We start from the raw sequence: 55,627 nt of genomic DNA, 5'->3' as shown, positions 1-55,627 counted from the left end.
GAGGTCGACAACGGCGATCCGGCAGCGTTGGCCGACTGGCATGCGCAATGGGGCGGTGGCGAGGCATCCGATGTCGCCGAAGCCACCGCCGACTTCGCACCTTGGCGGCTGGTGCGGCGCGAACTGCTCAACCCAGGCAGCGAGGGCGGCCCGGTCTACCAACTCGGCTTCCAGGCGCCGCACAGCGTTGAACCCAACTGGCAGTCCGGCGACCTGGTGCAGGTCGCGCTGGTCAACGACCCCGCCCGGCCGCGCGACTACTCGATCGCCTCGATCCCATCGGACGGCGAACTGCAGTTGTTGGTGCGACAGGAGCGCCATCCCGATGGCACGCTCGGCGCGGCCTCTGGCCTGCTGACGTCCACGCTGTCGCTCGGCGATTCGGTGGCCATGCGCCTGCGCCCGCACCGAAACTTCCGGCTCGACGGCAACGCAGAGCGCCCACTGCTCCTGATCGGCAACGGCACCGGCCTGGCGGGCCTGCGCAGCCACCTGCGGGCCCGTGCCGCCGTGGGGCAGCATGAGAACTGGCTGCTGTTCGGCGAACGGAATGCGGCACACGATTTCCTGTGCCGCGCGGAACTCGAGGCCTGGCGCGACAGCGGTGCGCTGCGCAGGCTGGACATGGTTTTCTCGCGCGATCAAGCGGAGCGGCTCTACGTGCAGCACCGCCTGCTGCAACTGGGCGACGAGTTGCGAGACTGGCTGGCGCGTGGCGCCGCCATCTACGTTTGCGGCAGCCTGCAAGGCATGGCAGCTGGGGTCGATGCGGCGTTGCGGGAGCTGGCGGGCGATGCACGCATCCGCGCATTGATCGCGGAGAAGCGGTACTGCCGGGACGTTTACTAGCCCGCCCGGCTGCCGACGCAACGGCACCTCGCATGTAGCAGTTTGGCAACAACACGTAAAAATCTTGAGGATTTTTACATGCGAATCATTATCATCCGTGCCGCAGACGCGTTCAGTGCCTGCCTCACCCAGCCAACGCCCTCTGGAGTTGCCGATGCCGGCGCCTCCCCGCGCAGCCAGTCGAGTCCAGAAAACTTCAGAGGACCTTCATGGCGTCACATATCAAAGCGCGCAAGCACGCTGCGCGTTCCACCACTCCCATCGCCAGTGCAGCGGCCGCCACCCTGATCGTCATGGCCATGCCGGTCGGTGCTCAGACAGCGGCGACCAGCACGCTCAAAGAAGTCCGCGTGCAGGACACGGCGACGCCCGACTACAAGGCCGACACGTCCGCCAACACGAAGTTCACGGCCCCGCTGGTCGACACGCCGCAGACGATTTCCGTCATCAAGGAACAGGTGTTGCGCGAGCAAGGCGCCACCACCCTGACCGAAGCGCTGCGCAACACCCCCGGCGCCAGCACCTTCTTCCTGGGCGAGAACGGCAACACCAATACCGGCGACACCATCTACATGCGCGGCTTCGACAGCTCCAGCAGCATTTTCGTGGACGGCATCCGTGACCTGGGTTCGGTGTCGCGCGACACCTTCAACATCGAGCAGGTCGAAGTGGTCAAGGGCCCGGCCGGCACCGACGTCGGCCGCACGTCGCCGACGGGCTACATCAACATGATCACCAAGAAGCCCAGCCTGGAGGACAGCTTCACCGGCTCGCTGGGCATCGGCAGCGCGAACTTCAAGCGCGGCAGTGTCGACTGGAACAAGTCGCTCAGCGGCGAGAACGGCATCGGGGCGGCTTTCCGGCTCAACGCGGTGGTCGACGACTCCGACGTCGCCGGGCGCGATGTGGTGAAGAACAAGCGCTCGGCGATTGCGCCGTCGCTCGCTTTCGGGCTCAACAGCCCGACCCGCGTCTATCTCGACTACGTGCATGTCGACCAGGACAACATCCCCGATGGCGGCGTGCCCACCATCGGACTGCCCGGCTTCGCGAGCCCGGACCCCCGACGCGGCTTCCTGGGCACGGCCGCGCGTGTCGATTCCAGCAACTACTACGGCACGACGTCCGACTTCGACAAGGTCAAGTCGGACATGTTCACCGCGCGTTTCGAGCACGACCTGACGCCTGACGTGACGTTGCGCAACACCACGCGCTACGCCAAGACCTCGCAGGACTACATGCTGACGGCCTTCATGGGCAGTTCCGCCAACATCGTGACGCCGAGTGCGGCCAACCCAGCCGGCTGGACGCTGGCACGCAGCAACCCGACCAACAAAGACCAGGTCAACAAGATCTTCACCAACCAGACCAACGTCAGTGCCAAGTTCAACACGGGCAGCGTCGGCCACTCGCTCAACGCGGGCGTCGAACTGATGCGCGAGGAGCAGGACAGCTACGGCTACTACGGGATCAACGCGATCGGCAACGGCGTCTCGGTCGGAAGTGGCAGTTGGCCGGCGGCCAATCTGTACAACCCCAACCCGAACGTCAGCGGCTACAACCGCATCCGCAATGGCGCAGACAGCAAGGGCACGACCGACACGGTGGGCATGTACGTGTTCGACACGCTCAAGTTCAACGAGCAGTGGCAACTGACCGGCGGCCTGCGCGTCGACCACTACAGCACCGACTACCTCGCGGGCACCCGCTCGACTGCGACCACCAACCCGACGCTGCCCGTCGGCACGCTGGTGTCGAGTTCGCTCAGCACGTCCGATAACCTGGTGACGGGGAAGCTCGGCCTGGTCTACAAGCCCGCAGAGAACGGCAGCATCTATGCGGCCTACGGCACCGCGGCGCAACCGCCGGGCGGCGCCAACTTCGCGCTCAGCACCTCGGCCAACAGCGCTGCGAACGTGAACTACGAGCCGCAAAAGGCCAAGACGGCGGAAGTCGGCACCAAGTGGGACCTGCTCGACAAGAAGCTGGCGCTCACCGCGGCGCTCTACCGCACCGAGGTGGAGAACGAAGTGGTGCAGGACCCCACCAACACCGCGGTCTACTATCAGACGGGCAAGAAGCGCGTCCAGGGTATCGAACTTGGCCTTGCTGGCGCGATCACGCCGAACTGGGGCGCCAGTGCCGGCTTCACGACCATGAATGCCACGGTGCTCAGCGGCCCCCCGGTCTCCGCCGACGGCAGCGCCGCGCTGGTCTACACGCCAGAGCGCGCATTCACCTCGTGGACGACGTACCGCCTGCCGTTCGGCCTGACCGTCGGCGCCGGTGCGCGCTACACGGGAGCGATCAAACGCGGCACGGACGGCGCGGTCGGAACGCCGGCGCAGATCGATTCCTATTGGGTGGTCGATGCCATGGCCACGTACCGCGTGAACAAGAACGTCGACCTGCAGTTCAATGTCTACAACGTGTTCGACAAGGACTACGTGGCAGCGATCAACAAGAGCGGCTACCGCTACACCCCGGGCGCGCCGCGCACGGTTCGGCTCACGGCCAACTTCGCATTCTGACGCTCCTCAAGGTGCGGCGGCAGAAGCGCTGCAATACTGAGCCCTGGCCCCGCGCCGGGGCTTTTTCAATGGAGCAGACCGAAAAATGATGCTGCATATCCCGCAGGTTCTGAACGCAGACGAAGTGCGTATCCTGCGCGCCGCGCTGGACGCCGCCGACTGGGTCGACGGACGCGAGACCGTCGGCCTCCAAGGCGCGCAGGTCAAGCAGAACCGCCAATTGCCCGAGCATTCACCGGTTGGCCGAGAGCTCGGGAAACAAGTGCTGGCGGCTTTGTCGCGCCACCCGCTCTTCTTCTCCGCGGCGCTGCCGCTGCGATTCGTGCCGCCACTGTTCAACAGCTATCAAGGCGGCGAGCACTATGGGCTCCACGTCGACGGCGCCGTACGCCGCCTACCCGCCGGCGACACCCCTTTGCGCACCGACCTCTCGTGCACCCTCTTCCTGTGCGACCCGGACGACTATGACGGCGGCGACCTCGAGGTGGTCGACACCTACGGCACGCACGAGGTCAAGCTGCCGGCCGGCGACCTGATCCTGTACCCCTCGAGCAGCCTGCATCGGGTGCACCCCGTCACCCGCGGCGTGCGCATCTGCTCGTTTTTTTGGCTGCAGAGCATGATCCGGGACGACCAGCGACGCGGGATGCTCTTCGAACTCGACAGGTCGATCCAGGCGCTTCGTGCCCGCATCGGCGACACCGACGAGACGGTGGCACTCACAGGGCACTATCACAACCTCCTGCGAATGTGGTCGGAGGTGTGACCCGCATGACCGACTGGGCGTCAAGGGCAAGACCATAGCGATTGCAAATGCGACGAATTCGTATTTATAATCACTCATCTTCAACCAGCCAGCCAAAGCGCCTTCACTGCCATGATCGTCTGCGTGTGCCGCCGAGTGTCCGACCGGGAAATCGCTCGCCATGCGCGCGCCGGCATGACTTTCGACGAAGTGCAGTTCGAATTGGGGGTTGCCACGCAATGTGGCCAATGCGAGGGCTGTGCCCGCGACGTCGTCGCGCAGTGCAGCGCTTCGCACCCTGTTGCAGCGCTCAACCGCGGCGACGGGACCCGGGCCATCCAGCTTGCCACTTCGATCCAGGAGAGCAACGCATGGAATTCCTCACGGCACTCGCTGGCAGCCTGATCTTCGTCGCCGGCTCGGTCTGGTGGATCTTTCGCAAATAGACAGCGGTTTAAGCTGCAAGTAGGGCGTGCCTTCGGCATGCTCTGATCGATGGGTAAATCGTGTCCGACCGCTTTTCTTCGTCTCCTCCCACCACGCTGGGCCTGTCCCGCAATGCGGTGATCGCCGGCAGCGTGGTGCTGTTCCACGTGGCGGCGCTCTGGGCGCTGCAGAGCGGGCTGATCCGCAAGGCCGCCGAAGTGGTGATTCCCGTGGAGATCCTGAGCGAGTTCATCGAACCGCCGAAGCCCAAGGATCCGCCGCCACCGCCCCCTCCTCCGCCGCCGGCCCCCAAGCCCAAGGAAATCCGGACGCCGCCGCCGCCGCGTCCGATGGCCATTCGGACACCGGCGCCCACCCCCAACGCGCCCACGGGCGTGATCGAGCCGCAACCACCTGCACCGCCACTCGCGCCGCCAGCTCCGCCAGCGCCACCCGCGCCTCCATCTCCGCCGCCGGCTCCGCCGGCGCCACCGGCCGTTCAGCTCCCGTCTTCCAACGCGGACTACCTGAACAACCCGAAGCCGGTGTACCCCGCCATGAGCAAGCGGCTGGGCGAACAGGGCAAGACGATCGTTCGTGTGTTGATCGGCGTCGACGGGCTGCCGAAAAGCGCCTCGATCCGCGAATCGAGTGGCTACGAGCGCCTCGACGAGGCAGCACGCACCGCCGTAATGAGTTGGCGCTACGTGCCGGGCAAACGCAATGGGGTCGTTGAACCGATGGAGTTCAACGTGCCGATCAACTGGGTTCTCAACTAATTTTCTGGAGCAGTTTCGTATGGATTCCCACTTTGGCCTGATGAACCTATGGAGTCAGGGCGACTTCGTCACCAAGGCTGTCGCCGTTCTGCTGATCGGCATGTCGCTCGCGTCCTGGATCGTGATCTTCATCAAGGCGCTGGACGTCATCAAATACAAGCGTCTGGCGAAGCATTCGCAGGATTTCTGGCACAGCGAAGACTTCGCCACTGCCCTGAACAAGCTCGGCAAGGACGACAGCAACCCCTTCCGCGCGCTGGCGCTCGAGGGCCGCGAGGCGGCAGCGCACCATCGCAACACCAAGGTGCATCTGCATGACGCGCTCGACGTGAGCGACTGGATCACGCGTTCGCTGCGCAACGGCATCGACGAGTTCACCGCGCGCCTGCAGGCAGGCCTGGCCGTGCTGGCCTCGGTCGGCTCGACCGCGCCGTTCATCGGCCTCTTCGGCACGGTGTGGGGCATCTATCACGCATTGATGAGCATCAGCTCGGCCGGCCAGGCCACGATCGACAAGGTCGCCGGCCCGATCGGCGAGGCGCTCATCATGACGGCGCTCGGGCTGGCGGTCGCCATCCCCGCCGTGCTGGGCTACAACGCGCTGGTGCGCGGCAACAAGTTCGTGCTGACCAAGCTCAACAGCTTCGCCCACGACCTGCACGCCTACTTCGTGACCGGTGCGCGCGTCCAGTCGACCGACGCCACGATCGTGCCGCTCAAGAAGGGCTGATGACATGTACCCCCAAGCTCGCATTCGCTCACTGCCCCCCAAGGGGGCGCATGCCTCCCTAGAGGCGGCTCGTCGGGAGGCATGAGATGGCCTTCGGAACCCAAGACGAACCCGATGAGGTGATGAACGAGATCAACATGACGCCGCTGGTCGATGTCATGCTGGTGCTGCTCATCATCTTCATCATCACCGTGCCGGTGATGAAGCACGCCGTGAACATCGACCTGCCCCAGGCGACCAGCGAGCCCGAGCAGACCAAGCCGCAGAACATCTTGTTCACGGTCGCGGCCGACGGCAGCTACTACTGGAACGAGAACAAGATCGAGGACAGTGCGCTCAAGACGCTGCTGGCCGCCGAAGCGGGCAAGGATCCGCAGCCGGAGTTGCACATTCGCGGCGACAAGGCCGTTCGTTACGAACGCGTCGCGCAGGCGATGTCGGCAGCGCGCGAAGCCGGCGTGCGCAAGATTGGCTTCATCACCGAGCCGGACGCGGCGAAGTAACGTGCACTCGACCGGCAACTGAAAAATAAATCGATCGCGGTGATTGACTTATTTATTGAGAATCATTATCATTCAGTTATCGTTTCGACACAGGAAGCCAGATGCCCGCTACGCCCAACTCCTTCTCCGTTCTGAGCCATCCTTCGCTCGACCAGTCGGGCGGTGGCACACTTTCGTCGCCAGTCGCCCGGCCGGTGCCGCTGGTCGAAAGCACCGATCTGCTCCGTGGCAGCAAGACGGTTGGCATCATGCACAACGGTTCGCTCTACCGCCTGCAGGCCACCAAACTCGGCAAGCTGATCCTCACGAAGTAGTCGATCAGCCCGCCCCTCGCGCAAGTTTCATCGTGGGGCGACTCGAGGAGATCATTCTCCGAAGGGTCGTTTTTTGCTAGCCAACGGTTCGCCGACTAGCCAAGCTTTTTTTCCACCTTGAGACCGCTTCAACGAAAACGCCGACCCTCAGGTCGGCGTTTTGCTTTGCAGCGTCGGTGGCGACTCAGAGGCCGAGCGCTGCGATGCCTGCCTTGGCCACCTGGGCGTCTTCGTTCGACTTCACGCCGCTCACGCCCACCGCCCCGATCACGTGGCCGTCCTTGACGATCGGCACGCCGCCTTCGAGCAGCCCCTGGACGGCCGGTGCGGTCAGGAACGCAGTGCGACCGCCATTGATGATGTCCTCATAGACCTTGCTGTCGCGACGGCCCATGGCGGCAGTGTGGGCCTTGGCCGGTGCGATGTGCGACGACAGCGCCGCTGCGCCATCCAGGCGCTGCAGCCAGAGAAGATGGCCTGCGTCGTCCGATATCGCGATCGTCACAGCCCAGTTGTTCTTGAGCGCTTCGGCTTCGGCAGCCGCCGCAATGGCCTTGACGTCGGCGAGTTCGAGAAAGGACTTGGTCTTCATGGCTGGAACGGTGGTTGGAAAACCTGTGAGCATAGCGCGCGCATTCGCCCGGCAGTTGCCGGATGCCCGCGCAGGGGCTTGAGATTTTTGTCACGAACGGGCAGGCCGGCGTCCTAAAATGCGCGTTGAGCTGCAGCCCCGCAGCCTATCTCCAGGAGTTTCAGCAATGAACGACCGCGTCAACACCCTCGACACCGCCGTCGGCTATGGCCAGACCCTGCCCCAGGCGGACCGCCAGCGCGTCCTGCGCAACACCTACTGGTTGCTGGCCCTGAGCCTGCTGCCCACCGTGCTGGGCGCCTGGATGGGCGTAGCCACCGGCATCACGCGCTCGCTCACCGGCGGGCTCGGCCTGGTGGTGTTCATGGTCGGTGCTTTCGGCTTCATGTTTGCCATCGAGAAGACCAAGAATTCTGCCGCCGGGGTCCCTGTACTGCTGGCCTTCACCTTCTTCATGGGCCTGATGCTGTCGCGGCTGATCGCGATGGTGCTGGGCTTCAAGAACGGCTCCGACCTCATCATGATCGCCTTCGGCGGCACGGCTGGCGTGTTCTTCGCGATGGCCTCGCTCGCCACGGTCATCAAGCGCGATCTGTCCAGCATGGGCAAATGGCTTTTTGTCGGCGCGATGGTGCTGATGGTGGGCGCGGTCATCAACGTGTTCGTGGGGTCCAGCGCCGGCATGATGGCGATCTCGGTGGCCGCCATCGCGATCTTCTCGGCCTACATGCTGTACGACCTGAAGCAGATCATGGACGGTGGCGAGACCAACTACATCAGCGCAACGCTCGCGCTGTATCTGGACCTCTTCAACGTGTTCCAGAGCCTGCTGGCGCTGCTGGGGATCTTCGGCGGCGAGCGCGACTGATCGGTTCCCCCGCTTCAAACAAGAAAGGCCCCGTCGGGGCCTTTCTTCATGGGCGCTCGAAGACGGCGATCGATTCGACGTGCGCCGTGTGCGGGAACATGTTCACCACGCCGGCCGCCGTGCAGCGATAACCCGCCTGGTGTACCAGCAGGCCGGCGTCACGCGCCAGCGTCGACGGATTGCAGCTCACGTAGACGATGCGCTTGGGCGCTGTCCAGCCTGAAGGCAGCCCTCCCTCCTGCTGGTGCAGATCGGCCAATGCCTTGGCCAGCGCGAAGGCGCCTTCGCGCGGCGGGTCGACCAGCCACTTGTCGGCGGCGCCATCGGCCACCAGCATCTCCGGCGTCATCTCGAACAGGTTGCGCGCGACGAAGCGGGCAGGCGCGAGCGCACCGCGAGGCGAGACGGCCGGGCGATTTCGTTCGAAGTTGTCCGTTGCCCGGGCAACCAGCGTGTCGCTGCCCTCGATGCCCAGCACCTCGCGCGCACGCGTGGCCAGCGGCAGCGTGAAGTTGCCCAGGCCGCAGAACCAGTCGATCACCCGCTCGTCGGCCTGAACGTCGAGCAGACGCAGCGCTCGCCCGACCAGCATGCGGTTGATGTGGGGATTGACCTGCGTGAAGTCCGTCGGCTTGAACGGCATCGTCACGCTAAAGGCCGGCAAGGCATAGGACAGCACCGGACCGCCCTCGTCCAGCAGCTTGACGGTATCGGGGCCTTTCGGCTGCAGCCACCACTGCACGCCGGGGTTGAGCGACGCGAAGTCGCGCAGGCGTTGCAGGTCCGCGGCCGAGAGCGGTTCGAGGTGGCGCAGCACCAGAGCGATCACGCCCAGCCCGGTGCCGTCCGGCGCATCCCCGCAGGCCAGCTCGATCTGCGGGCAGGTGGCGTGGGCATCGAGCGAACCGATGAGCGCGCGCAGCGGCATCAGCATGTCGCTCACCCGCACGGGAAGCACGGGGCACACCTGCATGTCGGCGAGATAGCGGCTCTTGCGCTCGTGAAAGCCGATCAGGACCGTGCCCTTCTTCACCACGTGGCGCACCGACAGACGCGCCCGGTAGCGGTAATGCCAGGCCGGCCCTTCCAGCGGACGCATCATGTTCTCGGGCTTGACCTTGCCAAGGTGCCAGAGGTTGTCTTCCAGCGCACGTTGCTTGACCGCCACCTGGGCGGCCGCATCGAGGTGCTGCATCTTGCAGCCGCCGCAGGCACCCGTGTGCAGCCCGAAGTGCGGGCAGCCGGGACGCACGCGCTGCGACGATTCGCGGCGGATCGCACTGACCGTGCCTTGCGCCCAGTTGTTCTTCTTGCGGTGCTGGTTGAACTGCACTTCCTCGAAGGGCAAGGCACCTTCAATGAACACCACCATGCCATCGGCCTTGTGGGCCACGCCCTGGGCATCGAGGTCGAGCGACTCGACGGTCAGCCATTCATCGCGGGCATCGGTGGCGCCTGGGGCAGCGCCGCCTTTTTCTGTCTTTTCGGTCATGGGGGATTGTCTCAGGCGGCCCGATGCCGCACGGCGCGCACCGGTCGCGCCGTTGGGGGATGCGGCGGCCTACTGGCGCGAGGGCAGATAGCGCGCCGGGTCGACCGGCTTGCCCTGGCGGCGGATCTCGAAATGGAGCTTCACGCGGTCGGCATCGCTGTTGCCCATTTCCGCGATCTTCTGCCCTTTCTGCACCGACTGGTCTTCCTTCACCAGCAGCGCCTGGTTGTGCGCATAGGCGGTGAGGTAGGTATTGTTGTGCTTCAGGATGATGAGGTTGCCGTAGCCGCGCAGCCCGGCGCCGGCGTACACCACCCGCCCGTCGGCGGCGGCGAGCACCGAATCACCCGCCTTGCCGCTGATGTCCAGCCCCTTGTTCTTGGCCTCGTCGAAGCCGGCGATGAGCGTACCGTGCGCCGGCCAGATCCAGCCGAGGTCTTCGTCACCCGAGGCGGCTGCAGGCGGGCTCGCCGGCCTGGCCGGCGCGCTGGCCGCCGCCACGGGTGCTGTGGGGCTCGACGGCGTGACCGTCGGCTGGGGCGTGACCGGGCGCGTGACCACGCCATTGGGCTCGATCGTGGCCGGCGCCGTCGCCGCCACAGTGGCGCCCGGCGCGATCACCCGCAAAACCTGCCCGACTTCGATCAGGTCGGGGTTGTCGAGGTTGTTCCAGCGCGCGATGTTCTGCCAGGTCTGGCCGGTCTCGTTCGCGATGCGGCGGATGGTGTCGCCGGGGCGCACGGCGTAGTAACCGGGCTTGCCATAGTTCTCGATCCCCGGCAGCGGTTTGCCGGACGCGTCGGTGGTGATCGGTGGAAGGCCCGGCGCAGGCGGCGTGGTGCCGCCATTGCCACGGGCCATGATGCCGCGGTCTTCGACCGGCACGGGGCCGCTCGGCGACGCACACCCTGCAACCACGAGCATCGACGCCAACATCAAACCAGCCGCCCAGCGCCGATTGCCAAATCCCTGCATGTGTTCGTCCTTCAAGCAATCCCCGATTTTAGGGGGACAAAATGAACCGCCTCAAGAACACGGCGTTGCAGTCCCGTGACGGTTTTATCGATCACGACCAGCGCCTGCCCGCCACCGGGCGAATGGGTCGGCGCCACGATGCGCCCGCCGACCGCCAACTGCTCGACCCAGGCGTCGGGCACGGCCTCGCCGCCCGCCGCCGCGATGATGCCGGCATAGGGCCCGCCCTTGGCATAGCCCACCATGCCGTCGCCGAGCAGCAGGTGCACGGTCGCCAGCCGGAACGGCCGCAAATTGGCCCGGGCGCGCTCGTGCAGGCCGCGGAGTCGTTCGATGCTGTAGACCTCGCTCGCCACATGGCTCAGCACGGTGGCCTGATAGCCGCAGCCGGTGCCGATTTCCAGCACGCGCCCCAGCCGGTCGTTCGGCTTGCCGGCGAGCGCCGGTGCACCCAGCAGCAGTTCGATCATGCGCGCCACCACGTTGGGCTTGGAGATCGTCTGGCCCAGGCCGATCGGCAGGCTCGTGTCTTCATACGCCTGGTTGACCAGCGCGCTGTCGACGAAAAGATGCCGCTCGACCGTGCCCATCGCCCGCAGCACGCGCACATCAGCCACGCCCTGTGCGGCCAAGCGCTGCACCATCCGCGCACGGATGGCGTCGGAGGCCATCGAGGGCGTGGTCGGCACCAGCGGGCGAACGGGCACGGCGGGCTGCCGGCCGCGGGTGACGGCGGACGCCGTCGGCGTGAGACGCACCGGAAACCCGGGCCTCGAGGGCGGCTTGGACGACATCAGCGGCTTCTTCCGCTGCGCGGTGTTGGGCGCACCGTCACCGCAGCAGACGCGTCACGGTGTCGCGCCATTGCCCGAGGTTGGCGTGGTCCGTCAAGTCGATCTGCAGCGGCGTGAGTGCCACATGGCCTTCGGACGTGGCGTGGAAATCGGTGCCCTCGCCGCTGTCCTTGGCGCCACCGGCACCGGCGATCCAGTACATGGTCTCGCCACGCGGACTTTCCTGGGTGATCACCTTCTCCGCCGCATGCCGGCGACCGAGGCGGCACACCTTGATGGGCTTCAACTCCTCGAACGGCCGGTTCGGAATGTTGACGTTCAGCAACCACGCCGGCCCTTCGAGCATGCGCTCGCGCACGATGCGTTCGACCAGACGGCGCGCAACGCGGGCGGCCGAATCGACATGCGCCCAACCCTTCTCGATCTGCGAGAAGGCAATGGCGGGAACGCCGAAGAGGTAGGCCTCCATTGCCGCGCCGACGGTCCCCGAATAGATGGTGTCGTCGCCCATGTTCGCGCCGTTGTTGATGCCTGAGACGACCAGGTCGGGCTTGTAGCCCAGCACACCCTTGAGCGCGATGTGCACACAGTCGGCCGGCGTGCCCGTGACGTAGCGGAAGCCGTTGTGGGCCTGGTGAACATACAGCGGCGCGGCCAGCGTCAGGGCGTTCGACTTGGCGCTGTTGTTGTGCTCGGGGGCGATGACCTCGACATCGGCGAAGTCCTTGAGCGCTTCGTGCAGGGCGACGATGCCGGGCGCCTGGAAGCCGTCGTCGTTGGAAATGAGTATCTTCATGGCGTCTGGGAGTGCGCGCGATTGTAGGCGCCGGGTCGGTCGCCGCAGGGACAAGAACCGCGTTCCTGGCACCCTATCATGGCGCGCATTCCCTGCCCGAGCGACCCATCGAAGGAGACATCTGCATGCATGCCTGGCTTTGCGAAAACCCCACCGGCGTCGACGCGCTGACCTGGAGAGAACTCCCGACGCCCACGCCCGGGCCGGGACAGGTGCTCATCGAGATCAAGGCGGCCAGCCTGAACTTTCCCGATCTGCTGATCGTGCAGAACAAGTACCAGATGAAGCCGCCGCTGCCCTTCGTGCCGGGCTCGGAGTACGCGGGCGTCGTGCAGGCCGTCGGCGATGGCGTCACGCACCTGAAGCCCGGTCAGAACGTCGCCTGCCTCTCCGGCACCGGCGGCTTCGCCACGCATGTAGTCGCACCCGCCGCGCAGTGCATGCCCTTGCCCGCGGGCTTCGACCTGGTTGATGCGGCCGCCTTCATCATGACCTACGGCACCTCGTGGCACGCCCTCATGGACCGGGCGCAACTGAAGGCCGGAGAAACGGTGCTGATCCTCGGTGCCGCAGGCGGCGTCGGGACGGCCGCGATCCAGATCGCCAAGGCCGCAGGCGCGACGGTCATCGCCGCGGCGTCGACCGACGAGAAGTGCGCGCTCTGTGAATCGCTCGGTGCCGACCGCAGCATCAACTACTCGACGCACGCGCTGCCGACCGGCTTTCGCGATGCGATCAAGGAAGCGACCGGCGGCCGAGGGCCCGACGTGATCTATGACCCGGTCGGCGGCGACTTCGCCGAACCGGCATTTCGCTCCATTGCATGGCGCGGCCGCTATCTCGTGGTCGGGTTCGCCGGCGGTGGCATTCCCGCGCTTCCGTTGAATCTGACGCTGCTCAAGGGCGCATCGATCGTCGGCGTATTCTGGGGCGACTTCGCTCGGCGCGAGCCAAAGGCGAATGCACACATGATGTCGGAATTGGCGGCCTGGTATGCACAGGGAAAGATCAAGCCGGTGATCGACAGCACCATGCCCATGAGTGAATTGAAAGCCGCCTACGCCCACATGGGTTCGCGGGGCGTCAAAGGCAAGCTGGTGATGGTGAACTGACCTCGCACAGCGCCAATGCAACACCAATGAAAAAGGCCCGCATCTGCGGGCCTTTGTCCATTGCGCTCACAGCGCGAACGCCTTACTTGATCTCGTAGTCCGACAGCGACTTGCCGGCGGCCAGGACCTCGGTGACCCAACGCGGCTTGCGGCCACGGCCACCCGACCACGTCTCGCCGGCCGGACCCCGGTACTTCGCGGCCTTTGCAGGTGCAGCGCTCACGCTGCGCTTGCCGCCCGCCGCCCGCGTGGACAACTTGAGGTCTGCAGCCGTCAAACCGAATTCCGCAATCTTCTGGCGAATCTCCTCGATCACGCCTGCGCGCTCGTGATTGCGCAGTTCCTCGGCCTGCTTGCGCAATTGCGCAATGTGCTCTTCGTTCTTCTTGATCTGCGAATTGATGTCGGCGAGCGTAGATGCCATTTGAGCGTCCCAGGGTCGGTTAAAGGAAAACCAAATTTTAATTGAGAACGCAATAGCCACAAGTGCCCGAAACCCGAAATGCCAAAAAAAAAAGCGCCCGTCTTACAACGGGCGCTTTTTATACAAAGCAGTTGGGGTGGCTGATGGGACTCGAACCCACGACGACCAGAATCACAATCTGGGACTCTACCAGCTGAGCTACAGCCACCGCAGAGCCGTCGATTATAGCGTCAGAAATCAGCGGCTGGCCACCTGATTCAAATCAGGCCGGGGCACCAGGATTTCCGCCTTGTAGCGCACCTTCAGCACGTTGTAATAGGCGAGGTTCTCGGCGGCAGCCACCGCCTGTGCGAACTGCTCGCTCTCCTGCTTCGCAACGTCTGCGGACGGCGCCGCGCGGCCGAGGCTCTTGACGATGCGCAGCACCGCATAGCCGTCGGCGCCCAGATCGACGCCTGTCAAGGCCGGCAATTGGGTTGCATCGGCACGCAGCGCGGCCTCGACGATCGCTTGCGGCTGCGATTGCGGGTCGATGCGCGACAGCGTCACCGGTGGCGTCAGCGTGGCGCCGGCCGTGTTGCTGCGCCAGGCCGCCAGCTTGGCTTCGCCGTCGGCCTTGGCGAGCGCCGCTGCCTTCTCGGCCACCAGTTGCGTGCGCACCTTGTCCTTCACCTCGGCCAGGGGCACGGTGCGCGCGGGCGCGTATTGCGCGATGCGACCGGACGCGAGCTGGTTCGGGCCGATCTCGATCGCCTCCGTGTTGTGCTTGCGCTCCAGCGTGTCGGGCGCGAACAGCGCCTTGAGGAAATTGGCACTGGCCAGCGCACCGGTCGCACCAGGCGCCGGCGTGCGTGCAACGTCGCTGGCCTTGCGGATGGTGAGCTTGAGCTTGTCGGCCGCCGGCTGCAGGCTGTCCGGCTGCTGGTACACGGCGTCGGTGAAGGCTTCGGCGGCCTTCGCGAATTCCTGCGTGGCCTGCTGGCCGCGGACCTCGTTCTCGATGGCGGCACGCGCCTGTTCGAAAGGCTGGACCACGCCCGGCTTGATGTCGTCGAGCTTGATGATGTGATAGCCGAACTCGGTCTCGACGATGTTGCTGATCTCGCCTTTCTTCAGCGCGAACATCGCGTCCTCGAAAGGCTTGACCATCGCGCCGCGCGACACGAAGTCCAGGTCGCCGCCCTTTTCCGCGGACCCGGGGTCCTGCGAGTTCTTGCGGGCAACCGCGGCGAAGGTCGCGGGGGCCTGCTTGACGTCGGCCAGCAGTTGCTCGGCCTTGGTGCGGGCCGCATCGCGTTCGGCCTTCGCGGCGCTCGGTGGCGCGGTGATCAGGATGTGGCTGGCGCGTCGCTCTTCGGGCGTGCCGAAGCGGGCGCCGTTCTGCTCGTAATAGCTCTTGAGATCGGCCTCGCTCACCGAGATGTTCTTCTTCGCGGCGTCCAGGTCGAGCACCAGGTACTCGACGCTCGCCTGCTCGGGCGCCTGGAACTGCGCGGCGTGATCCTTGTAGTAGGTCTCGATGTCCGCGTCGTTCACCGTCACCTTCGACGTGAAATCGGCCGGCTTGAAGCGTGCGATCTGCACCTCGCGGCGATCGAAGAACGCGTCGAGTGTCGGCTGCGCCTGGGCTGGCGTCGCGAAGGCCGTGCCCGTCACGCCGAGCAGCACCTGCTGCGTCGCCATGCTGCCGCGCACGGCCGCTTCGTACTGTTCGGGGGTCTGGCCGGTGGCCATCTGGAAACGCTCGCGATCGAAGCGACCGTCCGCGGTGCGGAAGGACGCCAGGCCGGCGTCCTCGGCGAACAGGCGTGTCAGCCGCTCTTCGGAGACCGTCATGTTCGTCTTTGCGGCCGCAGCGGCCAGCACGCGGTCGCGCACCATGCGTTCGAGCGTTGCGTAGCGCGCGGCATCCGAATCGAGCAGGGCCGGGTCGACGTTGGGCGATTGGCGGCGGATGCGATCAACCTCGTTGCGATGCTGCATGTCCCATTCCGGACGCGTGATGTCGTGACCGTCGACATGAGCGACCTTCTCGCCCTTCTGGTCGCCCTGGTAGCGATCGACACCGAAGAGGACGAAGGACGGAATGATCAGCACGAACAAGACGCCCATGACGATCTTGTTGTACTTGCGGAAGAACTCGAACATGCTTGAACGCTCTCTCTGTGACGGTTGCCGATGGCAAAACAAAAAAGGCGAACTCGTGTTCGCCTTATTGCCGGGTGGTGGGTGCTGAGGGGCTCGAACCCCCGACCTACGCCTTGTAAGGGCGCCGCTCTACCAGCTGAGCTAAGCACCCCCGAGGAAGAAGTATCTCAGTTCAGCGCGTCTTTCAGCGCCTTGCCCGGACGGAACTTCGGGATCTTGGCGGCCTTGATTTTAATCGCGTCGCCGGTGCGCGGATTGCGACCGGTGCGCGCAGCGCGCTTGCCCACTGCGAAAGTCCCGAAACCGACGAGCGACACGGAGTTGCCCTTCTTGAGCGTGGTACGAATGGCGCCGATGGTGGACTCGAGTGCGCGCGTGGCGGCGGCTTTGGAGATGTCGGCGTTTTTTGCGATGTGCTCAATCAGTTCGGTCTTGTTCACAAGGGCCCCTCAGAGGAAAAGTGGATCGGGCGTCAGATGCAGTGGCCGGCCCCGCGATGGAGCCTTTGGCACGCGAATGGATGGCAGCGCTGACGTGTCGGCAGCAGACTGCCAACAAGGATTACAACCACAGGGCTACGGGGTGTCAATAAGTCACACGGCCGCGCGGCCCCGCGGGGAGCGCGATTTTAGGGGCGTTTTGTGAAGTCGTTTTTTTTCAAAGCGCCTCGGCGATGGCGCGGCCCAGATCGGCCGTGCTTGCATTTCCACCGATGTCGCGCGTGCGCGGCGCGCCGCTTTGGGGCGCAAGCACTTTCTCGATGGTCGCCAGGATCGCGTCGTGCGCGTCCTTGTGGCCGAGAAATTCCAGCATCATCGCGCCGCACCAGATCTGCCCGATCGGGTTCGCGATGCCCTGCCCGGCGATGTCGGGCGCAGAACCATGGACCGGCTCGAACAGCGACGGCGTCGTGCGTTCGGGGTTGAGGTTGGCGCTGGGCGCGATGCCGATGGTGCCGGTGCAGGCCGGACCGAGGTCCGACAGGATGTCGCCGAACAGGTTGCTCGCGACCACCACATCGAAGAAGTCGGGGCGCTGCACGAAATGCGCAGTGAGGATGTCGATGTGGAACTTGTCGAGCGTGATGCCCGGGTAGTTCTTGGCCATGGCGGCCACGCGTTCGTCCCAGTAGGGCATGGTGATCGCGATGCCGTTCGACTTCGTGGCGCTCGTGAGGTGCTTCTTCGGCCGCGACTGCGCGAGCTCGAAGGCGAACTTCAGCACACGGTCGACGCCCACACGCGACATCACGGTTTCCTGCATCACGATCTCGCGCGGCGTGCCTTCGTACATCCGCCCCCCGATGCTCGAATACTCGCCCTCGGTGTTCTCGCGCACGATGTACATGTCGATCTCGCCCGGCTCGCGCGGCGTGCCGTCGCGGCGCACCACGGGCGCGATGATGCCGGGCATGAGGCGCGCAGGGCGCAGGTTGATGTACTGGTCGAAATCGCGGCGGAACAGCAGCAGCGAACCCCACAGCGACACGTGGTCCGCGATCTTCTCGGGCCAGCCGACCGCGCCGAAGTAGATGGCGTCGTGACCGCCAATCTGGTCCTTCCAGTCGTCGGGCAGCATCTTCCCGTGCTTCTCGCAGTAGTCCCAGCTCGAGAAATCGAAATGGTCGAACTTCAGGTCGATGCCGAACTTGCGTGCCGCGGCGTCGAGCACGCGGATGCCCTCGGGCATGGTCTCCTTGCCGATGCCGTCGCCGGCGATGACTGCGATGCGATGGGTGCTCATGGGAAAAGTCCTTGAAGGTTTTGTCTCAGGATCGGAAGAAAGAGAGGGCTTCGCGCACGACGTCGTCCGGCGCCTCTTCGGGAATGTAGTGGCCGCACGGCACCGTGCCGCCCGATACGTCGTCGGCGCGCTCGCGCCACAGCGCAAGCACGTCGAAGCATTGGCCGACCACGCCGTGCGCGCCCCACAGCACGCGCAGCGGCTGCATCAGTCGGCGGCCGGCCGCGATGTCTTCGCGGTCGTGCGCCAGGTCGATGCTGGCGGATGCGCGGTAGTCCTCGCACACTGCTTCGGCGGTGCCGGGAACCGCAGCACAGCGTTCGTACTCGGCCAAGGCTTCAGGCGCAAAAGGCGCCAGGCCGGCATGCCGGCCGCCCATCACACTGCGCACGTAGCGCGACGGGTCGGACGCGAGCAGCGCCTCCGGCAAGGGCGGTGGCTGGATGAGAAAGAACCAATGCCAGTAGGCACGCGCGAAGGCCTCGGAGGTGTTCTCGTACATCGCGAGCGTGGGCGCGATGTCGAGCAGCAGCATCCGCTCGACAGCCTCAGGATGATCGGCCGCAAGGCGATGCGCCACGCGCGCGCCGCGGTCGTGCGCCAGCACCTGGAAACGATCGAAACCGTGGTGTTGCATCACCGCCATCGCGTCGGCGGCCATCTCGCGCTTGCTGTAGACCCGATGCTCGGCGTCGGGCGCCGGCCGGCCCGAATCGCCGTAGCCGCGCAGGTCCATCAAGACGACCGTGAAGCGCTGGGCCAGCGCCGGCGCCACACGGTGCCAGATGACATGGGTCTGCGGATGGCCGTGCAGCAGCAGCAATGCCGGACCGTGGCCGCCGATGCGCCCGTGCAGCACGACGCCGTCGCGCGACACGTCAAAGGGAGTGAATTCGTTCAGCACGGCGCGATTGTGCGTTGCCGGCTCGAAGGCTTCAAGCAACAATCATCGAATTGATTATTTCCATCGAGGCCGGAATGGAACGCGCCGATCTTGAACTCGTCACCACCGTACACGCCCGCGGCAGCCTCTCGGCGGCCGCTGCATCGCTGGGCGTCGCGCCGTCGGTCGTGACCAAGCGGCTGGCCGCGCTGGAAACCCGGCTCGGGCAGCGCCTGTTCGAGCGCACGACGCGCCGCCTGCACCTCACGCCCGAAGGCGAGGCGGTGTGCCTGCACGCGGGAAAACTGCTCGAAGGCTTCGCGGCCCTGGAAGCCGAGCTGAGCGACCGGCAGACCGCCCTGCGCGGCCCCTTGCGCATCGCAGCCACGCTGGGTTTCGGCCGCCGCTGGCTCGGGCCGGCACTGGCCGAATTCCAGCAGCGCCATCCCGCGCTGCAGATCGATCTGGCGTTGAGCGAGCGCCTGCCCGACCTGGGCGCCGACGGCTACGACGGCGCGCTGTGGCTGTGGTCGGTGCAAGGCGCGCGCAGCTCGCAATGGACCTCGCGCCGCCTCGCGCGCAACCAGCGCATCGTCGTCGCGTCGCCGGACTACCTGGCGCGCCACGGCACGCCGCGCGACCCGGCCGACCTTTCCAGCCACGCCTGCCTGGTCGTCCACGAGAACGCCGACGCCCACGGCGCTGCGCCTGCGCACTGGACGCTCCGGCACGACAAGGACAGCGCGCTGGTGCGGGTACGCGTGCAGGGCCCGCTGTCGAGCAACTCCGGGGAGCTGGTGCGCGACTGGTGCCTGGCCGGCCGCGGCGTGATGCTGCGCAGCCTGTGGGACATCGCACCGCAAATCGCGTCGGGTGAATTGCAGCGCGTGCTGCCCCAGTACGCGATGCCCGACGCGGACATCCACTGGATCGCGCCGTGGCGACCCAAGACGCCCCGCCGCGTGCGCCTGCTGGTGGACTTCCTGGCCGAGCAGTTCCGCGGCGAGCCCTGGAAGCCTTAGCCTTTCGGTGCACGCACCACCAGGCTCACGCCCACCGCCGTGATCGCCGTGCCGAGCAACGTCAGCGCCGTGATCGGTTCCGAGAACAGCAGCCACGCCATGATCGCGGTGGTCGGTGGCACCAGGTACAGCAGGCTGGTCACGGCCGCGGCGGAGCCGCGCTGGATCAGGATGTAGAAGAGCGAGCTGCCGCCCAGCGACAGCACCAGCACCGACCAGGCCATGGCGCCGATCGAATAGGCATTCCAGACGATGGGCGCGGTCTCCATCAACGCGAGGGGCAGCGTCGCCACCATGGCCGCGGCGAACTGCACCACGCTCGCGCTGCGCACATCGCAAGGCGCCACGAAACGCTTCTGGTAGAGCGTGCCCACCGTGATCGACAGCAGCGCCGCCAGGGCCAGCGACAGGGTCTGGAGGCTGACCTCGGCGCCGTCGCCGAACTTGCGCGACACCACCAGGACCAGGCCGGTCAGGCCCAGCAGCAGCCCGGCCCACTGACGCCGCGTGATGCGGCCGCCGCGCATCGAGAGCCACACGCCGGTGAGCACCGGCTGCAGGCCCACCAGCAGTGCGACGAGGCCGGAGCCCATGCCGGCACGCACCGCGGCCCAGACACCGGCCAGGTAACCGGCCTGCACCAGCACGCCGGTCATCATCAGATGGCCCCACTGCGCACGCGTGGCCGGCCAGGCGACGCGCGCCAGCACCGCCCACAGCCCGAAGGCGGCGAACGTCAGCGCATAGCGCACGGCCAGGAACTTGAGCGGCGGCGCATACGGCATGCCGTAACGCGCCACGATGAAGCCGGTTGCCCAGATCAGGACGAACACGCCCGGCATCACGCGCAGCCAGCCGGCGGCGCGTGCCGCGGGTGTCATTTCGCGCGGGCCCGGATCTCGGGAATGGCCTTCTGCAGGTAGTACACCATCGACCAGACGGTGAGCACGGCAGAGATCCAGATCAGCCACTGGCCCCACACGCCGGTCTCGATGACGCCGAACAGCACGCCGTCGAACAGCAGGAAGGGGATGGCCACCATCTGCACGACGGTCTTGACCTTGCCGATCATGTGCACCGCCACGCTCTTGCCGGCACCGATCTGCGCCATCCATTCGCGCAGCGCGGAAATGGCGATCTCGCGGCCGATGATGATCAGCGCGACGAACACGTCGGCGCGGTTGAGGTGCACCAGCACCAGCAGCGACGCGCAGACCAGGAACTTGTCGGCCACCGGGTCGAGGAAGGCACCGAAGGCCGAGGTCTGGTTGAGCTTGCGCGCCAGGAAGCCGTCGAGCCAGTCGGTGGCCGCGAACACGATGAACATCACCGTCGCGAGGAGGTTGCGCATCGGCTCGGCGATGGGCAGGTAGAACACGCCGACGATCAGCGGGATCGCGACGATGCGCGTCCAGGTCATGATCGTTGGCAGGGTCCAGAACATGCCGCGATTGTGCATGACCCGCATGTCCCTTCTCGTCGGCTGCGGCCTCAGTGCAGCGCGCGGTAGATTTCTTCGGCCAGGTCGATGGCGATGCCCTCGACCGAGGCGATGTCTTCCACGCTAGCCGACGCCACGCCCCGGATGCCGCCGAAGCGCTGCAGCAGGCGGGCCCGGCGCTTTGGGCCGATGCCCGGGATGTCTTCCAGCTGGCTGCCACCGACGCGCACCTTGGCGCGCTTGGCCCGCATGCCGGTGATGGCGAAGCGGTGCGCCTCGTCGCGGATCTGCGCGACCAGCATCAGCGCCGCCGAGTCCTTGCCCAGGTAGACCTTCTCGCGACCATCCGCGAACACCAGTTCTTCCAGGCCGACCTTGCGGCCCTCGCCCTTCTCGACGCCGACGATCAGCGACAGCGGCAGGCCCAGTTCGCCGAACACCTCACGGGCCATCGACACCTGGCCCTTGCCGCCGTCGACCAGCACCAGGTCGGGCATGCGCGCGGCCTTGGTGGTGGGCGGCGCGTCGCTGCCCACGCCTTCGGCGTCGCCGGGCGGTGGCGCATCGCTCTCGGCGGCGATCACCTCGGCGAGCTTGCCGTAGCGACGGTGCAGCACCTGGCGCATCGCGGCGTAGTCGTCGCCGGGCGTGATGCCGTCGATGTTGTAGCGGCGGTATTCGCGGTTCTGCATGGCGTGGTGCTCGAACACCACGCACGAGGCCTGCGTCGCCTCGCCAGCGGTGTGCGAGATGTCGAAGCATTCCACACGGAAGTTGTCGAGGTCGTCGGGCGCCAGCTCGAGCGCGTCGACCAGCGCGCGCGTGCGCGCCTGCTGCGAGCCCTCTTCGGCCAGCAGCCGCGCCAGTTGCAGCTGCGCGTTCGTCTGCGCCATCTCGAGCCAGTGGCGGCGCTGCTCGCGCGGCTGGAACACCGCGGTGATGCGGATGCCGGCCTGCTGAGACACCGCCTCGATCAGCTCGCGCCCGACCTGCTCGCTCAGCACCAGCGTGGCCGGCACCGCCACGTCGATGTAGTGCTGCGCGATGAAGGCTTCGAGCACCTGCGACTCGATCGACAGGGCGTCGCCCTCCTCCGCTTCGAGCGCGCTGTCGTGCATCTGCGCGGCATCGTCGACGTGCACCGGGAAGTACGCGCGATCGCCCAGGTGGCGGCCACCGCGCACCATCGCCAGGTTGACGCAGGCGCGTCCGCCCAGCACCTGCACGGCCAGGATGTCGACGTCCTTGTCCGACGCGATCTCGATCGACTGCTGGTGCAGCACGCGCGACAGCGCCGACATCTGGTTGCGCAGCTCGGCCGCCTGCTCGAACTCCAGCTTCTCGGCGTGCATCGTCATGCGCGATTCGAGCTGGTTCAGCACCACCTGCGTGTCGCCCATCAGGAAGGCTTCCGCATTCGCCACGTCCTGCGCGTAGGCCTCGGGCGTGATGTAGTCCACGCACGGCCCGGTGCAGCGCTTGATCTGGTAGAGCAGGCACGGCCGCGTGCGGTTGGCGTACACCGTGTCTTCGCAGGTGCGCAGCTTGAACACCTTCTGCAGCAGCTGGATCGATTCCTTCACCGCCCAGGCGCTCGGGTACGGCCCGAAGTAGCGGTGCTTGCGGTCGGTCGCGCCGCGGTAGTAGGCCAGGCGCGGAAAGGTGTGCGCCGCGATCTTCAGGTAGGGATAGCTCTTGTCGTCGCGAAACAGGATGTTGTAGCGCGGCTTGAGCGTCTTGATGAGGTTGTTCTCGAGCAGCAGCGCCTCGGCCTCGGAGCGCACCACCGTCGTCTCCATGCGCACGATCTTGCTGATCATGTGGCCGATGCGCGTGCCGCCGTGGCTCTTCTGGAAGTAGTTGGCGACCCGCTTCTTCAGGTTGCGCGCCTTGCCCACGTAGAGCACGGCGCCGGCCGCATCGAAATAGCGGTAGACGCCGGGCAGGTTGGGCAGGGCTGCGACTTCGCTGAGGAGTTGATCGGAATGCACATCGGACATGGCGGCTATTGTCTCGCGCGCCGCGGCCCTCTCGCTTGCACGACATCGGGCAGCTTTGGTTGGCACAACATGTGCTCACAGTTGACCCTGTCGTGATATTTTTCACGACGATCTCAACTAATAACAGTTCAATAACATTTATGAAGAGAAATCTCTCCTGGTGGGCCCTGACCCCGACCGCCCTCGCCCTGACGCTGCTGGCCTGCGGCGGCGGTGGTTCCGACAGCGGCAGCACGCCGACCACGCCGGCCCCTGTCCAGACGACGCCTCCGGTGGCCGTCGACAACAGCTGCCTCACCAGCACCACGGCAACGCCGGTGGTGGTCGGCTCGGGCGATGCGGGGGACCCGGCCGCACCGGAACCCGCGTCCGGCTACGTGGTCGGCCACAAGGTCGTCAGCGCCAGGACCTTCATGGTGGTGGCGAACCATCCGCTGGCCACCAAGGCCGGCTGCGACGTGCTCAAGGCCGGCGGCAGCGCCGCCGATGCCGCCATCGCGGTGCAGGCCGTGCTGGCATTGGTCGAGCCGCAGTCGAGCAGCCTCGCAGGCGGCGCCTTCATGCTCTATTACGACGCCAAGACCAAGAAGGTGCAGGCCTACGACGGCCGCGAGACCGCACCGGCGGCCGCCACCGCCAACTACCTGCGCTACGTCGACGACACCACCGACCAGACGCTGCCCAAGCCCAGCGCCCGCGCCAGCGGCCGCTCCATCGGCACGCCGGGCGTGATGCGCATGCTCGAGATGGCCCACGGCGACCATGGCAAGCTGGCATGGAAAGACCTGTTCGGCGAAGGCACCCGCCTGGCCAGCGATGGCTTCAAGGTCGGCGGTCGCATGGCGGCGGCGATCGCGTCGTCGGCATCCAACCTCAAGCGCGACGCCGAAGCGGCGGCCTACTTCCTCGATGCCGCCGGCAACCCCAAGCCGCTGGGCACGACCCTCACCAACCCCGCGTATGCCGAGGTGCTGAAGGCCATGGCCAGCCAGGGCGCCGACGCGATGTACACCGGCAAGATCGCCGAGGACATCGTGGCGAAGATCCAGATCACGACCGGCGCCGACGGCTCGGTGATCACACCCGGCAAGACCACGCTGACCGACCTGAAGAACTACAAGCCGATGCGCCGCGAACCGGTCTGCACCACCTACCGGGCCTACTACGTGTGCAGCATGTCGCCGCCGTCGTCGGGCGGCATCGGCGTGCTGTCGACACTGGGCATCCTGGAGAACTTCAACCTGGGTCTGCATGCGCCGTCGCAGGTCGATCTCGAAGGTGGCAAGCCGTCGGTGATGGGCGTGCATCTGGTGGCCGAGGCCGAGCGTCTGGCCTACGCCGACCGCGACAAGTACGTGGCCGACACCGACTTCGTGCCGCTGCCCGGCGGCAGTGCCGACACGCTGCTCAACAAGACGTACATGCGCTCGCGCGCCAACCTGATCGACTTCAGCAAGAGCATGGGCACGGCCGTGGCCGGCGACTTCGGCGTGCCGCCGGTCGGCATCGACAAGACGGTCGAACATGGCACGACGCACTACTCGATCGTCGACAAGGACGGCAACGTGGCCTCGATGACCACGACGGTGGAATCGACGCTGGGCTCGTACCACATGAGCCACGGGATCATGCTGAACAACCAGCTGACCGACTTCAGCGCCAATCCGATCGATCCGGTCACGAGTGCGCCGGTGGCCAACCGCGTCGCGCCGGGCAAGCGCCCGCGCAGCACGATGGCACCGACGCTGGTCTTCAACGGCAACCAGCCCGGTGACTTCCTCATGGCGACCGGCTCGCCCGGCGGCGGCACCATCATCCAGTACGTGGTGAAGACCGTGGTCGGCGCTCTCGATTGGGGCCTGGATGCCCAACAGGCCACCTCGCTGGTCGATTTCGGTGCGACCAACAGCCCGAGCACCAATGTCGGCGGCGAGCATCCGAACGTGGACATCACGAACGGCGGCAACAACGACCCGCTGATCCTCGGCCTGCGCGCGCTCGGCCACACCGTGGCGACGGGTTCCCAATCGAGCGGCATCAGCACCATCATCCGCAAGCCGGCCAGCGGCGGCCCGATCCTCACCGGCGGCGCCGACCCGCGCCGCGAAGGCATCGTGCTCGGCGATACTTTCACGCCCTGACGCCAGCGCGCCGGCTCGGCACCCCGAAGCCCCCGAGGTCGCGAGGCCGCGGGGGCTTTTTCATGACGGGATGCGCATGCGCTGGGACATCTTCTGCAAGGTCATCGACAACTTCGGCGACATCGCGATCAGCTGGCGGCTGGCCTGCCAGCTGGCGCAGCGCGGCGCGCGGGTGCGGCTCTGGGTCGACGATCCGTCGGCGCTGGATTGGCTGGCGCCGCAGAGATGCGACGGTGTCGCCGTCATCCGCTGGTCCGACCCGGTCGCCGTGGCGCTGGCCGCTGCCGAAGCGGTGCCCGACGTCCTGATCGAAGCCTTCGGCTGCGACCCGGCACCTGAACTGCTCGAACGTTTCGCGCAGGTGCATGCCAGCGCACCGCGTCCATGGATCAACCTCGAATACCTCTCCGCCGAACCCTACGTGGAGCGCCTGCATCGGCTGCCCTCCCCCGTCTTCCGCGGCCCCGGCGAAGGGCTGACCAAGCACTTCTTCTATCCCGGCTTCACGCCCGCCACCGGCGGCCTGCTGCGCGAGGACGATCTGCCGGCGCGCCGTGCCGCGTTCGACCGCAGCGCCTGGCTGAAGGACCATGGCATTGCGTGGCAAGGCGAGGAGCTCGTCTCGCTGTTCTGCTACGAACCCAGGGCGCTCGGGCGCCTGCTCGACCAGTTGGCCGCAGCACCGACACCGCATCGCCTGCTGGTCACGGCCGGGCGCGCGACCCCCGCGGTGCGCGCCGTGTGGCCATCGCCGGACAGCCGGCACGGCACCCTGTCGGTGTCCTTCCTGCCGATGCTGTCCCAGCGCGGCTACGACGAACTGCTGTGGGCCTGCGACTTCAACTTCGTGCGCGGGGAAGACTCGGTGATCCGCGCGCTCTGGGCCGGCGCCGCCTTCGCCTGGCAGATCTACCCGCAGGACGACGACGTGCACCACGTCAAGCTCGAAGCCTTTCTCGACATGCTCGACGCGCCGCCCGCATGGCGCACGTTCCACCGCGCCTGGAACGACGCCGACGATGCCGTGCTCACCTGGCCGGACGCCGCCACGCACGATGCGTGGACCAGGGCGACGCAGCAGGCGCGGACTCGTCTCCTGGCGCAGGACGACCTGGCCACCCAGCTCGCACGCTTCGTGGATCGCATCAGGCAGTCCGCGGGTGTCCTCACCCAAGGAAACTAAGCCAACGTCAGCACTGCCTCACCAATCCCCTCGAACGAAGCCCGCACAGACGCTGGCCCATCGAGCCACACCATGCCGCACCAGGAACCGGTGGTGAGCACGCTGCCCGCCGCCAGCCGATCATGGCGCGCCACCGCGTGCTGCAGCCACTGCGGCGCCATCCACATCGGGTCGCCGCACGGGTGCGCGCCCTGGTAGCGGCCGACTTGCTTGGCGTTGACTTCGAGCGTCGCGGTCTGCGCTGCCCAATTCACCGGCCGAATCGGCACCCACTCCCCCAGCACCAGCGCGCCGTTCGACTGAACATCGACCAGACGCAGCGGTGCCGGCGCCTGGTCGGCCCCCTGCCAACGGAAGTCGACCAGTTCGATCGAGACGGTCATCGCGTCGAACAGCGCTTCGGGCGCCTGCACGGCGCGAGCCGCGAGGTCGGGCGCGCTGACATCGCGCGCCAGGCGGAAGGCGACTTCTATCTCAATGCCGAGGCGATGGAAATCCTTCGCTTCGAGGCGTCCGGGCGAGCTCAGCACGAAGGGCTCGGGAATCCGGGCGAAGGTGGCGACCGAGGTGGTCGTCGGGCCGCCGCCCTTCCAGGTGCTGGGTGCGTCCGGGTCGGTGTTCCAGCCGAGTTCGGCGGCCACGCGGTCTTGCAGTTCGTAAATCTCGTCCGGCGTCAACATCGTGTCGTGCCAGGGGGATTCATCGACGGCGATGCCGCTTCGGCGGGCGGCGACCAGGGCGGCCGCGATGTCTTGGAGGGTGTCGTTCATGGCGCACCGAAGTCTGCCCGAATTGGCTTCGCCTTGCGAAACCCGCTAAAATCGCTGGCTATCCAAAATTTGCCGCCGCTTTTCAACTGCAATTTCGGGAATTCGTTTTCGATGCGGCAGAACTGCAATAGCGCCACGGCCTGCCGCGCGCAGCGGCCAACCAGCCAGACAACGTTATGAAAATCGCTCAAGAAATCCGCGCCGGCAACGTGATCATGCACGGCAAGGACCCGATGGTCGTCCTCAAGACCGAATACAGCCGCGGCGGCCGCAACTCCGCCACTGTGCGCATGAAGATGAAGAGCCTGGTGGCCAACTTCAACACCGAAGTGGTCTTCAAGGCCGATGACAAGATCGACCAGATCGTGCTCGAGAAGAAGGACTGCACGTACTCCTACTTCGCCGACCCGCTCTACGTCTGCATGGACGCCGAGTACAACCAGTACGAAGTCGAAGCCGAGAACATGGGCGACGCCCTGAACTACCTCGAAGACGGCATGGCCGTCGAAGTGGTGTTCTACGAAGGCAAGGCGATCTCGGTCGAACTGCCGACCAGCGTCGAACGCGAAATCACCTGGACCGAACCCGCCGTCAAGGGCGACACGTCGGGCAAGGTGCTCAAGCCGGCCAAGATCGCCACCGGTTTCGAAGTGCCGGTTCCTCTCTTCGTCGCACAGGGCGACAAGATCGAAATCGACACCCGCACGGGTGAATACCGCAAGCGCGTCTGAGCGACCTGCACACCACCAAGGCTCCTCACGGGAGCCTTTTTTCATGGCGCCGCACCTTTTCGGCCCGAAGATTGCTCAGGAGCACCGCATGACCAGCAAGACCCACGATCTCCACGACAAGCGCCTGGCCGATGCCTGGGCCACGCTGCAAGCCCATTCGGACAAGGGGCTGCCGCTCGACCGCGACCCGTCGCGCCTGGCGTTCGCCGACCCCGAATTCCTGCTGCGCCGCGAGACCCGCGGCCTGCGCATGCAGCTCGAGCTGATGAAGCCCGACCTGCAGATGCGCGAACACGGCATCGAGAACACGGTGGTCGTCTTCGGCAGTGCGCGCTTCCGCAGCGAGGAAGAATCCCGTGCCCTGATCGCGCAGGCAGAGGCCGCTGGCGACGTGGTGGCGACCGAGCGCTGGCGCAGGCTCGCACGCAACTCGCACTACTACGAGCAGGCGCGCGCCTTCGGCAAGCTGGTCGCGCAGTACAGCAACGACAAGGAGCCGGAAGACAAGCTCTTCATCTGCACCGGCGGCGGCCCCGGCATCATGCAGGCCGCCAACCGCGGCTCCTACGAAGGCGGCGGCCTCAACATCGGCCTGGCGATCGCGCTGCCGATGGAAGAAGAGCCCAACCCGTACGTCACGCCGGCGCTGAGCTTCAAGTTCCACTACTTCGCCATCCGCAAGATGCACTTCATGATGCGTGCGAAGGCGCTGGTGGCTTTCCCCGGCGGCTTCGGCACGCTCGACGAGCTGTTCGAAGTGGTCACGCTGGTGCAGACGCGCAAGGCCAAGCAGGTGCCGATCGTGCTGTACGGCTCCGACTACTGGAAGCGGCTGATCGACTTCGCCTTCCTGGCCGACGAAGGCGTGATTTCGCCGGAAGACGTGAAGCTCTTCGAGTACGTCGACACGCCCGGCGACGCCTGGGACGCGATCAAGCGCTTCTACGCGCTTTGAGTTTCCAGACGGTGTGGCTGCCCATGGCCACCACACCGCCGACGATCCAGAACACGCCGGCGATGCCGATGACCGCGCCGGCCGCGCCGAACAGCATCGGCATGGCGACGCTCGACGCGTTGATGGTCATCAGCCGCAGGCCCAGCGCCTCGCCGTGACGTGCGTGCGGCGTGATCTGGTGCAGCATGCTCATGATCATCGGCTGCACCGCGCCCAGCGAGAAGCCCAGCACCACCGAGCACAGCGCCATCGTCCAGGCCGAGTGCAGCAGCGGATAGACGCAGAACAGCGTGGCGGTCACCAGCGTCGACGTGAGGATCACGCCACGCTCCGAGGTCCGGTTGGCGAACAGCGGCAGTGCCAGCCGCACCACTGCCGCGGCAATGGCGAAGGCGCCAAGGATCGTGCCGATGACCGACGCCCCCAGGCCCCGCTCGTGGCCGAGGATGGGCAGCACGAAAGCATGCACGTCCCAGCTGGACGACTGCAGCCAGTTCACGAAGAGCAGTCGGCGGAACAGCGGTTCGCGCAGCAGGTCCCAGGCGCGGGTGGTGGCGGCGCCGACCGGCGGAGGCACCGGCGCGGGTTCGCGAGCCGTCCGCACCAGCAGCCAGCAGGCGACCGGCATCAGCGCCATGACCGCGAAGGTCACGCGGTACGACAGCAGGTCGGCGGGAACATGCCCGGCATGGTCGATGAGCAGCCCGGCCACGAACGGGCCGACGAAGTTGGCCGCCGCTGGCGCGATCGCCAGCCAGCTGAACACGCGCTTGAGGTCGTTGGGGCTCTGTGCGGCGCGCCCGACGTGGCGCTGCAGCGCGATCACGGTCGCGCCGGTGGCTCCGCCGGTCAGCAGTGCAGCCAGGCACATGACCGGGAAATACGGCCACACCAGCGCGAGGCCGGCGCCGAGCGAGGCCGCGACCACCGACAGCGCCAGCGGCCGACGCAATCCGTGCCGGTCGGTGAAGCGGCCCGCGGGCAGTGCCAGGAAGACCTGCGTGAGGGCGAACAATGCGATCAACAGGCCGACCGCCGCCGCGCTGTAGCCCTGCTGCAGCGCCAGCAACGGTGTGGCCAGCCGCATGCCCGCCATCGTCGAATGCAGGAAAACCTGCGCCGCGATCAGCCGAAGCAGCTCTGCGCCTCTCACGGCGCGCCGTCGTCCTCGGGGTCGACTGCAGGCAGCAGCGCCTGCGCCTGCAGTTCGGGCAGCGCCTCCACGCCCTTGAGCGCACGGCGCATCTGCCGTTGCCGCGTGTCGGCCTTGTCGATGGTGTCGGAGGCCTTGGCGACCTGTTCCTTGATGCGCTCGACCCATTCGCCGAAGCGGTTGAACTCGGTCTTGACCGCGCCCAGCACCTTCCACACCTCCGACGCCTGCTGCTCCAGCGCCAGCGTGCGAAAGCCCATGTGCAGGCTGTTGAGCATGGCCAGCAGCGTGGTCGGGCCGGCGAGCGTCACCCGGTGCTGGCGCTGCACCGCGTCCATCAGGCCGGGGCGGCGCAGCACTTCGGCGTAGAGGCTCTCGACCGGGAGGAAGAGGATCGCGAAATCGGTGGTGTGCGGCGCCGCGAGGTAGTTGTCGGCGATGGACTTCGCCTCGCTGCGGATGCGCGCTTCGAGCGCCTTGCCGGCCACTTCGACCGCCACCGCGTCGGCACGTTCGTGCGCGTCGATGAGGCGCTCGTAGTCGTCGCGCGGAAACTTGGCGTCGATCGGCAGCCACACCGGCGCCCCGTCGGCGCTGCGTCCCGGGAAGCGCACCGCGAAGTCCACGCGCTGGCCGCTGCGCGGCTTGGTCTCGACCTGCTTGGCGTATTGCTCGGTGGTGAGCACCTGCTCGAGCAGCGCCTCGAGCTGCACCTCGCCGAACACGCCGCGCGTCTTCACGTTGGTCAGCACGCGCTGCAGACTGCCCACGCCGATGGCCAGCGTCTGCATCTCGCCCAGGCCCTTGTGCACCTGGTCGAGCCGGTCGGCCACCTGCTTGAAGCTCTCGCCCAGCCGCGCCTCGAGCGTGCTTTGCAGCTTCTCGTCGACCGTCTTGCGCATCTCGTCGAGCTTGGCGCTGTTGGTCTGCTGCAGCTGGGCGAGCTGCGTTTCCATGGTCGCGCGCACCTCGGCCAGCCGCCGCGCGTTGGATTCGCTCAGGCCCTGCAGCTGCGTGTTGAGCGTGTCGGCCAGCGTCTTCTGCATCAGCGTGAGCTGCTGCGCGAAGGCGTCGATCTGCGCGTTCTGGGTGCGCGTGGCTTCGGCGCCCTGCTGCACCAGTGCCGCCTGGAAGCTGGCGAAGTTCTGGCCCAGCTCCTGGCGCGTGCTGCGCGCGGAATCGGCGACCTCCTGCCGCAAAGCGCGTTCGCTGCGCTCGGTGCCATCGGCCAAGGTGGCCAGCAGTTCGGCGTGGCGGTCGGGTGCGGGCCGGCGCATCAGCAGCGCGACGAGAAGAATGACGGTGAGGGCCGCGAGGCCCAGCAGGATCCAGAGTCCGATTTCGGCAGTCGACACGTGTGAGCAGTCCGTTTACTTCTTGGGGGAAACGATCGGCGTCAGCGGGCCCTGGCCGCCGAGGAAGGAGATCAGGTTGTCGGCGGCCAGGTTGGCCATGGCACGGCGCGTGGGGATGGTCGCGCTGGCGATGTGCGGGGTGAGCACCACGTTGGGCACCTCGAGCAACGCGGGGTTCACCGTGGGCTCGCCCTCGAACACATCCAGCCCGGCCGCGGCGATGGTGTTGTCACGCAGCGCCTCGGCCAGTGCCGCGTCGTCGACGATGCCGCCGCGCGCCAGATTCACCAGTGTGGCGGTGGGCTTCATCTGCTTGAGCTCGGCCGCGCCGATGGCGTGGTGCGCTGCGGGCGAGTACGGCAGCACCAGCACCAGGTGGTCGGCGCGCTTGAGCAGTTCTTCCTTGCTGACGTACGTGGCTTTCAGCTCGGACTCGATCGATGCGTCGAGACGCGAACGGTTGTGATAGATCACCTCCATGCCGAAGCCCAGCGCGCCGCGGCGTGCAATGCCTTGCCCGATGCGGCCCATGCCCAGGATGCCGAGCGTGCTGCCATGCACGTCGGCGCCGGCGAACATGTCGTAGCGCCACTTCTTCCATTCGCCGCGGCGCAGGAAATGCTCGCTCTCGGTGATGCGGCGCGCGGTCGCCATCAACAGCGCGAAGCCGAAGTCGGCGGTGGTTTCGGTCAGCACGTCGGGCGCGTTGGTGGCCATCACGCCGTGGCGCACCATCGCGTCGACGTCGAAGTTGTTGTAACCCACGGCCATGTTGGCGCAGATCTTCAGGTCCGGGCAGGCGGCGAGCAGCGCCTCGTCGATCTTCACGCTGCCGGTGGTGAAGGCGCCCTGCTTGCCTTGCAGGCGGCGGATCAATTCGTCGCTGGACCAGTCGGCATCGTCCACGTTCGCTTCCACCTCGAAATGCTGTTTCAGTTTTTCGATGGTTTCGGGGAAGACGGCGCGGGTGACGAGGACGTGGGGCTTGGACATGAACGGCTCCAGTGGATCAGCGGAAGAAGAGGAAGGTGACGACCACGAACAGCGGGATCAGGCATGCGCCCGACCAGGCCATGTAGCCGAAGAAGCTGGGCATGCGCACGCCGCGGTCTTCGGCGATGGCCTTGACCATGAGGTTGGGTGCGTTGCCGATGTAGCTGTTGGCGCCCATGAAGACGGCGCCGGCGGAAATGGCAGCGAGCGTGCTGGCATAGGTGGTCATGAGCGCCGCCGGGTCGCCGCCCGCCGTGTTGAAGAACACCAGGTAGGTCGGCGCGTTGTCCAGGAAGGAGCTCAGCACGCCGGTGGCCCAGAAGTACATCGCGGGGTCGGGCTGGCCGTCGGGCCGGGTGACGGCGGCGACCACCGCACCGAAGGGCCCGTGGGTACCGGCCTTGAGCATCGCGATCACCGGCACGATGGTCAGGAAGATGCCGGCGAAGAGCTTGGCCACTTCGGCCATCGGCCCCCAGCCGAACTGGTTGTCGGCATGCACGGCGGCCGGCGTGATCTTCAGCGACAGCAGCGTGATGGCGACCAGGCCGACATCGCGCAGCAACCCGGGCAGGCCGACTGGCGTGCCGTAGATGTCGAAGGCGATGTCGGACTTCCAGGTGCCGCTCATGAGCACCAGCGCGATCACGGCGCCCAGCAGCCAGAAGTTCCTGGCCCCGTCGAAGCCCAGGCGCGGGGTGTCTGGCGTGGGGTCGACCGGCAGCACGCCTTCCTTGCGGTAGTAATGGCGATCGATGAGCCAGAACATCGCGAGCAGCGCGCCCGTCACGAACAGCGTCTCGGGGAAGATGTGGCGCGCGGTCCAGAAAAACGCCACGCCCTTCAGGAAGCCCAGGAACAGCGGCGGGTCGCCCAGCGGCGTGAGCGAGCCGCCGACGTTCGAGACGATGAAGATGAAGAACACGACCACGTGCGCCTTGTGCACCCGGTTGTCGTTGGCACGGATGAGCGGGCGGATCAGCAGCATCGACGCGCCGGTCGTGCCCATGAGGCTGGCGAGCACCGCGCCGATCGCGAGGATCGCCACGTTGAGGCCCGGCGCCCCATGCAGGTTGCCGCGGATGTGGATGCCGCCGGCCACGGCGAACAGCGCCGTGAGCAGGATGATGAACGGGATGTACTCCGCCAGCGCCGCATGCACGAGCTGCGTGCCGGCCAGCCCCGGCCCGAAGACGGCCGCGAAGGGCAGCAGGAAGGCGAGGGCCCAGGCGGCCGCCACCTTGCCGAAGTGGTGGTGCCAGAACGACGGCGCGAGCAGCGGCATCAGCGCGATCGACAGCAGCAGCCCGGCGAAGGGCACGCCCCACAGTGGCGACAGGCGGGCGCCGTCGAACTCGGCGGCATGCGCCAGGGCGGGAGACAGCAAGGGCAGAGCCAGCAGCGCCAGGCGGCGCGACGCGTTCTTCATCGGTCGAAGCACTTTCGGGGAGAAGGTCACGCGATCTCGAAGACCTGGCGCAGGTAGGCCAGGTACTTCTCGTCGTCGCACATGTTCTTGGAGGGCGTGTCGGACAGCTTGGCCACCGGCTGGTCGTTGCAGCGGATCATCTTGATGACGATCTGCAGCGGTTCGTAGCCAAGGTCGTTGGTGAGGTTGGTGCCGATGCCAAAGGCCAGCTGGCAACGGCCGCGGAACTGCTGGTAGAGCTCGATGGTGCGCGGCACCGTGAGGCCGTCGCTGAAGATCAGCGTCTTGGTCAATGGGTCGACCCGCTTGGCGATGTAGTGCGCCAGCATGCGCTCGCCCCACTGGAAGGGGTCGCCGCTGTCGTGACGGGCGCCGTCGAACAGCTTGCAGAAGTACAGATCGAAGTCGCGCAAGAAAGCGCTCATGCCATAGACGTCGGACAGCGCGATGCCCAGGTCGCCACGGTACTCGCGCGCCCACGACTCGAAGCCGAAGATCTGGCTGTCGCGCAACCGCGGGCCGAGCGCCTGGCAGGCCTGCAGGTACTCGTGGGCCATGGTGCCCAGTGGAATAAGGCCGAGCTTCATGGCGTAGAGCACGTTGCTGGTGCCGGCGAACTGCGGCAGCTTGGCGCCCAACTGCACCGGCGCGGTCACCGCGCCCAGGCGGGCGGTCAGGGTGCGCAACACCTCTTCGTGCCATTCCTTCGAGAAACGCCGGCGCGTGCCGTAGTCGGCGATCTTCAGGTCGGACAGGCCTTCGGCCTGCAGCTCGCCGATCTTGGTCTCGAGCCGCCGGCGCCCTTCCTCGATGTCGGGCCGCTTTTGTGTGTTGCGGAAGTAGACCTCGTTGACGATCGCCAGCACCGGGATCTCGAAGAGGATGGTGTGGAGCCACGGCCCCTTGATGCTGATGTCGAGCTCGCCCGTCGGCAAGGGCGTGATGTCGATGTACTTCTCGTTCAGGCGAAACAGCCCGAGGAAGTCGACGAAGTCGCTCTTGATGAAGCGCATCGACCGGAGGTAGGCGAGCTCGGCGTCCTTGAACTGCAGGGAGCACAGGCCACGGACCTCCTCGCGGATCTCGCTGGCGAAACGCGCCAGGTCGACGCCCGGGTTGCGGCACTTGAAGCGGTATTCGACCCGGGCACCGGGGAAGTGGTGCAGCACCACCTGCATCATCGTGAACTTGTAGAGGTCGGTGTCGAGCAGGCTGTGAATGATCATGGTACGGCGCGCATGTCTCTGGTGTCGGCGTGCGCTCGATTATCACGGTCCCCGTCGGCTTGTGCCTACGGACCCCGCCCGGGGCGTCCTACCGGCATGCCGTGCCACACCCACGAGAGTGCCTTCACGCCAGCCCAAAGCGCTTTCTCCGAAGAAAGTGCAGCGACGGCGGAACATATCAATTCACGAAGGAGATCGTCATGAACAAAGACACCATCGAAGGCAACTGGAAGCAGCTCAAGGGCAAGGTCAAGGAGCAGTGGGGCAAGTTGAACGACGACGATTTCGATGTCATTGCCGGCAAGCGCGATCAGCTGCTGGGCCGCATCCAGGAACGTCATGGCATCAGCCGCGACGAAGCCGAAGCCCAGGTCAAGACCTGGGAAAGCGCCGAAGGCCGTACGCCGGCCGCGCTCTGGTTCGAAAAGTACTGACCCTCTTTCATTCAATCCAAAACCAATCCAACAGATCTACGGAGAATCTCCATGAAAAAACACCTGCTCATGCTCGCCATCGCGTCCACCTGCTTCATCGGCGCCCAGGCCGGCGCGATGACGAAGGACGAATACAAGGTCGCCAAGGAAAAGATCGAGGCCGACCACAAGGTTGCCAAGGCCCAGTGCGACACGATGAAGGACAACGCCAAGGACGTGTGCAACAAGGAAGCCGACGGCAACCAGAAGGTGGCCAAGGCGGAACTGGAACAAACCTACAAGCCGACCGCCAGCCATCAACGCAAGGTCGCCGAAGAGAAGGTCGCCATGACCTACGAAGTGGCCAAGGAAAAGTGCGATGACCAGTCTGGCGACGCCAAGAGCGCCTGCGTGAAGCAGGCCAAGGCCGACGAAGCCAAGGGCAAGGCCGACATCAAGGCCATGAAGAAGATGTAATTCGCATCGCTGCGAAGACATGAAGAACGGCGCCCTCGGGCGCCGTTCTTCATGGCGAGCCGCCTTTCAAGCGCGGAGGTCGGCGACCACCTGCAAGAGCGTTTCGGGCAAGGCCACCGGCCGCTGCGTCTGCCGGTCGACGTAGACATGAACGAAGTGCCCCTGGGCGGCCGCCGTCTCGGCGCCCTCGGCGAACAGGGCAATTTCGTAGCGTACGCTGGAGCGCCCCACCTGGGCGACGCGGATGCCCGCCTCCACCGTCTGGGGAAATGCCAGCGGCGCAAAGTAATTGCATTGCGTCTCGACCACGAAGCCGATGGTCTGACCCTGGTGGATGTCGAGGGCGCCGCGCTCGATCAGCAACGCATTCACCGCCGTGTCGAACCAGCTGTAGTAAACGACGTTGTTGACGTGCCCATACAGGTCGTTGTCGGCCCATCGGGTGGGAATGCGATGGAAGGCGCGATAGCCGTCGCGGTGGTGGGGGCGGGGGTGCGCAGTCGTCATGGCGCGGAATTCTGCCAGCGCGTGCGTGCGACCGAAAACACGGCCGGGAACAAGGCCGAAATCCGGCGAAACGGCCCGTTTAGAACCCGGCTTCTAAATTGAGCCACCGTCGGCCAAAAGGCTTGATTGCACGGCTCAGCTGCCTATACTTCGGCTCATGCTGCACCGCAACATAGACGAGACAGGCGCAGCGAACGTGATCCATTCCTCAATCCTTACCGGAGTTACCACCATGGCACTGACCGCTGACCAAATCCTCGCCGCCCAAAAGGCCAACCTCGAAACCCTGTTCGGCCTGACCACCAAGGCGTTCGAAGGCGTCGAGAAGCTCGTCGAACTGAACGTGACGGCTTCCAAGGCCGCCCTGAGCGAAGCCGCCAGCACCACGCAAGCCATGCTGAGCGTCAAGGACGCGCAGGAACTGCTCGCCCTGCAGGCCAGCCTGTTCCAGCCCCTGGCTGAAAAGACCTCGGCCTACAGCCGTCACCTGTACGACATCGCCCAAGGCACCGGCGCCGAATTCTCCAAGGCCTTCGAAGGCAAGGCCGCCGAAGCCCAGCAAGCCTTTGTCGGCCTGGTCGACAGCGCCGCCAAGAACGCCCCGGCCGGTTCGGAAACCGCCGTCGCCGTGATGAAGAGCGCCGTGGCTGCCGCCAACAACGCGTTCGAGTCGGTCCAGAAGGCTGTCAAGCAAGCGACCGATGTTGCCGAAGCCAACTTCAACGCGGTCCAGACCACCGCTGTGAACGCGGCCAAGAGCACCGCCCAGACCGCTTCGCGCAAGCGCTGAGCCGCCACTGGTCTCCCCGGGTCCTTCGGGATCCGAATCAAGCCTCATCTTGGCGAAAGCTCGGTGGGGCTTTTTTTCGTCCGTCTCTTCGATAATCGTGCGTTCAACACACTCAGGAGACACACGCATGCAGATCGAAGGCAAGGTTTTCATCGTCACCGGCGCCGCCTCGGGCCTGGGCGAAGGCACGGCACGGATGCTCGCGGCCAACGGCGCCAAGGTGGTGGTGGCCGACATGCAGGCCGACAAGGGCGAAGCGGTCGCGCGCGATATCGGCGGCGTGTTCGTCAAGTGCGATGTGACGCAGGAAGCGGACGGCCAGGCGGCGGTCGATGCCGCGCTCAAGCTCGGCAAGCTGTTCGGCCTGGTCAACTGCGCCGGCATCGCCATCGGCGAGAAGACCGTGGGCAAGAACGGCCCGCATGCGCTGGCGGCCTTCACGAAGACCGTGACGATCAACCTGATCGGCAGCTTCAACATGATCCGCCTGGCCGCCGACGCCATGTCGAAGAACGAGCCCGAAGCCACCGGCGAGCGCGGCGTGCTGATCTCTACCGCCTCGGTGGCAGCCTACGACGGCCAGATCGGCCAGGCGGCGTACAGCGCATCGAAGGGCGGCATCGTCGGCATGACGCTGCCGATCGCCCGCGACCTGGCGCGCAGCGGCATCCGCAACATGACGATCGCCCCCGGCATCTTCGGTACGCCCATGCTCTTCGGCATGCCGCAGGAGGTGCAGGACGCGCTGGCCGCCAACGTGCCCTTCCCCTCGCGACTGGGCACGCCGGCCGACTACGCCAAGTTGACCAAGCACATCATCGAGAACGACATGCTCAACGGCGAAGTGATCCGCCTGGACGGCGCGATCCGTTTGGCACCGAAATAGGCTCTCCCCCGAAGGCTTGCCCACTGCGTGTGGCAGCGCCCTCCCCCGTCCGGGGGCAACACCAGCGGCCCGGCGAAGCCGGTTCCGCGGTGTTCCTGGCGAAGAAGTTCTATGGTGCGGGAGCCGGCTGCTCGCGGTCCAGACGCTCGTACTGCGCGATGACCTGGGCGCCGAACAGCACCAGCGTGGCGGCGATCTCCAGGCTCAGCAGCACCACGATCGCGGTGGTGAGGGAGCCGTAGACGACATTGACCTGGGACAGGGTCGAGAAATACCAGACCAGCAGGCGGCGCGTCACCTCCCACAGCACCGTGGCGGTGATGCCGCCCAGCAGGGCGTGCCGCAGCGACAGGCGCCCCACCGGCATCACCAGGTAGAGCGAGGTCAGCATGAAGACCTCGCCCCCCAGCCCCAGCAGGTAGAGCAGCACGCCCGAGACGCCCGACAGCGACCAGCTGTAGCCCAGCAGGTCGACGCTTTCCTGGCCGATGAGCTGCAGCGCGCCCGACACCAGCGTGACCAGCAGCAACCCGACGCACAGGCTCAGGATGTAGAGGTAGGGCATCACCGCCGACACCAGGAAATGCCGGGATCGTTCGGATTTGCGGTGATGGAAGATGTTCGCCATGGCGCTCTCCAACACGGTGAAGGCGAGCGAGCTGAAGAAGATCATGGTCACCAGCAGCACCGGGCCGAGCACGTCGCGGTGCGCCAGGAAGTTGCGCAGCTCGGCGACCACGGCGCGCGACTGGCCGGGCAGCAGCCATTCGAGGTAGCGGCCCACGGTGGTCAGCAACTCGCCCTGGTCGATGACATGCGACAACGCGATCACGCTGAGGATGAGCAGCGGCACCATCGACAGCAGCGCGTAGTACGCCACCGCCCCCGCCAGCAGCAGCCCCTGGTTCGCCTTGAAGCCCTTGACGGCCGACCAGAGAAATCGAAACGGATGCTGCAGCACCGGGGACAGAGGGGGGAAGCGGCGGGCATTCATGGGCAGTGGGCGTGGGACGGCCCAGTATCACCGCGCCGCATGCCCCTGCCGTGTCAGCCGCATGCGTATCATTTGCGGCTCCCCCATGACCATCCCGCCCTCATTCATCCAGGAACTGATCGCCCGCGCGGACGTCGTGGAAATCGTCGGGCGCTACGTGCAGCTCAAGAAGGCCGGCGCCAATTTCATGGGGCTGTGCCCCTTCCACGGCGAGAAGTCGCCGTCGTTCTCGGTCAGCCCGACCAAACAGTTCTATCACTGCTTCGGCTGCGGGGTGCACGGCAACGCCATCGGCTTTCTGATGGAGCACGCCGGCATGGGCTTCGTCGAAGCGGTGCACGACCTGGCCGGCCAGTACGGCCTGCAGGTGCCCGAAGACGACGCCTCCCCCGAGGAACGCGCCCGCGCCGCTGGTCAACGGCAGAAGCAGGCCACCTTGTCGGAGGTGCTGGAAAAGGCCGGCGAGGCCTATCGCAAGCAGCTGCGCCAGTCGCCGGGCGCCATCGAGTACCTCAAGGGTCGGGGCGTGTCCGGCGAGGTCGCGCGGCTGTACGGCATCGGCTATGCGCCGGCCGGTTGGCGTTCGCTGGCCAGCGTCTTCCCCGACTACGACGACCCGCTGCTGGCCGAAAGCGGCCTGGTGATCGTCGGCGAGGCCGACGACAACGGGGACGGCAAGCGCTACGACCGCTTCCGCGACCGTGTGATGTTCCCGATCCGCAACGTCAAGGGCGAATGCATCGGCTTCGGCGGCCGCGTGCTGGGCGACGAGAAGCCCAAGTACCTCAATTCCCCGGAGACGCCGGTCTTCAGCAAGGGCCGCGAGCTCTACGGCCTGTACGAAGCGCGTGCCGCCTTCCGCGACCGTGGCTACGCGTTGGTCACCGAGGGCTACATGGATGTGGTCGCGCTGGCGCAGCTCGGCTTCCCGAACGCCGTCGCCACGCTGGGCACCGCCTGCACCCCCGAGCATGTGCAGAAGCTGTTCCGCTTCACCGAGTCGGTGGTGTTCAGCTTCGACGGCGACGCCGCCGGGCGCCGCGCCGCGCGCAAGGCGCTCGACGGGGCCCTGCCTTACGCCACCGACGTGCGCAGCATCAAGTTCCTGTTCCTGCCGGCGGAGCACGACCCGGACAGCTTCATCCGCGAGCACGGCGCCGAGGCCTTCGCGCGATTCGTGAACGAGGCAACGCCGCTCAGCCGCTTCCTGGTGGAGGCGGCGCGCGAGGGTTGCGACCTGGGCACCGCCGAAGGCCGCGCCCACATGGCCGCCAACGCCAAGCCGCTGTGGAGCGCCCTGCCCGACGGCGCGCTCAAGCGCCAGATGCTCACCGAGCTGGCCGAACTCGTGCAGCTGGGCGTGCCGGACCTGAGCTCGCTCTGGACGCCCACGGCGGCAGCGCCGCCGGCCCGCAGCCCCTCGCCGCCGCCCGCCGCCGAGGTCATGCGCTACCAGGACGACGGCACGCCGATCACCTACGGGCGCCAGGGCGGCAAGGGCCGCGGCAACTGGGGCGACAAGCCCGGTCGCGGCAATTGGGGCGACCGGCGGGCGCCGGCCTCGTCGGGCAGCGTCGGCCGGACCCGGCTGCGACCGCCCGGGCGCGCCGACGTCGCCGCCCGGCTGCTGATGTCGAACATGCACGAATGGGAAGCGCTGTCGCACGAACTGCACGGCCTGCTGTGCGACCTGCCCGGCGAGCATGGGCAACTCTTCACCTGGCTCGACGGGCAGTGCCACGAACACGGCGTGCAGCCCTGGGCCGCCTTGCGCGAAGGCCTGCGCGGCCAGCCTTTTGAAGCCCTCGCCGACCGGCTCATGACCGAACCGGAGGGCGGGTCCATCGCCGACGCCGAGGGCGAACAGGCCGCCGGCGCCGCCAAGGAACTGCGCAATGTGCTCGACTTCATGCTGGACGATCTGCTCAAGGCGCTCCAGAGCGAGGCGATCGCCGCGGTGGGAAGCGACCCTTCGGCACTGGAACGGTACAAGGCGCTGGAGGCGCGGCGGCTGGAACTGCGCCACCGCCTGAAGCCCTCCGTGGCGGGCTGAAGCACGGTCTGCCTCTTGAAAAGCCGGGTTCTGGCTATAATGTAGGGCTTCGTCTCGCGACGAATGAGGCAAGAGCGACAGCAGCACCTCCGGGCCGACCCCACGCGCAATGCACTTCCCAACGGGAAACGGGTCAATACACCGCAAGGACTGCACACCAAATGTTCGCCCGACATCTTGCTTCTTGAGGACTTCGGTTCCTCGTGTGAGGACTTCGGTTCCTCTTTCGAGGGAATCCGTTTCCTCGTGTCCTTCTGTGTCCGTGCCCGCGCCGGGTTAGTGGCGCCAGTGATTCCGCTTGTTTCATTCTTGTTCCACGAGGTCGTATGCCCAGTACAAAGAAGCCTGCCGTTTCCGTCGCCAAGAAGCCCGCGTCGGCCAAACCGTTGAAAGCGACAGCATCGCCTGCACCTGCAAAGAAGAGTGCCGCCGCGTCCAAGGCGACTGCCGCAACGAAAGTGAAATCCGTGCCCACGAAAACGCCCTCCGCCGACCCCGTCAAGACCGCCGCCCTGAAGGCCGCGCCCGCCCCTGCCACCGCCAAGAAGGTCGGCCGCCCGCCCAAGGCCGCCGCTGCTGATGCGCCTGCTACCGGCGCCAAGCGCGGCCGCAAGCCCAAGGCCGGCAACGAGCCCAAGGACATCGAAGAAGACTTCTCCGACGTCGAGGCCGAGTTCGCGGAGGAAGAACCCGCGGCTGCAGCGGGCACGGAGACGACCACCGTTGAGAAGGTCAAGCCGCTGCGCATGAAGATCAGCAAGGCGAAGGAACGCGCCTTGATGAAGGAATTCGGCCTGGACGAAACCGTCCTGTCCGAAGAAGACATGGCCAAGCGCCGCCAGCGCCTGAAGACGCTGATCACGCTGGGCAAGACCCGCGGCTACCTGACGCAGGGCGAAATCTCCGACCACTTGCCCGACAAGCTGGTCGATGCCGAGACCATGGAAGTCGTGGTCACGATGCTCAACGACCTGGGCGTGGCCGTCTACGAACAGACGCCCGATGCCGAGACGCTGCTGCTGAACAACACGGCCCCCACCGCGACCACCGTCGAGGAAGCCGAAGAAGAAGCCGAAGCCGCGCTCTCCACCGTGGACAGCGAATTCGGCCGCACGACCGACCCGGTTCGCATGTACATGCGCGAAATGGGCACGGTCGAGCTGCTGACGCGCGAAGGCGAAATCGAAATCGCCAAGCGCATCGAAGGTGGCCTGATGGCCATGATGGAGGCGATCTCCGCATCGCCGAAGACCATCGCCGCGATCCTGGAAATGGCCGCGACCATCCGTGAAGGCAAGGTCGTCATCTCGACCATCGTCGACGGCTTCTCGAACCCGAACGAGGCCGACGACTACGTGGCCGAGGAAGACTTCGACGAATTCGACGAAGAGGACGACGACGACGGCAAGGGCGGCTCCAAGGCCCTGACCAAGAAGCTGGAAGAGCTCAAGCGCGACGCGCTCGAGCGCTTCGACCGCATCGCCGACATGTTCGAGAAGATTCACAAGATCTACGACAAGGAAGGCTACGGCACACCGGCGTACACCAAGGCCCAGCAGGCGATGTCCGACGAGCTGATGACCATCCGCTTCACGGCCAAGACCATCGAGAAGCTGTGCGATCTGGTGCGCACGCAGGTCGACGACATCCGCAAGAAGGAGCGCGAGCTGCGCCGCATCATCGTGGACAAGTGCGGCTTCCCGCAGGACGACTTCATCCGCGACTTCTCCGGCTACGACAAGAACGGCAACCGCATCGCGTCCAACCTGCTCAACCTGAAGTGGGTGGAGAAGCAGGCGGCCGCCGGCAAGCCGTGGAGCACGGTGATGGCCCGCAACATTCCGCCGGTGCAGGAGCTGCAGCAGCAACTCGCCGACATCCAGTCGAGCGTCGTGGTGCCTCTGACCGAGCTGAAGGACATCAACAAGCGCATGAACGACGGCGAACGCTCGTCGCGCGATGCCAAGAAGGAGATGATCGAGGCCAACCTGCGCCTGGTGATCTCCATCGCCAAGAAGTACACCAACCGCGGCCTGCAGTTCCTGGACCTGATCCAGGAAGGCAACATCGGCCTGATGAAGGCGGTCGACAAGTTCGAATACCGTCGCGGCTACAAGTTCTCGACCTACGCGACGTGGTGGATCCGCCAGGCCATCACGCGCTCGATCGCCGACCAGGCGCGCACCATCCGCATCCCGGTGCACATGATCGAGACGATCAACAAGATGAACCGCATCTCGCGCCAGCATCTGCAGGAGTTCGGCTTCGAGCCCGACGCCGGCATCCTGGCCGCGAAGATGGAGATCCCGGAAGACAAGATCCGCAAGATCATGAAGATCGCCAAGGAGCCGATCTCCATGGAAACGCCGATCGGCGACGACGACGATTCGCACCTGGGCGACTTCATCGAGGACAGCAGCAACACGGCGCCGATCGAGGCCGCGATGCAGGCGGGCCTGCGCGACGTGGTCAAGGACATCCTCGACTCGCTGACGCCGCGCGAAGCCAAGGTGCTGCGCATGCGCTTCGGCATCGAGATGAGTACCGACCACACGCTGGAAGAAGTCGGCAAGCAGTTCGACGTGACGCGCGAGCGCATCCGCCAGATCGAGGCCAAGGCGCTGCGCAAGCTCAAGCACCCGAGCCGCTCGGACAAGCTGCGTTCGTTCATCGACACGCTGTAAACAGCCACGCCCCCAAAAGCGGACTTGCCGGACCCTGCGTTCGGCAAGTCCGCTTTGTTTTGAGAGACGCATGAACCCCGACGCCCAAACCCTCTGGAAAGCCCCGCGATGGGCACTTGCCATCCTGCTCGCGGTGCTGGGCATGCTCGGGCCCTTTTCGATCGACACCTACATCCCGGCCTTCTCGGGCATCGCGAAGTCGATCGGCGCGACACCGGTCGAGATGCAGCAGACGCTGTCGGCCTACCTCTTCGGCTTCGCCTTCATGAACCTGTTCCACGGCGCCCTGTCGGACAGCTTCGGCCGCCGGCCGGTCGTGCTGTGGGGGCTGGCGGTGTTCACCCTCGCCTCGCTCGGGTGCGCGCTGTCGCAGACCATCGGGCAGCTGGTGCTGTTCCGGGCGCTGCAGGGCCTGTCGACGGGTGCGGGCATCGTGGTGTCGCGCGCGGTGATCCGCGACATGTTCCCGCCGGCCGAGGCGCAGAAGGTGATGAGCCAGGTCACGATCTATTTCGGCGTGGCGCCGGCCATCGCGCCGATCGTCGGCGGTTTTCTGTTCGTGCATGCGGGCTGGCACTCGATCTTCTGGTTCCTGGTGGGGGTCGGCGTGGTGCTGTTCGTCGCCAACTGGAAGCTGCTGCCCGAGACGCTGCACACCAGCCAGCGCCAGCCTTTCGAGGTTCGGCACCTGATGCGCGGCTACCGCGATCTTTGTTCCGACCCGCGCTTCCTGCTGCTGGCGCTGGCCAGCGGCGTGCCCTTCAACGGCATGTTCCTGTACGTGCTCTCGGCGCCCGCCTTCCTCGGCGACCACCTCGGCCTGTCGCCGACGCAGTTCTTCTGGTTCTTCCTGCTGACCATCGGCGGGATCATGAGCGGCGCCTGGGTCAGCGGCCGCATGGCCGGCAAGGTCGCGCCCAAGCGGCAGATCCGGCACGGCTTCCTCATCATGCTGCTCGTCTCGGTCGTGAATGTGGCGGCCAACGCGCTCTTCCCCCCGCATCCGGCCTGGTCGATGCTGCCGGTCGGCATCTTCGCCTTCGGCTGGGCGCTGATGGTGCCGGTCATCACGCTGCTGGTGCTCGACCTGCACCCCGAGCGGCGTGGCATGGCGTCGTCGCTGCAGGCCGTCATCGGCTCGACCGCCAACGGCCTGGTGGCCGGCGTGATTGCGCCGCTGGTGATGCATTCGACGCTGGCGCTGGCCGTGACGTCGATTCTCATGATGGGCATCGGCCTGGTGGCCTGGGTGGGGCTGCACCGGCGCTGGCCGGAGATCGGCCGGCAGATTGCGAAGTACTAGGGCCTGTTAACGCTATTTCCGAAGTTGCGAAGGCATGCCCAGGCCGGCCAATCAAGGCGCGCGACGCCGCATGTGCGTTGGCACATGCAAGGAGCGCAACGCGGAGTGGTCGGCCTGGGCATGCCTTCCCTTCGGGTTGCCCGGCCCAGGGGCCGTCTGCGGCGTTGCCCGCGCTTGCAAGGCTTGAGCCTTGCTGCGCGCGGGCGCCTTGCATCCAGCCCCTGGGCCGGGCAACGCAATCTCCGGAAATAGCGTTAACAGGCCCTAGGGCGCCCTACCCCGCCGTGCAGCGATACGCACTCGGGCTCAGCCCGGCTCGGGCACGGAACACGCGGCTGAAGTGCGAGAGGTTGCCGAAGCCGCAATCGATCGCGATGTCGGTCAGCGATTGCGTGGCGCGGGCCGGGTCGCGCAGGGCGCGCATGCAGGCTTCGATGCGCTCGCGCAGGATGTAGCCGGCCAGCGTGTCCTCTTCATCGGCGAATGCCGCATGCAGCAGGCGCTTGCTGCAGTTGAGCGCTTGCGCGATGCCGTCGATCGACAGGCCGGGGTCGCGCAGTCGCAGCGCCACATGCGCCCGGATGCGGTCGCGCAAGGCGGCGCGCTGGCTGTTCGCCGTCTCCAGCCCAGCCGCTTCCAGCAGCGAGAGCTGGACCAGTTGCACGATCAGTTCACCGGCCACGCGCGCAGCCGATTCGCTCATGAAGGGCAGCTCCCTGTAGGTGCTGCGCATGGTGTCGAGCGCGACCCGCGAAATGCCGCTGGCGCCGCCGGCAGGCCGTGCCATCAGTTCCCGCAGCCGATGGCCGTCGACCCGGATGCGCTCACGCGGCAGCATCACGATCAGGTGGTCCGACCGCTCGGGGTTGTCGACGGTGTACCCCTCGGTCGTGTCGTAGATGGTCCACGCGCCGCTGCGCACGCTGACGCTGCGCCCGTACTGCGTCACCGCGGCAGTGCCCTGCCAGGGCGCAACGATCTTGAGACAGGCCTGGTCGCTGGTGCGCACCATGCCTGCGGTGCGCAGCACGCGATGGCGGTTGGCTTCCAGCTTGGTCATCACCACATCGCCCGCGCGCGCAGCCGCGATGTGGCCCTCGAAGCCGGTGTCGCCGTAGAAGTCGGACTCCAGGCCACCGAAGTGCTGCCAGATCCATTCGCGCCACTGCGGCGCACGCTCGCGCGCAGCGACATGGTCGGTCGACATCGACAACGAGCGGGTCATGGAGGCCTTTCCAGGGGAGAAGGGAGGAGGCTCGATTATTTGCCCGACGCCGACACCAGCGCCCACGCTTTCCAGAGGGTTAACCCGGACCGCCGTGCGTTCAGCGTCAAGCGCTTCGTGCGCCTGCAGCACAGCGCATCGGCCTTGCGCTTCCTACGATTCGGACACCGGCTGCCCTCCTGCCGGTCAAGGAGTCCGACCATGTCCGCTTTGTCCCGCCGCACGCTCATCCAGGGCGCCAGCGCCATCGGCGCCGCCGCCGTGGCGCCCCGCCTGCTCGCCCAGAGCGCACCCGTTCGCATCGGCTACGCCATCGCGCGGACCGGCCCCTGGGCGGCTGGCGCGCAGGTCAGCCAGGAGCCCAACTACCTGCTCTGGGCCGAGCAGGTCAATGCGGCGGGCGGGCTCGCGGTGAAGGGCACGAAGCGGCCGATCGAGCTGATCGGCTACGACGACCGCAGCGAGACCGAGACCTGCGTGCGCACCTTCGAGAAGCTCATGGGCAGCGACAAGGTCGACCTGGTGCTGCCGCCCTGGGGCTCAGGCGCGAACTTCGCGATCGCGCCGCTGGCCAATCGCTTCGGCTATCCGCTGCTGGCGCCCACCGCCCTGTCGCGCAAGCTGATCGACATGCAGCTCCCCTATTTTTTCTCGCTGCTGCAGCAGCCCGACAAGATGATGGGCGCCCTGGTGGACCTGCTGGTGGCCAACGGCGTGAAGACGATCGCCATCGTGTACATGGACGACCTGTTCGGCCTGGAGAACTTCGCCGCGCTCAACAGCGCGCTGAAGAAGACGCAGATCCAGGTGGTCGAGCGCAAGAGCTATCCACTCGGCGTGAAGGACCTCGCGCCCGTGCTACGCGGCATCAAGGACCAGAACCCCGACGCCTTCATCGGCATCACCTACCCGCCCGACACGATCCTGGCGAGCCGGCAGGCGCGCGAGGTCGGCCTCAACCCCAAGTTCTTCTATGCCTCGGTGGGCACCGCCTTCCAGCTCTACAAGAACGTGATGGCGGCGAACACCGAAGGCGTGCTGGGCATGGGCTCCTGGAACGCCAAGACCAGCCCCGAAGCCAAGGCCTATTTCGACGCGCACACGAAGAAGTTCGGCAAGGAGCCCGACCGCTGGGCCAGCGGCCATGCATGGGCCGGGCTGGAGATCCTCCAGCAGGCCGTGGGCAGCATCGGGCTGGACCGCAAGGCGCTGCGCGAGCACATCGCCAAGACCGAGTTCAAGACCATCCTCGGCCCGATCCGCTTCGCGGGGAGCGAGAACGCGTCCATCCCCGGCACGGTGGCGCAGTGGCAAGGCGGCGATTTCGAGGTGGTCTGGCCGCCGGCACGCGCCACGGCCAAGCTGGTGGCCGCCAAGCCCGCCTGGAAGTAGACGGGTGTCCTTCACGTCCTGGGCCGAGCTGATCGCCGGCGGATTGATCACGGGCGGCATCTACGCCATCGTGGCCATCGGGTTGAACCTGCAATACGGCCTGATGCGCATGATGAACATCTCGCACGGCGAGTTCCTCATGCTCGGCGCCTTCTTCACCTGGTGGGCCCACACGACGCTAGGCATCTCGCCCCTGCTGCTGATGCCCCTGGCCTTCGTGGCCCTGTTCGTTCTGGGCATCGTGGTGCACCGGCTGTGCTTTCGCCGGCTGGCCGCGCGCACGCCCAATGTCGACCTGTTCGAGGCCCGCAGCCTGATGGTCGGCTTCGGCCTGATGTTCGTGGTGCAGAACACGGCGCTGCTGCTGTGGGGCGGCGACCTGCGCGGCTACGAGTACCTGGCCGAACCGGTGCAGATCGCGGGCATGCGCTTCACGGCCAACAAGCTGCTGCTGTTCGGCGTGTCGCTGGCGCTGAGCCTCGTGCTCATCCTGCTGCTGCGCTTCACGCTGCTGGGCAAGGCGGTGCGCGCGCTGATGCAGTCGCCCACCGGCGCGCAGCTGGTCGGCATCCACACCGGGCGCCTGCATCCGCTGATGTTCGGCATCGGCCTCGGGTTGTCGGGCGTGGCCGGTGCGCTGCTCTCGATGACGTACGAGATCAGCCCCTCGATGGGCGAGCCCTACACCGTGACGGCGCTGATCGTGATCACGCTCGGCGGCTTCGGCAGCATCGTCGGCAGCCTGGCCGGCGGCCTGCTGCTCGGACTGGTGGAGGCGCTGGGCATGCACTGGACCAGCCCTTCTCTCAAGATGCTGCTGTCCTATGGCGTCTTCATCGGCGTCCTGATCTGGCGCCCCAACGGACTGTTCAAGCGATGAATCTGCCTGTCTCGCCCTCTTCTTTCATGCGCTGGCGGGTACCTGCGGCCATCGCTGCCCTGCTGGCGGCCGCCGCGCTGCCCTGGGCCGCGAGCGAGTTCGTGGCCTCCATCGCCCTGAGCTGCCTGATGTACGTCGCCCTCTCGACGAGCTGGTCGATCTTCTGCGGCGCCACGCGCTACCTGTCGCTCGCGACCTCGGCCTTTTTCGGCCTGGGCGCGTACGCCAGCGCGATGCTGCTCGAAGTGCTGCCCTGGCCGATGGTCATCGCCGCCGGCGCATTGCTCGCGGCGGCCACCGCGCTGGTGATCGGCGCCGCGGTGCTGCATCTGCGCGGCACCTACTTCGCGGTGCTGACCTTCGGCATGACCGAACTGATTCGCCACGCGATCACCTTCGTCGAGAAGCAGGTGTCGGGCACCGTGGGCCGGGTGCTCACGGTCGTGCCCTCCAGCGAGACGGTCTATCTCACGATGCTGCTGATCGCCGCGGCCTCCATCGCCACCGCCGTGTGGGTGCGGCGCAGCCGCTTCGGCCTGGCGCTGGCCGGCATCGGCGCCGACGAGCAGCGCGCGCAGACGCTGGGCGTGAACACGCGCAACGCCAAGCTGGCGGGCTTTGCGCTCACCGCTGCCTTCGCGGGCGCGGTCGGCGCGGCCATGGCGGTGCGCTGGACCTACATCGACCCACCCGCCGTGTTCAGCCCCTTCATCGGCTTCCAGACCGTGCTGATCGCGCTGATCGGCGGCACGGCCAGCATCGGCGGACCGGTGCTCGCGGCCATCGTGTTCAGCCTGCTGGCCGAGACGCTGCGGCTGCAGCTGCCCTACGGCTACATGATGGTGCTGGGCCTGCTGCTGATCCTGTGTGTGCTCTACCTGCCCAACGGCCTCGCCTCGCTGTGGCAACGACGACCGACCCGACCGCTGGAGAACGGCCATGGCTGACGCATTGCTCGAAGCCCGTGCACTCACCGTGCGTTTTGGCGGCCTGACGGCGGTGGACGCCGTCAGCGCCACGCTGAACGCCGGTGAACTGGTCGGCATCATCGGCCCGAACGGCGCCGGCAAGACCACCTTCTTCAACGCGATCTCGGGCGTGATTGCGCCGACCGACGGCCAGCTGCGCATCGCGGGCACCGACCTCACCGGGCAGCCGCCGCAGCGCTACGCGGCGCACGGCGTGGCCCGCACCTTCCAGACCCCGCGCGTGTTCCACGACATGAGCGTGGCCGACAACATCCGCTTCGGCATGCAGTTCGCCGGCCGCCACCGCCAGGCGCCGGCCGGCCTGCAGACCGAAAGGGACATCCTGTCGCTGCTCGGCCTCGGCGCCTGGGCCGACCAGCCGGCGGGCCTCGTCACGCCGTCGCAGCAGCGCCTGCTGGAGATCGGCATGGCGCTGGGCACGCGGCCGCGCGTGCTGCTGCTCGACGAGGTGGCCGCGGGCCTGACCGAGGCCGAGGTCGAAGCCATGGCGCAGCGCATTCGCGGGCTGCGTGACGACTTCGGCCTGACGGTGGTGTGGATCGAACATGCGGTGACCACCCTGCTGCGCCACGTCGAACGCGTGCTGGTGCTGCACCAGGGCCGCAAGATCGCCGACGCGACGCCCGCCGAGGTGGTACGCGACGCGGGCGTGATCGAGGCCTACCTCGGCGACGAGATGGTGGAGGCCGCGGCATGAGCGGCGCCACATTGAAGGTCGACGGCCTGGGCGCCGGCTACCACGGCTTCCAGGTGCTGCGCGACATCTCGCTGGAGGTGCGGCCCGGCATCACCGTGATCGTCGGCCCGAACGGCGCCGGCAAGACCACGCTGCTGAAAGCCATCGAGGGCCTGCTGCCGCGCACCGGCACCCTGCGGCTCGACGGCGAACCGCTGCCGCCGGCCGACACCACCGCCTGCGTGCGGCGCGGTCTCGCGCTGGTGGCCGAGGGCCGTCAGCTCTTCCCGCAGATGAGCGTGACGGAGAACCTCGAGCTCGGCGGCTGGCTCGCCTCGCCCGCCGAGCGCACGCGCCGGCTCGCGCAGGCCTTCGAGGACTTCCCGCGCCTCAAGGAACGCGCGAACCAGGCCGCCGGCACCATGAGCGGCGGCGAGCAGCAGATGGTGGCGGTGGCCCGCGCCATGATGAGCGCGCCGCGCCTGCTGATGCTCGACGAGCCCTCGCTCGGCCTGGCGCCGCGCGCGATCGACGAGCTGCTGGTGATCGTGCAGCGCATCGCCGCCCAGGGCGTGACGGTGCTGATGGTCGAGCAGAACGTGCGCAAGGCGCTGTCGATCGCCGACCGCGGCTACGTGCTGGAACGCGGCCGCCTCGTGGCCGAGGGCGAAGCGGCGGTGCTGCTCGCCTCCGACGCCATCCGTCACGCCTATCTCGGTGTGACCTGAAGCCGGGTGCTTCGGAACGCCCCTCCCATCTCATCTCTCACAGGACCTCCCCATGCAACGCATCGACATGCTGATCGACGGCCAACGCACCGCCGCCACCGGCGGCGCCACCTTCGAGCGCCGCAACCCGCTCGACGGCCAGGTGGCCACGTGCGCACCCGCAGCCACCGCGGCCGACGCGGTCGCCGCTGTCGAAGCCGCCGCGAAAGCCTTCCCCGCCTGGGCCGCGCTCGGGCCGGGCGCGCGCCGCGCGCTGCTGCTGAAGGCCGCCCACGCCCTGGAAGCACGCGCCGAGGACTTCGCCCGCACCATGGCCGCGGAGACCGGCGCCTCCGGCATGTGGGCCGGCTTCAACGTGCACCTGGCCGCCGGCATGCTGACCGAAGCCGCGTCGATCACCACGCAGATCAACGGCGAAGTGATTCCCTCCGACGTGCCGGGCAGCCTCGCGATGGCGGTGCGCCAGCCGGCCGGCGTGGTGCTGGGCATCGCGCCCTGGAACGCACCTGTCATCCTGGGCGTGCGCGCCATCGCGACGCCGCTGGCCTGCGGCAACACGGTGGTGCTCAAGGGCTCGGAGCTGTGCCCCGCCACGCACGGCCTGATCATCGAAGCGTTGCAGGACGCGGGCCTGCCGCCCGGCGTGGTGAACTTCGTGACCAACGCGCCCGCCGATGCGGCGGCCGTGGTCGAGGCCATGGTCGCGCACCCGGCGGTGCGGCGCGTGAACTTCACGGGTTCGACGCATGTCGGCCGGCTGGTCGCGATGACCTGCGCCAAGTACCTGAAGCAGGCGGTGCTCGAACTCGGCGGCAAGGCGCCCTTCGTGGTGCTCGACGATGCCGACATCGACGCGGCGGTGGATGCCGCGGCCTTCGGCGCCTTCGCCAATTCGGGCCAGATCTGCATGTCGACCGAGCGCATCGTGCTGGACGTGCGCATCGCCGACGCCTTCGCCGCCAGGTTCGTGGCCAAGGCCAAAGCGCTGCCCCTGGGCGACCCCCGTGCCGGCAAGCCGGTGGTGCTGGGCTCGGTGGTGGACATGGCCACGGTGGCGCGCTGCAACGCGCTGATCGACGACGCACTCGCCAACGGCGCCACGCTGCTGATCGGCGGCAAGGCCGACAGCACGCTGATGCCCGCGACGGTGCTCGACCACGTCACGCCCCAGATGAAGATCTACCACGAGGAATCGTTCGCACCGGTCAAGGCGCTGGTGCGCGTGGACGGTGTCGAGGCCGCCATCGCGACGGCCAACGACAACGCCTTCGGCCTGTCCGCCGCCGTGTTCGGACGCGACATCGCGCGCGCCTGGCAGGTGGCCGGTCGCATTGAATCGGGCATCTGCCACATCAACGGCCCGACCGTGCACGACGAGGCGCAGATGCCCTTCGGCGGCGTCAAGGGCTCAGGCTATGGCCGCTTCGGCGGCAAGGCCGGGATCGAAGCCTTCACGGAGTTGCGCTGGATCACGCTGCAGACCACGCCACGGCACTACCCGTTCTGAGGAGGCTGCGCGCGCCGCGCGCGCGCCTCAGGCGGCGCGCTTGCCCGCGTGGTAGCGGCCCGTGCCACGCGCGACGACGCGGTCGGTCGCCAGCACATCGCCCGGCTGGTAGTCCGGCTGCCCCGCGATGCGTTCGTACAGCGGCGCGAAGTCGATGGTCGCCAGGTCCAGCAGATCGGCCAGGCTGTCGATGACGAAGTAGCTTTCCTGGAAATCGTCGATGCGGTAATTAGTGCGCATCACCCGTTCCAGATCAAACGCGATGCGGTTCGGCGACGGGTCGTCCAGCGAGAACACGCTCTCGGTGCGCGACGACGCAATGCCCGCGCCGTAGATGCGCAGGCCCTCCTTCTGCTGGATCAGGCCGAACTCCACCGTGTACCAGTAGACCCGCGCCAGCTTGTCGAGCACGCCCAGTTTCTTGGCACGCAGGCCGCCTTCGCCGTAGGCCTGGATGTAGTCCGCGATCGACGGGTTCATCAGCATCGGCACATGGCCGAACACGTCGTGGAAGACGTCAGGCTCTTCCAGGTAGTCGAGCTCGTGCGGCTTGCGGATGAAGTTGCCCGCGGGAAAGCGCCGGTTGGCCAGGTGCTCGAAGAAGACCTCGTCGGGCACCAGGCCCGGCACGGCGACGACCTGCCAGCCGGTGCGCTGCATCAGCACCTCGCTCAGCTCCAGAAAATCCGGGATTTGGTCGGCGCCGATCGGCAGGTTCTTCATGCCTTCCACGAATTCATCGCAGGCGCGGCCGGGCAGCAGCTTCGACTGGCGTTCGAACAGCGTCGTCCACACGGCGTGCTCGGCCGGCGTGTAGTTCGACCAGCCCTGGTCGATGGTCCAGTCGGGGCGATCAGGCTTGGCCGCCTCGCCGGCCGCGAGCCCGTGTTTGGTCGCTTCGGCGGCCAGCATGCTCAGGCCTCGGCGGTGTCGAGAACGCCACGGCGGATCTGGTCGCGTTCGAGCGATTCGAACAGCGCCTTGAAATTGCCCTCGCCGAAGCCGTCGCGGTAGTCGCCCTGGCGCTCGATGAACTCGAAGAACACAGGCCCGAGCATCGGCGTGGAGAAGATCTGCAGCAGGAGGCGCGGCTGGCCGCCCTCGGTGGTGCCGTCCAGCAGGATGCCGCGCGCCTGCAGTTCGGGCACGTTCTGGCCGTGGCCCGGCAGGCGGGTGTCGAGCATCTCGTAGTAGACGTCGTTGGGCGCGGTGGCGGTCTGCACGCCGGCCAGCGCCAGCTTGTCGACAGCATCCTTGAGGTTGTCGCAGATCAGTGCGATGTGCTGGATGCCTTCGCCGTTGAACTGCATCAGGAACTCTTCGATCTGGCCGCCGCCCTTCTTGGATTCTTCATTGAGCGGGATGCGGATCTTGCCGTCGGGCGCCGTCATGGCCTTCGACGTGAGGCCGGTGTATTCGCCCGAGATGTCGAAGTAGCGGATCTCGCGGAAGTTGAAGAGCTTCTCGTAGAAGTCGGCCCAGAAGGTCATGCGGCCGCGGTACACGTTGTGCGTGAGGTGGTCGATGAGCTTGAGGCCATGGCCGACCGGGTGGCGGTCCACGCCCTCGATGAACTCGAAGTCGATGTCGTAGATCGACTTGCCTTCTTCGTAGCGGTCGATCAGGTACAGCGGCGCGCCGCCGATGCCCTTGATGGCCGGCAGGCGCAGTTCCATCGGGCCGGTGGCGATCTCGATCGGCTGGGCGCCGAGTTCGAGCGCGCGGTTGTACGCCTTGTGCGCGTCCTTCACACGGAAGGCCAGGCCGCAGGCCGAGGGGCCGTGTTCTGCCGCGAAGTAGCCGGCCTGGCTCTTCGGCTCGCGGTTCACGATGAAATTGATGTCGCCCTGGCGGTACAGCACCACGTCCTTGGAGCGGTGCTTGGCGACCAGCGTGAAGCCCAGCATCTCGAACACCGGCTCCAGCGTGCCCGGTGTGGGGGATGCGAACTCGACGAATTCGAAGCCTTGCAGGCCCATGGGGTTCTCGTAGTGGTCAGCCATCGTGTGTCTCCAGAAATTGCGGGTGGGGTTGGAGTCGATGCTAGGCGCTCGCGACACACGATTCCTGCAACTTGCGGCTCTGCGATGGTCGATCACGCAGGATTCCTGCAAAATCCATCGCATGAGCGCTCCAGTCGAACTCGACACCATCGATCTGCGCGTGCTTCGCGCGTTGCAGGCCAACGGCCGGGCCACCTACGACGAGCTGGCCGCGCAGGTCAGCCTGTCGTCGTCGGCGACGTTGCGGCGCGTCAAGCGGCTGGAGGAATCGGGCGTGATCCAGGGCTACGTCGCCCTGCTGCGGCCCGAGCGCGTCGGGCTGCCGCTGATGGCCTACATCAACGTGCGGCTCGAGAAGCACACCGAGAGCCACAAGCGCAGCCCGATGGACGCCTTCCGCGCCTCGATCCAGGGATGGCCGGAGGTGATCGAATGCCACTCGCTGACCGGCGACATGGACTACCTGCTGCGCGTGGTGGTCGCCGACATGGCGCACTACTCGCGCTTCGTGATGGACACGCTGCTCAAGCACCCGAGCGTGCAGGACTGCAAGACCAGCTTCGTGCTCGACCGGGTGAAGACGACGACGGCGCTGCCGATCTGAGCCGCCGACGCCTCAGGCGCCGAGCCTGGACACGACGACGGAGTCGTCTTCCGGCGGATCGATCTCGCCGGTCAGAATCTTCGAGGCCTGCGTCGCGCAATGGCCGGCGATGGTCGACTGCGCGCCAATGGCGTGCAGCATGGCTTCGCGCTCCGCGGTCGTCATTTCCATCGACACCCGGCCCAGGTCGAGCGCCGCGGCCATCGCGTTGCTCGCCGCGACCAGGAACAGGTAGGAAGCGGCCCGCATACGGTTGGCCTGCTGCGTGTCTTCCCGCGCGACCACGGGGCTGCGCCGCGCAGCGTCGGGCAGACCGGGCAGGTCCGTCGGCTCGAAGTGGGTCACCGGCAGGCGGTCGAGATCGCTGGCGGCGATCACCATGGCCAATGCCTTGTGTGCGGCGGTCACGGTGG

55 protein-coding genes and 2 tRNA genes (1 of these 57 running past the window's edge) are annotated in these 55,627 nt (G+C 66.7%); 29 read left to right on the top strand and 28 right to left on the bottom strand.

The features are described from left to right. The 8 genes from ACSFA2_RS03055 to hemP form a co-directional block, all read left to right on the top strand. On the top strand, positions 1-849 hold the 3' portion of the coding sequence (locus ACSFA2_RS03055; protein WP_435453824.1) for a sulfite reductase subunit alpha. The gene continues 513 nt to the left of window position 1, outside the view; only the last 849 of its 1,362 coding nucleotides appear in the window; its start codon lies off the left edge, out of view; it ends in the stop codon at positions 847-849. Between the two features lie 209 nt (positions 850-1,058). Beyond that, on the top strand, positions 1,059-3,380 hold the full coding sequence (locus ACSFA2_RS03050; RefSeq protein ID WP_435453823.1) for a catecholate siderophore receptor Fiu: 2,322 nt from the start codon (positions 1,059-1,061) through the stop codon (positions 3,378-3,380). An 85-nt stretch (positions 3,381-3,465) separates the two neighbouring features. Continuing rightward, positions 3,466-4,146: a Fe2+-dependent dioxygenase gene (locus tag ACSFA2_RS03045; protein ID WP_435453822.1), complete on the top strand. Its 681-nt coding sequence runs from the start codon at positions 3,466-3,468 to the stop codon at positions 4,144-4,146. Between the two features lie 111 nt (positions 4,147-4,257). Beyond that, complete coding sequence (locus ACSFA2_RS03040) at positions 4,258-4,530, top strand: (2Fe-2S)-binding protein (protein WP_140842751.1); 273 nt, start codon at positions 4,258-4,260, stop codon at positions 4,528-4,530. Positions 4,531-4,628: 98 nt separating this feature from the next. Further along, a complete protein-coding gene (locus tag ACSFA2_RS03035) occupies positions 4,629-5,330 on the top strand; it encodes an energy transducer TonB (RefSeq protein ID WP_435454165.1) in 702 nt (233 codons plus the stop codon). Positions 5,331-5,349: 19 nt separating this feature from the next. Next, on the top strand, positions 5,350-6,060 hold the full coding sequence (locus tag ACSFA2_RS03030; RefSeq protein WP_435453821.1) for a MotA/TolQ/ExbB proton channel family protein: 711 nt from the start codon (positions 5,350-5,352) through the stop codon (positions 6,058-6,060). Positions 6,061-6,146: 86 nt separating this feature from the next. Beyond that, entirely contained in the window at positions 6,147-6,563 is a 417-nt protein-coding gene (locus tag ACSFA2_RS03025; protein WP_435453820.1) for an ExbD/TolR family protein, read from the top strand. 101 nt (positions 6,564-6,664) lie between these two features. Beyond that, complete coding sequence (gene hemP / locus ACSFA2_RS03020) at positions 6,665-6,877, top strand: hemin uptake protein HemP (protein WP_435453819.1); 213 nt, start codon at positions 6,665-6,667, stop codon at positions 6,875-6,877. A 184-nt stretch (positions 6,878-7,061) separates the two neighbouring features. On the opposite strand, the gene ACSFA2_RS03015 is transcribed toward hemP, so the two are convergent. Continuing rightward, the gene (locus ACSFA2_RS03015) at positions 7,062-7,469 is read right to left on the bottom strand and encodes a GlcG/HbpS family heme-binding protein (RefSeq protein WP_435453818.1); all 408 of its coding nucleotides are present in this window, start codon (positions 7,467-7,469) and stop codon (positions 7,062-7,064) included. A 166-nt stretch (positions 7,470-7,635) separates the two neighbouring features. Between ACSFA2_RS03015 and ACSFA2_RS03010 the strand changes: the two genes are divergently transcribed. Continuing rightward, a complete protein-coding gene (locus ACSFA2_RS03010) occupies positions 7,636-8,337 on the top strand; it encodes a Bax inhibitor-1/YccA family protein (RefSeq protein ID WP_435453817.1) in 702 nt (233 codons plus the stop codon). 46 nt (positions 8,338-8,383) lie between these two features. Here ACSFA2_RS03010 and rlmD read toward each other — a convergent pair whose 3' ends face one another. From rlmD to surE, 4 genes are all read right to left on the bottom strand, one after another. Beyond that, positions 8,384-9,829, bottom strand: a complete 1,446-nt coding sequence (gene rlmD / locus ACSFA2_RS03005; RefSeq protein WP_435453816.1) for a 23S rRNA (uracil(1939)-C(5))-methyltransferase RlmD — start codon at positions 9,827-9,829, stop codon at positions 8,384-8,386. A 69-nt stretch (positions 9,830-9,898) separates the two neighbouring features. Next, positions 9,899-10,804 (bottom strand): peptidoglycan DD-metalloendopeptidase family protein, encoded by a 906-nt coding sequence (locus ACSFA2_RS03000; protein WP_435453815.1) that lies wholly within the window; start codon positions 10,802-10,804, stop codon positions 9,899-9,901. 11 nt (positions 10,805-10,815) lie between these two features. Continuing rightward, a complete protein-coding gene (locus tag ACSFA2_RS02995; RefSeq protein ID WP_435453814.1) occupies positions 10,816-11,598 on the bottom strand; it encodes a protein-L-isoaspartate(D-aspartate) O-methyltransferase in 783 nt (260 codons plus the stop codon). Positions 11,599-11,635: 37 nt separating this feature from the next. Continuing rightward, positions 11,636-12,394 carry a 5'/3'-nucleotidase SurE gene (gene surE / locus ACSFA2_RS02990; protein ID WP_435453813.1) on the bottom strand — a complete coding sequence of 253 codons (759 nt, stop codon included), beginning with the start codon at positions 12,392-12,394 and terminating at the stop codon, positions 11,636-11,638. Between the two features lie 125 nt (positions 12,395-12,519). Here surE and ACSFA2_RS02985 point away from each other — a divergent pair, with 125 nt between their 5' ends. Next, on the top strand, positions 12,520-13,506 hold the full coding sequence (locus ACSFA2_RS02985) for an NADPH:quinone oxidoreductase family protein (RefSeq protein ID WP_435453812.1): 987 nt from the start codon (positions 12,520-12,522) through the stop codon (positions 13,504-13,506). Positions 13,507-13,588: 82 nt separating this feature from the next. On the opposite strand, the gene ACSFA2_RS02980 is transcribed toward ACSFA2_RS02985, so the two are convergent. The 7 genes from ACSFA2_RS02980 to ACSFA2_RS02950 form a co-directional block, all read right to left on the bottom strand. Beyond that, positions 13,589-13,930 carry an H-NS histone family protein gene (locus tag ACSFA2_RS02980; RefSeq protein ID WP_435453811.1) on the bottom strand — a complete coding sequence of 114 codons (342 nt, stop codon included), beginning with the start codon at positions 13,928-13,930 and terminating at the stop codon, positions 13,589-13,591. A gap of 132 nt (positions 13,931-14,062) precedes the next feature. Beyond that, positions 14,063-14,138, bottom strand: a tRNA-His gene (locus ACSFA2_RS02975). A 29-nt stretch (positions 14,139-14,167) separates the two neighbouring features. Next, positions 14,168-16,078, bottom strand: coding sequence for a SurA N-terminal domain-containing protein (locus tag ACSFA2_RS02970; RefSeq protein ID WP_435453810.1), 1,911 nt, complete (start codon positions 16,076-16,078; stop codon positions 14,168-14,170). 75 nt (positions 16,079-16,153) lie between these two features. Beyond that, a tRNA-Val gene (locus ACSFA2_RS02965) sits at positions 16,154-16,229 on the bottom strand. Between the two features lie 16 nt (positions 16,230-16,245). After that, on the bottom strand, positions 16,246-16,518 hold the full coding sequence (locus ACSFA2_RS02960; RefSeq protein WP_140842779.1) for an HU family DNA-binding protein: 273 nt from the start codon (positions 16,516-16,518) through the stop codon (positions 16,246-16,248). Positions 16,519-16,735: 217 nt separating this feature from the next. Further along, on the bottom strand, positions 16,736-17,821 hold the full coding sequence (locus ACSFA2_RS02955; protein ID WP_435453809.1) for a tartrate dehydrogenase: 1,086 nt from the start codon (positions 17,819-17,821) through the stop codon (positions 16,736-16,738). A gap of 25 nt (positions 17,822-17,846) precedes the next feature. Further along, positions 17,847-18,722 (bottom strand): alpha/beta fold hydrolase, encoded by an 876-nt coding sequence (locus ACSFA2_RS02950; RefSeq protein ID WP_435454164.1) that lies wholly within the window; start codon positions 18,720-18,722, stop codon positions 17,847-17,849. A 77-nt stretch (positions 18,723-18,799) separates the two neighbouring features. On the opposite strand from ACSFA2_RS02950, the gene ACSFA2_RS02945 reads away from it, so the two are divergent. Next, positions 18,800-19,726 (top strand): LysR family transcriptional regulator, encoded by a 927-nt coding sequence (locus ACSFA2_RS02945; RefSeq protein ID WP_435453808.1) that lies wholly within the window; start codon positions 18,800-18,802, stop codon positions 19,724-19,726. Here ACSFA2_RS02945 and ACSFA2_RS02940 read toward each other — a convergent pair. The 3 genes from ACSFA2_RS02940 to uvrC are packed head-to-tail and all read right to left on the bottom strand — an operon-like array spanning position 19,723 to position 23,167. Further along, a complete protein-coding gene (locus ACSFA2_RS02940; RefSeq protein WP_435453807.1) occupies positions 19,723-20,607 on the bottom strand; it encodes a DMT family transporter in 885 nt (294 codons plus the stop codon). The two genes, ACSFA2_RS02945 and ACSFA2_RS02940, sit on opposite strands and share 4 nt — an antisense overlap. Next, the gene (gene pgsA / locus ACSFA2_RS02935) at positions 20,604-21,170 is read right to left on the bottom strand and encodes a CDP-diacylglycerol--glycerol-3-phosphate 3-phosphatidyltransferase (protein WP_435453806.1); all 567 of its coding nucleotides are present in this window, start codon (positions 21,168-21,170) and stop codon (positions 20,604-20,606) included. The genes ACSFA2_RS02940 and pgsA overlap by 4 nt, the downstream gene beginning before the upstream one ends. Positions 21,171-21,217: 47 nt before the next feature. After that, the gene (gene uvrC / locus ACSFA2_RS02930) at positions 21,218-23,167 is read right to left on the bottom strand and encodes an excinuclease ABC subunit UvrC (protein WP_435453805.1); all 1,950 of its coding nucleotides are present in this window, start codon (positions 23,165-23,167) and stop codon (positions 21,218-21,220) included. A 140-nt stretch (positions 23,168-23,307) separates the two neighbouring features. Between uvrC and ACSFA2_RS02925 the strand changes: the two genes are divergently transcribed. Both ACSFA2_RS02925 and earP read left to right on the top strand, forming a co-directional pair. After that, on the top strand, positions 23,308-25,308 hold the full coding sequence (locus ACSFA2_RS02925; protein WP_435453804.1) for a gamma-glutamyltransferase family protein: 2,001 nt from the start codon (positions 23,308-23,310) through the stop codon (positions 25,306-25,308). Positions 25,309-25,384: 76 nt separating this feature from the next. Further along, positions 25,385-26,491, top strand: coding sequence for an elongation factor P maturation arginine rhamnosyltransferase EarP (earP, locus tag ACSFA2_RS02920; protein ID WP_435453803.1), 1,107 nt, complete (start codon positions 25,385-25,387; stop codon positions 26,489-26,491). Here earP and ACSFA2_RS02915 read toward each other — a convergent pair. Continuing rightward, on the bottom strand, positions 26,488-27,261 hold the full coding sequence (locus ACSFA2_RS02915; protein ID WP_435453802.1) for a fumarylacetoacetate hydrolase family protein: 774 nt from the start codon (positions 27,259-27,261) through the stop codon (positions 26,488-26,490). The two genes, earP and ACSFA2_RS02915, sit on opposite strands and share 4 nt — an antisense overlap. Continuing rightward, positions 27,258-27,452, bottom strand: coding sequence for a hypothetical protein (locus ACSFA2_RS02910; RefSeq protein WP_435453801.1), 195 nt, complete (start codon positions 27,450-27,452; stop codon positions 27,258-27,260). Before ACSFA2_RS02910 ends, ACSFA2_RS02915 begins: the two co-directional genes overlap by 4 nt. Here ACSFA2_RS02910 and efp point away from each other — a divergent pair. Together efp and ACSFA2_RS02900 are read left to right on the top strand one after the other, a co-directional pair. Further along, on the top strand, positions 27,438-27,992 hold the full coding sequence (gene efp, locus ACSFA2_RS02905; protein ID WP_262077922.1) for an elongation factor P: 555 nt from the start codon (positions 27,438-27,440) through the stop codon (positions 27,990-27,992). The two genes, ACSFA2_RS02910 and efp, sit on opposite strands and share 15 nt — an antisense overlap. A gap of 88 nt (positions 27,993-28,080) precedes the next feature. Further along, positions 28,081-28,947 (top strand): LOG family protein, encoded by an 867-nt coding sequence (locus tag ACSFA2_RS02900; protein WP_435453800.1) that lies wholly within the window; start codon positions 28,081-28,083, stop codon positions 28,945-28,947. Here ACSFA2_RS02900 and ACSFA2_RS02895 read toward each other — a convergent pair. The 5 genes from ACSFA2_RS02895 to pncB form a co-directional block, all read right to left on the bottom strand. Further along, a complete protein-coding gene (locus tag ACSFA2_RS02895) occupies positions 28,925-30,100 on the bottom strand; it encodes an MFS transporter (protein WP_435453799.1) in 1,176 nt (391 codons plus the stop codon). The genes ACSFA2_RS02900 and ACSFA2_RS02895 overlap by 23 nt on opposite strands. Next, positions 30,097-31,377: a DNA recombination protein RmuC gene (locus ACSFA2_RS02890; protein WP_435454163.1), complete on the bottom strand. Its 1,281-nt coding sequence runs from the start codon at positions 31,375-31,377 to the stop codon at positions 30,097-30,099. Before ACSFA2_RS02890 ends, ACSFA2_RS02895 begins: the two co-directional genes overlap by 4 nt. A gap of 93 nt (positions 31,378-31,470) precedes the next feature. Continuing rightward, the gene (locus ACSFA2_RS02885) at positions 31,471-32,448 is read right to left on the bottom strand and encodes a 2-hydroxyacid dehydrogenase (RefSeq protein WP_435453798.1); all 978 of its coding nucleotides are present in this window, start codon (positions 32,446-32,448) and stop codon (positions 31,471-31,473) included. A gap of 16 nt (positions 32,449-32,464) precedes the next feature. Further along, positions 32,465-33,877 (bottom strand): sodium:proton antiporter, encoded by a 1,413-nt coding sequence (locus ACSFA2_RS02880; protein ID WP_435453797.1) that lies wholly within the window; start codon positions 33,875-33,877, stop codon positions 32,465-32,467. A gap of 26 nt (positions 33,878-33,903) precedes the next feature. Beyond that, the gene (gene pncB / locus ACSFA2_RS02875) at positions 33,904-35,103 is read right to left on the bottom strand and encodes a nicotinate phosphoribosyltransferase (RefSeq protein ID WP_435453796.1); all 1,200 of its coding nucleotides are present in this window, start codon (positions 35,101-35,103) and stop codon (positions 33,904-33,906) included. A 200-nt stretch (positions 35,104-35,303) separates the two neighbouring features. Here pncB and ACSFA2_RS02870 point away from each other — a divergent pair, with 200 nt between their 5' ends. Then, complete coding sequence (locus ACSFA2_RS02870; protein WP_435453795.1) at positions 35,304-35,537, top strand: CsbD family protein; 234 nt, start codon at positions 35,304-35,306, stop codon at positions 35,535-35,537. Positions 35,538-35,588: 51 nt separating this feature from the next. Next, positions 35,589-35,993, top strand: coding sequence for a hypothetical protein (locus ACSFA2_RS02865; RefSeq protein ID WP_435453794.1), 405 nt, complete (start codon positions 35,589-35,591; stop codon positions 35,991-35,993). A gap of 66 nt (positions 35,994-36,059) precedes the next feature. Here the strand turns inward: ACSFA2_RS02865 and ACSFA2_RS02860 are convergent, their stop codons facing one another. Beyond that, positions 36,060-36,500, bottom strand: a complete 441-nt coding sequence (locus tag ACSFA2_RS02860) for an acyl-CoA thioesterase (RefSeq protein WP_435453793.1) — start codon at positions 36,498-36,500, stop codon at positions 36,060-36,062. A gap of 232 nt (positions 36,501-36,732) precedes the next feature. Between ACSFA2_RS02860 and ACSFA2_RS02855 the strand changes: the two genes are divergently transcribed. Both ACSFA2_RS02855 and ACSFA2_RS02850 read left to right on the top strand, forming a co-directional pair. Beyond that, on the top strand, positions 36,733-37,290 hold the full coding sequence (locus ACSFA2_RS02855; RefSeq protein WP_286646719.1) for a phasin family protein: 558 nt from the start codon (positions 36,733-36,735) through the stop codon (positions 37,288-37,290). A 127-nt stretch (positions 37,291-37,417) separates the two neighbouring features. Beyond that, positions 37,418-38,176 carry a 3-hydroxyacyl-CoA dehydrogenase gene (locus ACSFA2_RS02850; protein WP_435453792.1) on the top strand — a complete coding sequence of 253 codons (759 nt, stop codon included), beginning with the start codon at positions 37,418-37,420 and terminating at the stop codon, positions 38,174-38,176. 109 nt (positions 38,177-38,285) lie between these two features. Here the strand turns inward: ACSFA2_RS02850 and ACSFA2_RS02845 are convergent, their stop codons facing one another. Next, positions 38,286-39,170: a YihY/virulence factor BrkB family protein gene (locus ACSFA2_RS02845; protein WP_435453791.1), complete on the bottom strand. Its 885-nt coding sequence runs from the start codon at positions 39,168-39,170 to the stop codon at positions 38,286-38,288. An 85-nt stretch (positions 39,171-39,255) separates the two neighbouring features. Here ACSFA2_RS02845 and dnaG point away from each other — a divergent pair, with 85 nt between their 5' ends. From dnaG to ACSFA2_RS02830, 3 genes are all read left to right on the top strand, one after another. Continuing rightward, on the top strand, positions 39,256-41,223 hold the full coding sequence (gene dnaG / locus ACSFA2_RS02840; RefSeq protein WP_435453790.1) for a DNA primase: 1,968 nt from the start codon (positions 39,256-39,258) through the stop codon (positions 41,221-41,223). 326 nt (positions 41,224-41,549) lie between these two features. Further along, the gene (gene rpoD, locus ACSFA2_RS02835; protein ID WP_435453789.1) at positions 41,550-43,907 is read left to right on the top strand and encodes an RNA polymerase sigma factor RpoD; all 2,358 of its coding nucleotides are present in this window, start codon (positions 41,550-41,552) and stop codon (positions 43,905-43,907) included. Positions 43,908-43,977: 70 nt separating this feature from the next. Further along, a complete protein-coding gene (locus tag ACSFA2_RS02830) occupies positions 43,978-45,210 on the top strand; it encodes a multidrug effflux MFS transporter (RefSeq protein ID WP_435453788.1) in 1,233 nt (410 codons plus the stop codon). A gap of 274 nt (positions 45,211-45,484) precedes the next feature. Here ACSFA2_RS02830 and ACSFA2_RS02825 read toward each other — a convergent pair whose 3' ends face one another. Further along, on the bottom strand, positions 45,485-46,435 hold the full coding sequence (locus ACSFA2_RS02825; RefSeq protein ID WP_435453787.1) for an AraC-like ligand-binding domain-containing protein: 951 nt from the start codon (positions 46,433-46,435) through the stop codon (positions 45,485-45,487). 201 nt (positions 46,436-46,636) lie between these two features. On the opposite strand from ACSFA2_RS02825, the gene ACSFA2_RS02820 reads away from it, so the two are divergent. From ACSFA2_RS02820 to ACSFA2_RS02795, 6 genes are read left to right on the top strand one after another with little or no spacing between them, the layout of a single operon-like run. After that, positions 46,637-47,827, top strand: a complete 1,191-nt coding sequence (locus ACSFA2_RS02820) for an amino acid ABC transporter substrate-binding protein (RefSeq protein WP_435453786.1) — start codon at positions 46,637-46,639, stop codon at positions 47,825-47,827. Positions 47,828-47,831: 4 nt separating this feature from the next. Continuing rightward, positions 47,832-48,707, top strand: a complete 876-nt coding sequence (locus ACSFA2_RS02815) for a branched-chain amino acid ABC transporter permease (RefSeq protein WP_435453785.1) — start codon at positions 47,832-47,834, stop codon at positions 48,705-48,707. 26 nt (positions 48,708-48,733) lie between these two features. Then, positions 48,734-49,654: a branched-chain amino acid ABC transporter permease gene (locus ACSFA2_RS02810; protein WP_435454162.1), complete on the top strand. Its 921-nt coding sequence runs from the start codon at positions 48,734-48,736 to the stop codon at positions 49,652-49,654. After that, positions 49,647-50,393 (top strand): ABC transporter ATP-binding protein, encoded by a 747-nt coding sequence (locus ACSFA2_RS02805; RefSeq protein ID WP_435453784.1) that lies wholly within the window; start codon positions 49,647-49,649, stop codon positions 50,391-50,393. Before ACSFA2_RS02810 ends, ACSFA2_RS02805 begins: the two co-directional genes overlap by 8 nt. Then, on the top strand, positions 50,390-51,100 hold the full coding sequence (locus ACSFA2_RS02800; protein ID WP_435453783.1) for an ABC transporter ATP-binding protein: 711 nt from the start codon (positions 50,390-50,392) through the stop codon (positions 51,098-51,100). Before ACSFA2_RS02805 ends, ACSFA2_RS02800 begins: the two co-directional genes overlap by 4 nt. A 52-nt stretch (positions 51,101-51,152) precedes the next feature. Then, a complete protein-coding gene (locus ACSFA2_RS02795) occupies positions 51,153-52,607 on the top strand; it encodes an aldehyde dehydrogenase family protein (protein ID WP_435453782.1) in 1,455 nt (484 codons plus the stop codon). A 27-nt stretch (positions 52,608-52,634) separates the two neighbouring features. Here ACSFA2_RS02795 and phhA read toward each other — a convergent pair whose 3' ends face one another. Both phhA and hppD read right to left on the bottom strand, forming a co-directional pair. Continuing rightward, positions 52,635-53,519 (bottom strand): phenylalanine 4-monooxygenase, encoded by an 885-nt coding sequence (gene phhA / locus ACSFA2_RS02790; RefSeq protein ID WP_435453781.1) that lies wholly within the window; start codon positions 53,517-53,519, stop codon positions 52,635-52,637. Between the two features lie 2 nt (positions 53,520-53,521). Next, positions 53,522-54,610: a 4-hydroxyphenylpyruvate dioxygenase gene (hppD, locus tag ACSFA2_RS02785; protein WP_435453780.1), complete on the bottom strand. Its 1,089-nt coding sequence runs from the start codon at positions 54,608-54,610 to the stop codon at positions 53,522-53,524. A 121-nt stretch (positions 54,611-54,731) separates the two neighbouring features. Between hppD and ACSFA2_RS02780 the strand changes: the two genes are divergently transcribed. Then, positions 54,732-55,214 carry an Lrp/AsnC family transcriptional regulator gene (locus ACSFA2_RS02780; RefSeq protein ID WP_262077939.1) on the top strand — a complete coding sequence of 161 codons (483 nt, stop codon included), beginning with the start codon at positions 54,732-54,734 and terminating at the stop codon, positions 55,212-55,214. 12 nt (positions 55,215-55,226) lie between these two features. Here ACSFA2_RS02780 and ACSFA2_RS02775 read toward each other — a convergent pair whose 3' ends face one another. After that, entirely contained in the window at positions 55,227-55,622 is a 396-nt protein-coding gene (locus tag ACSFA2_RS02775; protein ID WP_435453779.1) for a hypothetical protein, read from the bottom strand. Between the last annotated feature and the right edge of the window lie 5 nt (positions 55,623-55,627).

This window comes from Variovorax cryoconiti, from assembly GCF_051216395.1.
GTDB lineage: Bacteria > Pseudomonadota > Gammaproteobacteria > Burkholderiales > Burkholderiaceae_C > Variovorax.
The sequence above is the reverse complement of the archived record's forward strand: the minus strand, read 5'-3'. Positions and strand labels throughout refer to the sequence as shown.

Coding starts and splice junctions, on each gene's coding strand:
- ACSFA2_RS03050 (WP_435453823.1), top strand. CDS start 1,059: ATGGCGTCACATATCAAAGCGCGCAAGCACGCTGCGCGTTCCACCACT.
- ACSFA2_RS03045 (WP_435453822.1), top strand. CDS start 3,466: ATGATGCTGCATATCCCGCAGGTTCTGAACGCAGACGAAGTGCGTATC.
- ACSFA2_RS03040 (WP_140842751.1), top strand. CDS start 4,258: ATGATCGTCTGCGTGTGCCGCCGAGTGTCCGACCGGGAAATCGCTCGC.
- ACSFA2_RS03030 (WP_435453821.1), top strand. CDS start 5,350: ATGGATTCCCACTTTGGCCTGATGAACCTATGGAGTCAGGGCGACTTC.
- ACSFA2_RS03025 (WP_435453820.1), top strand. CDS start 6,147: ATGGCCTTCGGAACCCAAGACGAACCCGATGAGGTGATGAACGAGATC.
- hemP (WP_435453819.1), top strand. CDS start 6,665: ATGCCCGCTACGCCCAACTCCTTCTCCGTTCTGAGCCATCCTTCGCTC.
- ACSFA2_RS03015 (WP_435453818.1), bottom strand. CDS start 7,469: ATGAAGACCAAGTCCTTTCTCGAACTCGCCGACGTCAAGGCCATTGCG.
- ACSFA2_RS03010 (WP_435453817.1), top strand. CDS start 7,636: ATGAACGACCGCGTCAACACCCTCGACACCGCCGTCGGCTATGGCCAG.
- rlmD (WP_435453816.1), bottom strand. CDS start 9,829: ATGACCGAAAAGACAGAAAAAGGCGGCGCTGCCCCAGGCGCCACCGAT.
- ACSFA2_RS03000 (WP_435453815.1), bottom strand. CDS start 10,804: ATGCAGGGATTTGGCAATCGGCGCTGGGCGGCTGGTTTGATGTTGGCG.
- ACSFA2_RS02995 (WP_435453814.1), bottom strand. CDS start 11,598: ATGTCGTCCAAGCCGCCCTCGAGGCCCGGGTTTCCGGTGCGTCTCACG.
- surE (WP_435453813.1), bottom strand. CDS start 12,394: ATGAAGATACTCATTTCCAACGACGACGGCTTCCAGGCGCCCGGCATC.
- ACSFA2_RS02985 (WP_435453812.1), top strand. CDS start 12,520: ATGCATGCCTGGCTTTGCGAAAACCCCACCGGCGTCGACGCGCTGACC.
- ACSFA2_RS02980 (WP_435453811.1), bottom strand. CDS start 13,930: ATGGCATCTACGCTCGCCGACATCAATTCGCAGATCAAGAAGAACGAA.
- ACSFA2_RS02970 (WP_435453810.1), bottom strand. CDS start 16,078: ATGTTCGAGTTCTTCCGCAAGTACAACAAGATCGTCATGGGCGTCTTG.
- ACSFA2_RS02955 (WP_435453809.1), bottom strand. CDS start 17,821: ATGAGCACCCATCGCATCGCAGTCATCGCCGGCGACGGCATCGGCAAG.
- ACSFA2_RS02945 (WP_435453808.1), top strand. CDS start 18,800: ATGGAACGCGCCGATCTTGAACTCGTCACCACCGTACACGCCCGCGGC.
- ACSFA2_RS02940 (WP_435453807.1), bottom strand. CDS start 20,607: ATGACACCCGCGGCACGCGCCGCCGGCTGGCTGCGCGTGATGCCGGGC.
- pgsA (WP_435453806.1), bottom strand. CDS start 21,170: ATGTTCTGGACCCTGCCAACGATCATGACCTGGACGCGCATCGTCGCG.
- uvrC (WP_435453805.1), bottom strand. CDS start 23,167: ATGTCCGATGTGCATTCCGATCAACTCCTCAGCGAAGTCGCAGCCCTG.
- ACSFA2_RS02925 (WP_435453804.1), top strand. CDS start 23,308: ATGAAGAGAAATCTCTCCTGGTGGGCCCTGACCCCGACCGCCCTCGCC.
- earP (WP_435453803.1), top strand. CDS start 25,385: ATGCGCTGGGACATCTTCTGCAAGGTCATCGACAACTTCGGCGACATC.
- ACSFA2_RS02915 (WP_435453802.1), bottom strand. CDS start 27,261: ATGAACGACACCCTCCAAGACATCGCGGCCGCCCTGGTCGCCGCCCGC.
- efp (WP_262077922.1), top strand. CDS start 27,438: ATGAAAATCGCTCAAGAAATCCGCGCCGGCAACGTGATCATGCACGGC.
- ACSFA2_RS02900 (WP_435453800.1), top strand. CDS start 28,081: ATGACCAGCAAGACCCACGATCTCCACGACAAGCGCCTGGCCGATGCC.
- ACSFA2_RS02890 (WP_435454163.1), bottom strand. CDS start 31,377: ATGCGCCGGCCCGCACCCGACCGCCACGCCGAACTGCTGGCCACCTTG.
- ACSFA2_RS02885 (WP_435453798.1), bottom strand. CDS start 32,448: ATGTCCAAGCCCCACGTCCTCGTCACCCGCGCCGTCTTCCCCGAAACC.
- ACSFA2_RS02880 (WP_435453797.1), bottom strand. CDS start 33,877: ATGAAGAACGCGTCGCGCCGCCTGGCGCTGCTGGCTCTGCCCTTGCTG.
- pncB (WP_435453796.1), bottom strand. CDS start 35,103: ATGATCATTCACAGCCTGCTCGACACCGACCTCTACAAGTTCACGATG.
- ACSFA2_RS02870 (WP_435453795.1), top strand. CDS start 35,304: ATGAACAAAGACACCATCGAAGGCAACTGGAAGCAGCTCAAGGGCAAG.
- ACSFA2_RS02865 (WP_435453794.1), top strand. CDS start 35,589: ATGAAAAAACACCTGCTCATGCTCGCCATCGCGTCCACCTGCTTCATC.
- ACSFA2_RS02860 (WP_435453793.1), bottom strand. CDS start 36,500: ATGACGACTGCGCACCCCCGCCCCCACCACCGCGACGGCTATCGCGCC.
- ACSFA2_RS02855 (WP_286646719.1), top strand. CDS start 36,733: ATGGCACTGACCGCTGACCAAATCCTCGCCGCCCAAAAGGCCAACCTC.
- ACSFA2_RS02850 (WP_435453792.1), top strand. CDS start 37,418: ATGCAGATCGAAGGCAAGGTTTTCATCGTCACCGGCGCCGCCTCGGGC.
- ACSFA2_RS02845 (WP_435453791.1), bottom strand. CDS start 39,170: ATGAATGCCCGCCGCTTCCCCCCTCTGTCCCCGGTGCTGCAGCATCCG.
- dnaG (WP_435453790.1), top strand. CDS start 39,256: ATGACCATCCCGCCCTCATTCATCCAGGAACTGATCGCCCGCGCGGAC.
- rpoD (WP_435453789.1), top strand. CDS start 41,550: ATGCCCAGTACAAAGAAGCCTGCCGTTTCCGTCGCCAAGAAGCCCGCG.
- ACSFA2_RS02830 (WP_435453788.1), top strand. CDS start 43,978: ATGAACCCCGACGCCCAAACCCTCTGGAAAGCCCCGCGATGGGCACTT.
- ACSFA2_RS02825 (WP_435453787.1), bottom strand. CDS start 46,435: ATGACCCGCTCGTTGTCGATGTCGACCGACCATGTCGCTGCGCGCGAG.
- ACSFA2_RS02820 (WP_435453786.1), top strand. CDS start 46,637: ATGTCCGCTTTGTCCCGCCGCACGCTCATCCAGGGCGCCAGCGCCATC.
- ACSFA2_RS02810 (WP_435454162.1), top strand. CDS start 48,734: ATGCGCTGGCGGGTACCTGCGGCCATCGCTGCCCTGCTGGCGGCCGCC.
- ACSFA2_RS02805 (WP_435453784.1), top strand. CDS start 49,647: ATGGCTGACGCATTGCTCGAAGCCCGTGCACTCACCGTGCGTTTTGGC.
- ACSFA2_RS02800 (WP_435453783.1), top strand. CDS start 50,390: ATGAGCGGCGCCACATTGAAGGTCGACGGCCTGGGCGCCGGCTACCAC.
- ACSFA2_RS02795 (WP_435453782.1), top strand. CDS start 51,153: ATGCAACGCATCGACATGCTGATCGACGGCCAACGCACCGCCGCCACC.
- phhA (WP_435453781.1), bottom strand. CDS start 53,519: ATGCTGGCCGCCGAAGCGACCAAACACGGGCTCGCGGCCGGCGAGGCG.
- hppD (WP_435453780.1), bottom strand. CDS start 54,610: ATGGCTGACCACTACGAGAACCCCATGGGCCTGCAAGGCTTCGAATTC.
- ACSFA2_RS02780 (WP_262077939.1), top strand. CDS start 54,732: ATGAGCGCTCCAGTCGAACTCGACACCATCGATCTGCGCGTGCTTCGC.